The 40916-nt window shown below is 58.6% G+C and carries 38 protein-coding genes (1 of these 38 only partly in view); 26 read left to right on the top strand and 12 right to left on the bottom strand.

Annotation, left to right across the window (positions count from 1 at the left end; translation table 11 throughout):
• The first annotated feature begins 49 nt into the window (after positions 1-49).
• From SWE17_RS05615 to SWE17_RS05555, 13 genes are all read left to right on the top strand, one after another.
• A complete protein-coding gene (locus tag SWE17_RS05615) occupies positions 50-838 on the top strand; it encodes a cell division protein FtsQ/DivIB (RefSeq protein ID WP_322992122.1) in 789 nt (262 codons plus the stop codon).
• 38 nt (positions 839-876) lie between these two features.
• Positions 877-2106: a cell division protein FtsA gene (ftsA, locus tag SWE17_RS05610; protein ID WP_322992121.1), complete on the top strand. Its 1230-nt coding sequence runs from the start codon at positions 877-879 to the stop codon at positions 2104-2106.
• A gap of 138 nt (positions 2107-2244) precedes the next feature.
• On the top strand, positions 2245-3459 hold the full coding sequence (gene ftsZ / locus SWE17_RS05605; RefSeq protein WP_322992120.1) for a cell division protein FtsZ: 1215 nt from the start codon (positions 2245-2247) through the stop codon (positions 3457-3459).
• A 294-nt stretch (positions 3460-3753) separates the two neighbouring features.
• The gene (lpxC, locus tag SWE17_RS05600; RefSeq protein WP_322992119.1) at positions 3754-4677 is read left to right on the top strand and encodes a UDP-3-O-acyl-N-acetylglucosamine deacetylase; all 924 of its coding nucleotides are present in this window, start codon (positions 3754-3756) and stop codon (positions 4675-4677) included.
• Complete coding sequence (locus tag SWE17_RS05595) at positions 4677-5273, top strand: YqiA/YcfP family alpha/beta fold hydrolase (protein ID WP_322992118.1); 597 nt, start codon at positions 4677-4679, stop codon at positions 5271-5273. Before lpxC ends, SWE17_RS05595 begins: the two co-directional genes overlap by 1 nt.
• A 44-nt stretch (positions 5274-5317) precedes the next feature.
• On the top strand, positions 5318-7381 hold the full coding sequence (locus tag SWE17_RS05590; protein WP_322992117.1) for a ribonuclease catalytic domain-containing protein: 2064 nt from the start codon (positions 5318-5320) through the stop codon (positions 7379-7381).
• On the top strand, positions 7353-8294 hold the full coding sequence (locus SWE17_RS05585; protein WP_322992116.1) for a TonB family protein: 942 nt from the start codon (positions 7353-7355) through the stop codon (positions 8292-8294). The genes SWE17_RS05590 and SWE17_RS05585 overlap by 29 nt, the downstream gene beginning before the upstream one ends.
• A 40-nt stretch (positions 8295-8334) precedes the next feature.
• Positions 8335-9069, top strand: a complete 735-nt coding sequence (mtgA, locus tag SWE17_RS05580) for a monofunctional biosynthetic peptidoglycan transglycosylase (protein WP_322992115.1) — start codon at positions 8335-8337, stop codon at positions 9067-9069.
• Positions 9066-9647 (top strand): crossover junction endodeoxyribonuclease RuvC, encoded by a 582-nt coding sequence (gene ruvC, locus SWE17_RS05575; protein ID WP_322992114.1) that lies wholly within the window; start codon positions 9066-9068, stop codon positions 9645-9647. Before mtgA ends, ruvC begins: the two co-directional genes overlap by 4 nt.
• 49 nt (positions 9648-9696) lie before the next feature.
• Entirely contained in the window at positions 9697-10851 is a 1155-nt protein-coding gene (gene rodA / locus SWE17_RS05570; RefSeq protein WP_322992113.1) for a rod shape-determining protein RodA, read from the top strand.
• Positions 10848-11759 carry an NAD(P)-dependent oxidoreductase gene (locus SWE17_RS05565; RefSeq protein WP_322992112.1) on the top strand — a complete coding sequence of 304 codons (912 nt, stop codon included), beginning with the start codon at positions 10848-10850 and terminating at the stop codon, positions 11757-11759. The genes rodA and SWE17_RS05565 overlap by 4 nt, the downstream gene beginning before the upstream one ends.
• Before the next feature lie 69 nt (positions 11760-11828).
• Positions 11829-13289: a metalloprotease TldD gene (tldD, locus tag SWE17_RS05560; protein WP_322992111.1), complete on the top strand. Its 1461-nt coding sequence runs from the start codon at positions 11829-11831 to the stop codon at positions 13287-13289.
• A gap of 240 nt (positions 13290-13529) precedes the next feature.
• Positions 13530-14651 carry a 3-deoxy-7-phosphoheptulonate synthase gene (locus SWE17_RS05555; RefSeq protein ID WP_322992110.1) on the top strand — a complete coding sequence of 374 codons (1122 nt, stop codon included), beginning with the start codon at positions 13530-13532 and terminating at the stop codon, positions 14649-14651.
• A gap of 129 nt (positions 14652-14780) precedes the next feature.
• Here the strand turns inward: SWE17_RS05555 and mpl are convergent, their stop codons facing one another.
• Complete coding sequence (gene mpl / locus SWE17_RS05550; RefSeq protein ID WP_322992109.1) at positions 14781-16151, bottom strand: UDP-N-acetylmuramate:L-alanyl-gamma-D-glutamyl-meso-diaminopimelate ligase; 1371 nt, start codon at positions 16149-16151, stop codon at positions 14781-14783.
• An 82-nt stretch (positions 16152-16233) separates the two neighbouring features.
• Between mpl and SWE17_RS05545 the strand changes: the two genes are divergently transcribed.
• From SWE17_RS05545 to SWE17_RS05520, 6 genes are all read left to right on the top strand, one after another.
• Positions 16234-16818, top strand: a complete 585-nt coding sequence (locus SWE17_RS05545; protein WP_322992108.1) for a hypothetical protein — start codon at positions 16234-16236, stop codon at positions 16816-16818.
• Entirely contained in the window at positions 16815-17375 is a 561-nt protein-coding gene (locus SWE17_RS05540) for a TlpA disulfide reductase family protein (protein ID WP_322992107.1), read from the top strand. The genes SWE17_RS05545 and SWE17_RS05540 overlap by 4 nt, the downstream gene beginning before the upstream one ends.
• A gap of 171 nt (positions 17376-17546) precedes the next feature.
• Positions 17547-17999, top strand: a complete 453-nt coding sequence (accB, locus tag SWE17_RS05535; protein WP_322992106.1) for an acetyl-CoA carboxylase biotin carboxyl carrier protein — start codon at positions 17547-17549, stop codon at positions 17997-17999.
• A gap of 15 nt (positions 18000-18014) precedes the next feature.
• Positions 18015-19364 (top strand): acetyl-CoA carboxylase biotin carboxylase subunit, encoded by a 1350-nt coding sequence (accC, locus tag SWE17_RS05530; protein ID WP_100118591.1) that lies wholly within the window; start codon positions 18015-18017, stop codon positions 19362-19364.
• A 6-nt stretch (positions 19365-19370) separates the two neighbouring features.
• Positions 19371-20276, top strand: coding sequence for a 50S ribosomal protein L11 methyltransferase (prmA, locus tag SWE17_RS05525; protein ID WP_322992105.1), 906 nt, complete (start codon positions 19371-19373; stop codon positions 20274-20276).
• Positions 20277-20311: 35 nt separating this feature from the next.
• On the top strand, positions 20312-21172 hold the full coding sequence (locus SWE17_RS05520; RefSeq protein ID WP_322992104.1) for a zinc-ribbon and DUF3426 domain-containing protein: 861 nt from the start codon (positions 20312-20314) through the stop codon (positions 21170-21172).
• A gap of 106 nt (positions 21173-21278) precedes the next feature.
• Here the strand turns inward: SWE17_RS05520 and SWE17_RS05515 are convergent, their stop codons facing one another.
• The 6 genes from SWE17_RS05515 to SWE17_RS05490 all read right to left on the bottom strand — a co-directional run bounded on the left by SWE17_RS05515 (position 21279) and on the right by SWE17_RS05490 (position 28196).
• A complete protein-coding gene (locus tag SWE17_RS05515) occupies positions 21279-21776 on the bottom strand; it encodes a histone H1-like repetitive region-containing protein (protein WP_322992132.1) in 498 nt (165 codons plus the stop codon).
• A gap of 192 nt (positions 21777-21968) precedes the next feature.
• Positions 21969-23051 carry a ribonucleotide-diphosphate reductase subunit beta gene (locus SWE17_RS05510; RefSeq protein ID WP_416234974.1) on the bottom strand — a complete coding sequence of 361 codons (1083 nt, stop codon included), beginning with the start codon at positions 23049-23051 and terminating at the stop codon, positions 21969-21971.
• A gap of 186 nt (positions 23052-23237) precedes the next feature.
• Complete coding sequence (locus tag SWE17_RS05505; RefSeq protein WP_322992102.1) at positions 23238-26147, bottom strand: ribonucleoside-diphosphate reductase subunit alpha; 2910 nt, start codon at positions 26145-26147, stop codon at positions 23238-23240.
• Between the two features lie 414 nt (positions 26148-26561).
• Positions 26562-27143 carry a 1,6-anhydro-N-acetylmuramyl-L-alanine amidase AmpD gene (gene ampD / locus SWE17_RS05500; RefSeq protein WP_322992101.1) on the bottom strand — a complete coding sequence of 194 codons (582 nt, stop codon included), beginning with the start codon at positions 27141-27143 and terminating at the stop codon, positions 26562-26564.
• Between the two features lie 16 nt (positions 27144-27159).
• Positions 27160-27396, bottom strand: coding sequence for a PP0621 family protein (locus SWE17_RS05495; protein ID WP_322992100.1), 237 nt, complete (start codon positions 27394-27396; stop codon positions 27160-27162).
• The gene (locus SWE17_RS05490; protein ID WP_322992099.1) at positions 27393-28196 is read right to left on the bottom strand and encodes a cytochrome C assembly family protein; all 804 of its coding nucleotides are present in this window, start codon (positions 28194-28196) and stop codon (positions 27393-27395) included. Before SWE17_RS05490 ends, SWE17_RS05495 begins: the two co-directional genes overlap by 4 nt.
• A gap of 77 nt (positions 28197-28273) precedes the next feature.
• Between SWE17_RS05490 and ffh the strand changes: the two genes are divergently transcribed.
• Positions 28274-29659, top strand: coding sequence for a signal recognition particle protein (ffh, locus tag SWE17_RS05485; protein WP_322992098.1), 1386 nt, complete (start codon positions 28274-28276; stop codon positions 29657-29659).
• Here the strand turns inward: ffh and SWE17_RS05480 are convergent.
• Genes SWE17_RS05480 through SWE17_RS05470 form a run of 3 tightly spaced genes read right to left on the bottom strand, consistent with a single transcriptional unit; the run spans position 29656 to position 32896 of the window.
• Positions 29656-29985: a 2Fe-2S iron-sulfur cluster-binding protein gene (locus SWE17_RS05480; protein ID WP_322992097.1), complete on the bottom strand. Its 330-nt coding sequence runs from the start codon at positions 29983-29985 to the stop codon at positions 29656-29658. The genes ffh and SWE17_RS05480 overlap by 4 nt on opposite strands.
• Positions 29986-30026: 41 nt before the next feature.
• A complete protein-coding gene (locus SWE17_RS05475; RefSeq protein WP_322992096.1) occupies positions 30027-31508 on the bottom strand; it encodes a glutamine synthetase family protein in 1482 nt (493 codons plus the stop codon).
• Positions 31505-32896, bottom strand: a complete 1392-nt coding sequence (locus SWE17_RS05470; RefSeq protein WP_322992095.1) for an aromatic ring-hydroxylating dioxygenase subunit alpha — start codon at positions 32894-32896, stop codon at positions 31505-31507. Before SWE17_RS05470 ends, SWE17_RS05475 begins: the two co-directional genes overlap by 4 nt.
• Before the next feature lie 186 nt (positions 32897-33082).
• Between SWE17_RS05470 and SWE17_RS05465 the strand changes: the two genes are divergently transcribed.
• On the top strand, positions 33083-33478 hold the full coding sequence (locus SWE17_RS05465) for a gamma-glutamylcyclotransferase family protein (RefSeq protein ID WP_322992094.1): 396 nt from the start codon (positions 33083-33085) through the stop codon (positions 33476-33478).
• Positions 33479-33571: 93 nt separating this feature from the next.
• On the opposite strand, the gene miaB is transcribed toward SWE17_RS05465, so the two are convergent.
• Together miaB and SWE17_RS05455 are read right to left on the bottom strand one after the other, a co-directional pair.
• Positions 33572-34909 (bottom strand): tRNA (N6-isopentenyl adenosine(37)-C2)-methylthiotransferase MiaB, encoded by a 1338-nt coding sequence (gene miaB / locus SWE17_RS05460; protein ID WP_322992093.1) that lies wholly within the window; start codon positions 34907-34909, stop codon positions 33572-33574.
• Between the two features lie 177 nt (positions 34910-35086).
• On the bottom strand, positions 35087-35671 hold the full coding sequence (locus tag SWE17_RS05455) for a DUF2889 domain-containing protein (protein WP_322992092.1): 585 nt from the start codon (positions 35669-35671) through the stop codon (positions 35087-35089).
• 60 nt (positions 35672-35731) lie between these two features.
• Between SWE17_RS05455 and SWE17_RS05450 the strand changes: the two genes are divergently transcribed.
• From SWE17_RS05450 to SWE17_RS05430, 5 genes are all read left to right on the top strand, one after another.
• On the top strand, positions 35732-37303 hold the full coding sequence (locus SWE17_RS05450; protein ID WP_416234973.1) for an acyl-CoA synthetase: 1572 nt from the start codon (positions 35732-35734) through the stop codon (positions 37301-37303).
• Between the two features lie 169 nt (positions 37304-37472).
• Entirely contained in the window at positions 37473-38276 is an 804-nt protein-coding gene (locus SWE17_RS05445; protein ID WP_322992091.1) for a GntR family transcriptional regulator, read from the top strand.
• A 20-nt stretch (positions 38277-38296) separates the two neighbouring features.
• Entirely contained in the window at positions 38297-39499 is a 1203-nt protein-coding gene (locus SWE17_RS05440; RefSeq protein ID WP_322992090.1) for an ABC transporter substrate-binding protein, read from the top strand.
• 23 nt (positions 39500-39522) lie between these two features.
• Complete coding sequence (locus SWE17_RS05435) at positions 39523-40395, top strand: branched-chain amino acid ABC transporter permease (protein WP_053170744.1); 873 nt, start codon at positions 39523-39525, stop codon at positions 40393-40395.
• A protein-coding gene (locus SWE17_RS05430; RefSeq protein ID WP_322992089.1) for a branched-chain amino acid ABC transporter permease crosses the window boundary here: on the top strand, positions 40392-40916 show its 5' portion. The gene runs 453 nt beyond the window's last position; only the first 525 of its 978 coding nucleotides appear in the window; it begins with the start codon at positions 40392-40394; the stop codon falls past the right edge of the window. The genes SWE17_RS05435 and SWE17_RS05430 overlap by 4 nt, the downstream gene beginning before the upstream one ends.

Raw genomic sequence — 40916 nt, 5'->3', positions numbered from 1 at the left:
GTTTGGAGCATGCCATCTTGGAGCATGCAGATGTCCAGAAAGGTGGCGCATGAAAAAGCCCATCGTTTTGCCCATGGATGTGCGCCTCATGCAATGGACAGCCACGGTCATGATGGTTGTTGCGCTGCTGATGTGCTTGGCCAGTGCCATCAGTTGGATATTGCGCCATCCTGTTTTCTCGATTCAAAGCATTACCGTGAACGGCAATGTGACACACAGCAACCCTGTGACCTTGCGTGCCAACGTCATGCCCCAACTCACAGGCAATTTCTTCACTTTGAACTTGTTGCAAGCTCGTCAGGCGTTCGAGCAAATTCCTTGGATTCGCTCTGCGCTGGTGAGGCGCGAGTTTCCCAACCGTTTGTCTGTGACTTTGGATGAGTTCCAACCCGTGGCGCAATGGGGTGGTGAGGGTGATGGCAAATTTGTGAGTGTCGAGGGCGCCATTTTTGAAGTCAATGCCGATGAGGTCGACAGCGAAACGCTGCCCATCTTCAAAGGCCCAGAAGCACAAGCCCAAACGGTGCTCGAGATGTACAAGTTTCTCAAGCCGCGCATGGACAAGATGGACATGAGCTTGAACAAGCTAGAGCTGAGTCAGCGCGGCAGTTGGTCTGCTCAGTTGGAGTCGGGGGCCACTTTGGAGTTGGGCCATGGCACCCAGCAAGAAATTGGCGACCGGCTTCAATTGTTTTTCAAAACATTGACGCAAATAACGTCTCGCTATGGCCGAACCGCAAGCTCTTTGTTGTCGGCAGATTTGAGGTATGAGAACGGTTATGCACTGAGGTTGCGGGGTGTGACAACTTTGGCGGTAGATGGGTTGAAGAAACCTTAATTGGCAGATTGAAGATTTAGATCAGAACGGTTGAACATATGGCAAAAGAGTACAAAGATTTGGTAGTCGGTCTGGACATTGGAACTTCCAAGGTCATGGTCGTCGTGGCCGAGGTCATGCCAGGTGGCGAGTTGAAGTTGGCTGGCATGGGTGTGGCGCCTGGCAACGGTTTGAAGCGTGGCGTGGTGGTCAACATTGACGCCACGGTGCAAAGCATTCAACAGGCCCTGAAAGAAGCCGAGTTGATGGCCGACTGCAAGATCACGCGCGTCAATGTGGGCATCACAGGCAGCCACATTCGCGGTATCAACTCGAGTGGCATGGTGGCCATCAAGGACAAAGAAGTCACGCAAGCCGATGTGGCCCGCGTGATGGAAACTGCTCGCGCGATCAACATCTCGACCGACCAGCGCTTGTTGCTGGTGGCGCCTCAAGAGTTTGTGATCGACGGCCAGGAAGTGAAAGAGCCGATTGGCATGAGCGGTATGCGCTTGGAAGCCAAGGTGCACATCGTGACCGGCGCCCAGAGCGCCGCAGAAAACATCATCAAGTGCGTGCGCCGTTGCGGCTTGGAGGTCGATCAATTGCTGCTCAACCCCCAGTCATCGAGCTTGGCGGTTTTGTCGGAAGACGAGCGCGAATTGGGCGTGGTGTGTGTGGACATCGGCGCAGGCACGACCGACGTGGCCATTTTTGCCAACGGATCGATTCGCCACACCGCCGTCATCCCGATCGCGGGTGACCTGATCACCAGCGACATCGCCATGGCATTGCGCACCCCCACCAAGGATGCCGAAGACATCAAGGTTGAAAGCGGTTATGCCAAGCAGCTGCTGGCCGATCCTGATGCGCAGGTCGAAGTGCCTGGTTTGGGCGACCGTGGCCCACGCATGCTCAGCCGCCAAGCTTTGGCAGGGGTGATCGAGCCGCGCATCGAAGAGATCTTCTCTCTGGTGCACCAGGTTATCCGTGAATCGGGCTACGAAGAAGTGCTGTCGTCCGGCATTGTGCTTACCGGCGGCAGTGCCGTGATGCCAGGCATGGTCGAGTTGGGCGAAGACATCTTCCTCAAGCCTGTTCGTCGTGGCTTGCCCAAATATTCGGGTGGTTTGGCCGACATGGTCAGCCAACCCCGCGCAGCCACTGTGATGGGCCTTTTGGAAGAGGCCCGCATGGCCCGTCTGCGGGGATACAAAGTCACTCAAAAGAAAAGTTCGGTGAACAACGCTTTTGGACGCTTCAAAGACTTCATCGTGGGGAACTTCTGATGAATTGGCAGAAAAGATATTTGGCCAGGGGCAGTCCACCGACATCACGACCGTGTCGATGTTGACACCCCATCTCCCCAAAAAAATGAATTTAGATAAAAAACCTCGGCAACTGCAAACAAATTAAGGAGTAGCACCATGACCATCGAAATGATCCAGACAGAAGAATTCAACCAAGGCACGCAGATCAAAGTGATCGGCGTTGGCGGCGGCGGCGGCAACGCTGTGGAGCACATGATTGAGCGCCAAGTTCAGGGCGTTGAATTCGTGTGCGCCAACACCGACGCGCAGGCATTGGCCCGCAGTGCGGCACACCGTTTCATCCAACTGGGCCAGACCGGTCTGGGCGCTGGCAGCAAGCCAGAAAAAGGCCGTGAAGCCGCCGAAAGCGCGGAAGCCGACATCCGCGCCGCCATCGAAGGCGCGCACATGTTGTTTATCACCGCTGGCATGGGTGGTGGCACGGGTACAGGTGCTGCCCCTGTGATCGCCCGCATCGCCAAAGAGATGGGCATCCTGACCGTGGGTGTGGTCACCAAGCCGTTCGAATTCGAAGGCGGTCGCCGCATGTCCAATGCCGATATTGGCATGCAGGAACTTGAAGCCAATGTGGATTCGCTGATCGTGGTGTTGAACGAAAAACTGCTGGAATTGCCCGGTGGCGAAGACATGACGCAAGACGAGGCCTTTGCCCACGCCAATGACGTGCTGAAGAACGCCGTGGGTGGCATTGCCGAGATCATCAATGTGCCCGGCCATGTGAACGTCGACTTTGAAGACGTGCGCACCGTGATGGGTGAGCCCGGCAAAGCCATGATGGGCACCGCCGCTGCCAGCGGCCCCGACCGCGCCCGCATCGCAGCCGAGCAAGCTGTAGCTTGCCCGCTGCTTGAAGGTGTAGACTTGTCGGGCGCCAAGGGCGTGTTGGTCTTGATCAGCGCCGCCAAGGGCTCGCTCAAGCTGTCCGAGTCAAAGCAGGCGATGAACACCATCCGTGCTTACGCTTCGGAAAATGCCCACGTGATTTACGGCACTGCTTATGACGAAAGCCTGGGCGACGAGATCCGCGTGACCGTGGTGGCCACAGGCTTGTCCAAAGCCGGTGCACGTCGCACAGCCCCTCCGCTGCAGGTGCTGCGTACCGGTACTGACAACGTGCCTTTCACCATGGGTGGTCAAGACGCGGTCGCTGCTGCCGGCAATGCTACCGCACCGATGAACAACAGTGGCCTGAATGTGCCCGCTTACTGGCGCAGCAACCGCACCCATGCGGCTGCGCGCGTAGATGGTATGGCCAATGCGGGCATGGACGACATCGAGATCCCTGCATTCTTGCGCAAGCAAGCGGACTGATCTGCAGCGCTGAGTTTCGTTTCTGGTGCTTTGGGGCCAGACAGGTGGATGCCTGTCTGGCCCCTTTTTGCATGTTCGTTCAGCTCGATCGCTTTGTGTTTTAAGAGGGTCACTCGGTTTTTGCCGTCCCGATGTTTTGCCCGGGGCCGTCGGGCTCGTCGTCGCTTCGCGCCTCAATATCGCCCGCCAGCCCCGAGCAAACCACCGGGACTGTGTAACCTCAGTGGCATGCCTTAGGGTTTGATGTCTAGTCCTTGCCAGCACCTTACTTTGCTCGACAACTAAAATACACGCATGCTCGCACAACGCACCCTCAAAACCTTGACCAAAGCCGTCGGCGTGGGTTTGCACAGCGGTCAGCGCGTCGAGCTGACCCTGCGCCCCGCAGCGCCGGATACCGGCATTGTGTTTCGCCGGATCGACCTGGCCGAGCCGGTGGACATTCCGGTCAACGCCGAGGCGGTGACCGACACCCGTTTGGCGTCCACTATCTCGGCGGGCCAAGCCAAAGTGCTGACGGTCGAGCACCTGATGTCGGCTTGTGCGGGTTTGGGGATTGATAACTTGTACGTGGACATCACGGCCGAAGAGGTGCCCATCCTGGATGGTTCAGCCTCTTCTTTTGTGTTTTTGCTGCAAAGCGCGGGCGTGGTGGAGCAGTCTGTGTCCAAGCGTTTTGTGCGCGTGCTCAAACCTGTTGAGGTGTCGGAAGGTGAGGGCGAAAACATCAAATGGGCACGATTGACGCCCTACCATGGCTACAAGTTGAGCTTTGAAATTGATTTTCGGCACCCCGCCGTGGACTCGACCGGTCAACAGGTGGTGTTTGACATGTCAGATGGGGTGTATGCCCGCGACATTGCCCGTGCTCGCACCTTTGGCTTTACCAAAGACGTGGAGATGCTCCGCGCCAATGGCTTGGCTTTGGGGGGGGGCTTGGACAACGCCATCGTGATGGACGATTACAAAGTGTTGAATGCCGATGGCCTTCGTTATGACGACGAGTTCGTCAAACACAAAATTCTTGACGCCATGGGCGATTTGTACATTTTGGGCAAACCGCTGTTGGCCGCGTACAGCGCGTTCCGCTCGGGCCATGCCATGAACAACCGCTTGCTGCGCGAGTTGTTGTCTCAGCCCGACGCTTACGAGGTTGTGACTTTTGAGAACAAGGCCCAAGCGCCACGGGGTTTTGCCGCCCTGCAGCCCGCTTGGTGATGCTGCGCACCACGCATCTTTTGTATTTGCACGGGTTCCGGTCTTCGCCGAACTCGGTCAAGGCCAAAAAAATGGCGGACATCGTTCAGCGCCAGCATCCGGGGGTGACTTGGTGGTGCCCTCAGCTGCCTGCATCCCCTCGAGAAGCCATGACTTTGTTGCAAGACGGTGCTGCCAATTGGCCTTTGGATCGCACCGCCGTCGTGGGTTCTTCCTTGGGTGGCTTTTATGCCTCTTGGCTGGCGCGGCAATGGAATTGCCCCGCCGTGCTGCTGAACCCAGCGGTGCATCCAGCACGTGATTTAGCGCGTTACATTGGCGAGCACCCTGTATGGTATGACTCATCTCAGCGTATTTTCTTTGAGCCGTCTTATGTGCAGGAATTGAGCCGCTTGGAGGCTCAGATGCAAGACGTTCCGATGTCAGAGCCCCGCACTCTTGCTGTCATCGCCCAAGGGGATGAGGTGCTGGATTGGCGAGAAATGTTGGCCCGCCATGAAGACGGTCAAGTTCGCTTGATCGAGGGCAGCGACCACGCTCTGAGTGATTTTGACCTGTACCTGCCCGAAATCTTGGAATTTCTTCACCTGGCCTGATGGCGGGAGCCATTCACGGCGGTGGCACGTGGGAAAATCACGCCATGTACGCATTATTTGAAGAAGCCGGTAAGTTCATGGCCGGTCGCATCTTGTCCGAAGCTGAGGCCTCCGCACAGGTTGAGCTCGATTCGGGCAAACGGGTCAAAGTCAAAGCTGCAGCCCAGTTGCTTAAATTTGACAAGCCCACCCCAGCCGCTTTGATGGCCGAGGCCACAGCGCTGAGCCAAAGCATCGAGTTGGAGCTGGCCTACGAATTTGCACCCGAGGAAGAGTTTGGGTTCGCCGATTTGGCGCAAGACTATTTCAACTCGGCCAGTACGGTGCAGCAAGTGGCTGCATTGCTGCGTCTGCATGAAGCCCCACATTACTTCCGTCGCGCTGGTAAAGGGCGTTTTCGCAAAGCACCGGCCGAGATCGTGCAACAGGCTTTGCTGGCAATTGAAAAGAAGAAGCAAGTCCAAGCCCAAATCGAGGCTTGGTCGGCAGAACTTGTGGCGGGCACTTGCCCTGTTCCGATTCGCGAGCAGCTGTACAAAATCCTGTTTCGGCCTGACAAAAACACTCCCGAGTACAAGGCTGTGGTCGAGGCCAGCAAGGCCAGCCAAAGAGCGCCTTTGAACTTGCTGCAAAACGCCGGGGCCATCGCATCGGCCTGGGATTTCCATTGGCAGCGTTTCTTGTTCGACCTGTTCCCCAAAGGCACGGGCTTTCCGGTTTTGCAGGCGCCACCCATCGTGGACGATTTGCCTCTGGCGCCGGTACAAGCCTTCTCGATTGACGACTCGCACACCACCGAAATCGACGACGCGTTGTCACTGCAAGGTCTGGGCAGTGGAACGGTCACTGTGGGCATCCACATCGCCGCACCGGGCCTGGCTTTGACGCCAGGCAGCGCCATCGACCAACTGGGCCGCGCACGTTTGTCCACCGTGTACATGCCCGGCTACAAAATCACCATGCTGCCCGACAGCGTGGTTCAGGCCTATACCTTGATGGAGGGGCGAGACTGCCCGGCGGTGTCGCTGTATGTGTCTTTCAACGAAGACACGCTCGAGGTGCAAAGCGCTGTGACCCGTTTGGAGCGGGTGCCGATTTTGGTCAACCTGCGCCATGACCAACTGGACGAACGCATCACCCGCGAATGGCTGGAAGGCGAAGACCAAAGCGACCACGCCGATGTACCCGTGAGCCGAGCCACATTGGGTTTTTTCTGGCGCCTGGCACAAACCCTCAAGGCCCGCCGCGAAGTGGTGCGGGGCAAACCCGAAAACTTCAATCGCCCGGACTACAGCTTCAAGCTAGAACGTGAAAGCAACGAAGCCCCTCCGACGGGCGAGGAGACGGTGGTCATTGGTACCCGCAAGCGCGGTGCGCCACTCGATTTGATGGTGGCCGAGGCCATGATTTTGGCCAACAGCACATGGGGCCAGTGGATGGCCCAACTGGGCGTGCCTGGCATTTACCGCAGCCAAGCCAGCATGGCCCCCGGTGTGAAGGTGCGCATGGGCACCAAGGCGCTGCCGCACGCCGGCATTGGGGTGCCCAGCTATGCCTGGAGCACCTCGCCCTTGCGCCGTTACACCGACTTGGTCAACCAGTGGCAAATCATCGCCTGCGCCAAACATGGCGCAACAGCGGCATTGGCTGCACCTTTCAAGCCCAAAGATGCGGAGCTGTTCTCCATCATCAGCGGTTTTGATGCTGCTTACAGCGCCTACAACAGCGTGCAGTCGAGCATGGAGCGCTACTGGACGCTGCGTCATGTTCAACAGCAACACATCGAAGAACTGGAAGCGAGTTTGGTCAAGGAGGTGGGCGGCGGCAGTTGGTTGGTGCGCGCCGACACCTTGCCACTGATGTTCAGTGTGATGGGTGCAAATGGCCTGATGCGCGGTGCGCGTGTGCGTGTCAAGCTTGGCGAGGTGGACCTGATGGCACTCGATGTGCACGGGACCGTGACCGCGCACTTGGACGCCCCCACCGATGCCGATGCTGTGGGCGCCGATGCCGAAACCGAAGAGGCCGATGAGGACGAGGCCATGGCCGCAGGGCCGCTCACCATTGCGGTCGATCTGAGTGACAGCACGCAAAGCGATGGGTCTTGAGGGTGCTCAGCCTGCTTGGCCACGCCCAAGCGCTTGGCTGAACCAGGTGTTGCATCGCCACACCTTGGTGTGGGCATTGGGCTTTTCGCTGCTGGTGCATGCGGCCTTGTTGGCTTGGCGCTTCGCCGATCCCGAGAGTTTTCAGCGCGTCTTTGAGGACACAGCCTTAGAGGTCGTTCTCGTCAATGCCCGCAGTGATGCACCCCCAGATCGGGCGCAGGCCATCGCCCAAGTCCATTTGGCAGGCGGGGGCGCCATTTCGAGCCATCAACGTGCCAGCTCCCCTTTGCCGCCGTCTGCGGTTCAGGAGTCGGGTGCGGATATTGGGGCCATGCAGCGCCAAATCGAGGCACTCAAGCTGCAGCAAATGCGTTTGCTCACGCAACTCAAGCAAGAGTTGTCGGCCCTGACGACCGACCCGTCTGGCGAGACCGCCGATGCACCCGAGCGCCAGGCTCGTCAAGAACGGCAACAGCAGTTGACCCGCCAGTTGGCCGAAATTGAACCCAAGCTTCAGAAAAACCAAGCGGGCCCACGCAATAGGTTCATTGGGCCTGCCACGCGGGAAGCGGTGTACGCGCTTTATTACGACAAGCTGCGGCGCACCATTGAAACCCGTGGCACGCTCAATTTCCCTCAAGTGGGTGGGCGAAAGCTTTATGGACAGTTGACCATGGTGATCACGGTGGATGCGGGAGGGCGCCTGGTTCAGACCGAAGTGGCCAAACCCTCGGGCTTGCCTTTGTTGGACCAACGGGCTGTGGCGATTGTGCGCAGTGCTGCACCTTTTGATGGGTTCAGCGCTAACATGCGGCGTCAGGCCGACCAAATTGTGGTGGTCACCCGTTTTCAGTTTTCCAATGAGGGAACGCTGGACATGCGCATGTTGACCCCAGGTGCGCTGCAGCCCTGATGGTGGGGTGACCCTTGAAACTCAGAGACATAGGAATTTGATGCGTGCTTTCGGACGTTGGTGTGCACTGGTCTTGTTGGCAGGGCTGGGTTTGCAGCTTTTCTTTGCCTTGCGCATCGCCAGCATGGCCGTTTGGACGCCGCAATCCACCAGTTTTGAGCGCTCGCAGATGTGGCAAATTGTGTCCCGACAAGGCCAGTTGCCTTGGCGTCAAGAATGGGTCGATCTGTCCAGCATTTCGCCCAAATTGCAACGGGCAGTGATCGCTTCAGAGGACGGCTTGTTTGCGCAGCACGGCGGCGTGTGGTGGGAGTCTTTGGAAAAAGCCTGGGAGAAAAACGCCAAAGCCAAAGCTTTGGCCGAGCAGAGTGCCCAGCGCCGACCGGATGGCAAAACACCGCCTGTGAAAATCGTGGGCGGCTCCACCATCACCCAACAGTTGGCCAAAAACCTGTTTTTGTCGGGCGAACGCACTTTGCTGCGCAAGGGCCAAGAAATGCTGATGACTTTGGCATTGGAGGCTTTCCTGTCCAAGCGCCGCATTCTGGAGATCTACCTCAACAGTGTCGAATGGGGTGAGGGCGTTTTTGGGGCCGAGGCTGCTGCGCAGCACTATTTCAGGAAAACGGCCGCCCGCTTGAACGACTGGGAAGCGGCGCGCTTGGCGGTCATGTTGCCGCGTCCCCGGTATTTTGAGCAGAAGGCCCAATCGGCTTATTTGGCCAGCCAAGCCGAAAAGATCGTGGCTCGCATGGGCGATGTGGTGTTGCCATGAGTTCATTGACCACGGCCACGCCCCAAACCGTCCGCATCCTGGGCATTGATCCAGGTTTGCAGACCACGGGCTTTGGTGTGCTGGACATGACCGGCTCGCGCCTGCAATACGTGGCCAGCGGCGTGATCGAGACCACTCGGGGCGATATGGGCAATTTGCCTGCCCGTTTGAAAGTCATTTACGACGGGGTGCGTGAGATCCATGCCCGCTATCAACCCGATGTTGCCTCGGTCGAGATCGTTTTTGTCAACGTCAACCCGCAAGCGACCTTGCTGCTGGGTCAGGCGAGGGGCTGTTGTGTCACGGCTTTGGTGTCATGCGACTTGCCGGTCGCCGAATACACCGCTTTGCAAATGAAGCAGTCGGTCACAGGGCACGGTCGGGCCGCCAAGTCGCAAGTTCAAGAAATGGTCAAACGCTTGCTGCAACTGCCGGTGGTGCCCCGTCAAGATGCTGCCGATGCGCTGGGCATGGCCATCACCCATGCGCATGCCAGCCCGTCTATGAACAAACTGGCCGCACAAGGTGTTCTTAACCGCAAAACGCATGGCATGTTCCGCAGTGGCCGCAGTCACTGAGGCATGGCCAAGGCGATAGGCTTGGCCGCGCCCTGAGATAATCTCAGCCATGGGTCCTGTCATTCAAACACCAACGCTCTTGCATCGCATGCGGCATCTGCTCAAGGGCTTCGATGGCCCTTTGGCGTTCGCTGTGTTCATGCTCGCCTGCGCGGGTTTATTGATCATGTTTTCTTCCGGCTACGACCACGGCACCCGTTTTGTGGACCATGGGCGAAACATGCTCTTGGCAGGGTTCATCATGTTTGTGGTGGCCCAGTTACCGCCGCAAAAACTCATGGCTTGGGCGGTGCCGGTTTACACGGTGGGGGTCATTTTGTTGGTGGCGGTGGCGATTTTCGGCATCACCAAAAAAGGGGCCAAACGCTGGATCAACCTGGGCGTGGTGATCCAGCCCAGTGAAATTTTGAAAATTGCATTGCCTCTGATGTTGGCGGCTTGGTTTCAAAAGCGCGAAGGCCAGTTGCGCCCCTTTGACTTTGCCGTGGCTTTGCTGATTTTGGGTATCCCGGTGGGTTTGATCATGAAGCAACCCGATTTGGGCACCTCCTTGTTGGTGTTGGCAGCAGGGTTGGCCGTGATTTTCTTTGCCGGACTGAAGTGGCGTTGGATCTTGCCGCCCATTGGTTTGGGCTTGGTGGGCATGGTGGTGCTGGTCGTCATGGAGCCCACCTTGTGTCAGCCAGACGTGGATTGGCGTGTGCTCCACGAATACCAGCGACAACGGGTCTGTACCTTGCTTGACCCGGCACGTGACCCTTTGGGCAAGGGCTTTCACATCATTCAGGGCATGATCGCCATCGGCTCCGGCGGTTTTTGGGGCAAGGGCTTCATGCAAGGCACCCAGACCCACCTTGAATTCATTCCCGAACGGACCACCGACTTCATTTTTGCCGCCTATGGCGAGGAGTTTGGTTTTGTGGGGGGCTTGTTCCTGATTTTTTGGTTCTTTTTTCTGGTTTATCGGGCGCTGGTCATCGCCGCAGAGGCGCCCACCCTGTTCAGCCGTCTGTTGGCGGGCAGCATGGCCATGATTTTCTTCACCTACGCCTTTGTGAACATGGGCATGGTCAGTGGCATTTTGCCGGTGGTGGGGGTGCCTTTGCCTTTCGTGAGCTATGGCGGTACCGCCATGGTGACCTTAGGCTTGGCCTTGGGGATATTGATGTCGATCGCTCGCTCCAAACAATGGGTGCAAACATGAGTGGAGGGTTGCCTGTGGTGGTGGTCGGTGCAGGCAATATGGGCGGCGGTATGCTGGCCCGTTTGTGCGCACTGGGGTGGTCAGTCGGAGTGCACGATAGTGACCCGCAAGCCCAAGCACAGGCGGTTGCCGCAGGCGCTGTCCCTTTTGAATCTCCAATGCAGGCAGCACAGTCTTTGGCGCCCCATGGCTTGCTTTTGGTGGCCGTGGTCGATGCCGCGCAAACCGAAGCGGTGCTGTGGGGACGCGGCGATCAGGGCCTTGGGCACGGTGCGGGTCCCCACTTGCAGCCGGGCCAAACGGTGATGCTGTGCCCCACTTTGGGGCCCGAGACTGTGGTCTCGCAAGCGGAGCGCCTGGCGCTTGGCGGCGTGGACTGCATCGATGCCCCCATGTCGGGTGGCCCCGCGAGGGCCCGGGACGGCAGCATGAGCTTGATGGTGGCCTGTTCTGAAACCGCTTGGCAGCGGCACCAGCTTGTGCTGAAAGCCTTGAGCCAACAAGTGTTTCGTGTGGGCACGAGAGTGGGCGATGGTGCCCGCACCAAGTTGGTCAACAATTTGTTGGCGGCGGTGAATTTGGCTGGGGCTGCTGAGGCCATGGCCTTGGCCGAGCGCTTGGGGCTGGATCCGGCGGCGACTTTGTCGGTGATCGAGGCTTCCAGCGGGCAAAGCTGGATCGGTTCAGACCGGATGCGCCGGGCCTTGGCTGGGGACTTTGAGCCTCGTGCCCATGTCAGTTTGTTGGCCAAAGACACGGGTTTGGCCATGCAGGCGGCCGAAGATGTGGCATTTGAGCCCGGTTTGGGCCGTTTGGCCAAGAATCTTTTTGCACAGGCCATGGCGCAGGGCTTGCAGGGCCATGACGATGCGGCCCTGCTCAAAATAATGCGTCAGGGCTGCGGCTGATTCGGGCGGAGACTTTTTGGCGCTGTCCGCTGCGGGCAAGGGTCTTGAAGCCTGCCTACAATGTCCCCCATGATTTCACGCGAACCCACCATTGAACGCCTGGCCACAGCCCGGTCCCTCTTGCTTGAGCCGTTTGGCTTGGACGAAACCCACCTGAGTCGGGCGCTGGCCGCCATTCAGGCACACCAAGTCGACGATGCTGATCTGTATTTCCAATACACCCGCTCTGAGGGCTGGAGCTTGGAAGAAGGCATTGTCAAAACCGGCAGCTTCAGCATTGACCAAGGGGTCGGCGTGCGGGCCGTGTCGGGCGAAAAAACCGCCTTTGCCTATTCAGATGACATCTCTGAAGCTTCCTTGATGGATGCGGCCATGACGGTGCGCACCATCGCGCAAGCCACTCAAAACAAGCGCATCAAGGTGCCTACGCGCAAGGTGTCGGCCAGTCGTTCGCTCTACCCATCGCTCGACCCGATGTCTACTTTGGACAGCACGGCCAAAGTCAACCTGCTTGGCCGAGTTGAAAAGATCGCCCGTGCCAAAGATCCGCGTGTGGTGCAGGTCATGGCCGGCTTGGCCACCGAGTACGACGTGGTCATGGTCGCGCGTGCCGACGGCACCTTAGCGGCCGATGTGCGCCCCTTGATTCGTTTGTCTGTCACTGTGATCGCTGAGCAAAATGGCCGACGCGAAGTGGGCAGTGCAGGCGGCGGTGGCCGCTTTGGTTTGGCTTACTTTGACGATGGCATGGTCGAGAGCTATGTGCAAGAAGCCGTCTCGGCGGCGCTCATCAATCTGGACGCCCGACCTGCACCTGCAGGCGAGATGACGGTGGTCTTGGGCAATGGCTGGCCCGGCGTGTTGTTGCACGAGGCCGTGGGCCACGGGCTGGAGGGCGACTTCAACCGCAAGGGCTCGAGCGCTTTCAGTGGCCGCATTGGCCAGCGCGTGGCGGCCAAAGGCGTCACCGTGCTCGACGACGGGACGATTGCCGACCGTCGCGGCTCGCTGAACGTGGACGACGAAGGCCATGCCAGCCAAAAGAACGTGCTGATCGAAGACGGCATCTTGCGCGGCTACATCCAGGATGCGATGAACGCTCGCCTGATGGGCGTCAAGCCCACGGGCAACGGCCGCCGCGAAAGCTACGCCCATGTGCCCATGCCGCGCATGACCAACACCTACATGTTGGGTGGCGACAAGAGTCCTGAAGAAATCGTGGCCAGCATCAAAAAAGGCCTGTACGCCACCAACTTTGCAGGCGGCCAGGTGGACATCACCAGCGGCAAGTTCGTGTTTTCGGCCAGCCAGGCCTACTGGGTGGAAAACGGCAAGATCCAATACCCCGTCAAGGGCGCCACCCTGATCGGCAGCGGCCCCGAGTCGCTCAAGAAGATCAGCATGATCGGCAACGACATGAAGCTGGACTCGGGCGTGGGCACCTGCGGCAAGGAAGGCCAGAGCGTGCCGGTGGGCGTGGGTCAGCCAACCTTGCGCATCGATGGCCTGACCGTTGGGGGAACGGCCTGATGCCTCAAAAGCTCATCCGGGTTTGTCCCCGGATCAGCTTGTCAGGAACTGTCATTCAGCTGTGATACATTGAACCCATGTCTTTGCGCACCGCGTTTTACTTTTTTTATTTTTGGTTCTCAGTCCCCGGCGGACGAGAGGCGAGCGCATAAGCACCCGAACATCTCGATACACACCGCCGGAGCCCCAAAGCCCGGCGGTTTTTTTTCACCTGTTTTTATTCAATCTGAGGAGTCCACGATGAACGCCAATACCACAGCCCCTGAGAGCTGGTACCCGAATGCTGCCGACCGCACCGGTCAGACCGACGACGAACGCATCAAGGACATCACCGTGCTCCCGCCTCCAGAACATTTGATTCGGTTCTTCCCGATCGCCGGTACAGCGACGGAAACCTTGATCACCAAAACCCGCAAAGCCATTCAGAAGATCGTGCACGGTCAAGACGACCGTCTGCTGGTCATCATTGGTCCTTGCTCGATCCACGACCCAGCCGCCGCCTTGGACTACGCCCGTCGCCTCAAGCCCCTGCGCGACAAGTACGCCGACACCCTAGAGATCGTGATGCGGGTGTACTTCGAAAAGCCGCGCACCACCGTGGGCTGGAAGGGCCTGATCAACGACCCCTACCTCGATGAAAGCTACCGCATTGACGAAGGTCTGCGCATTGCCCGCCAGTTGCTGATTGAGATCAATCGCCAAGGGTTGCCTGCAGGCAGCGAGTTCCTCGACGTGATCTCGCCCCAGTACATCGGCGACCTGATCAGCTGGGGTGCCATAGGTGCGCGCACCACCGAAAGCCAGGTACACCGTGAGTTGGCTTCGGGCTTGTCGGCGCCCATCGGCTTCAAGAACGGTACGGATGGCAACATCAAGATCGCCACCGACGCGATCCAGGCCGCTGCCCGTGGTCACCATTTTTTGTCAGTGCACAAAAACGGCCAAGTCGCCATCGTGCAGACCCAGGGCAACAAGGACTGCCATGTGATCTTGCGCGGCGGCAAAGCGCCCAATTACGACGCCGAAAGCGTGGCCGCAGCCTGCAAAGAGTTGGAGGCCGCCAAGTTGCCTGCCACTTTGATGGTGGACTGCAGCCACGCCAACAGCAGCAAAAAGCACGAGCGCCAGATCGACGTGGCCAAAGACATTGCAACGCAAATCAGCGGCGGCTCACGCCAGGTTTTCGGCGTCATGGTCGAAAGCCACATCGTGGACGGTGCCCAGAAGTTCACGCCCGGCAAGGACGATGTGACGAAACTGGCCTACGGTCAGAGCATCACCGACGCCTGCATCGGCTGGGACGACAGCGTGGGCGTGTTGCAGGTGTTGTCCGATGCGGTGAAGGCGCGCCGCGCCCGCTGATTCGTCGTTTTTTGCCGGGGTAAGTCTTTGTGGAAGGCTGCCCCTGCGGCCGAATGGAGCCACTTCCTGAGAGCATAGGGTCGCGAGCAGGAGCTTGCTCCCACAAATTACGATGCCAGTGCTGAAGCCTCAGACGGTTTGCAAGGCTTCCAGCAGCTTGGCGTGAATCCCGCCAAAGCCACCATTGCTCATGCACAGCAGGTGGTCGCCGGGTTGCACTTGGGCCAATACTTGCGCAATCACCTCGTCAATGTTGGCGCCCACTTGCGCCCGTGAGCCCATGGGCTCGAGCGCGGACGCGGCGTCCCAGCCTAATCCGCCCGAGTGGCAAAACGCGAGATCGGTTTCTTCTAGGCTCCAGGGCAGCTGGGCCTTCATGGTGCCCAGCTTCATGGTGTTGCTGCGCGGCTCAAAGATCGCGAGGATGCGCGCATCACCCACCTGGCGGCGCAGGCCGTTGACGGTGGTGCGAATCGCGGTGGGGTGGTGGGCAAAGTCGTCGTAGACGGTGATGCCATTGACCGTACCGCGCACTTCCATACGTCTTTTGACGTTTTCAAAGCTGGCCAGGGCTTGCGCCGCCACAGCCGGACTCACACCGACATGTTCGGCGGCGGCGATGGTGGCCAGCGCGTTGAGTTGGTTGTGCACGCCGCCAATGGACCACTGCACCTCGGCGACCGGTTGACCCGCTTGCAGCACTTTGAAATGCGAGGGCTCACCCTCCGCCACGAAGTCGCTGACGGCGCTGCCAAAGCTGCGCACTTCGCTCCAGCAGCCTTGTCCCAACACGCGTGTCAGACTTTCTTCCAGGCCGTTGACGACCACACGGCCCGTGCCGGCCACAGTGCGCACCAGGTGGTGGAATTGCCGTTCGATGGCGGCCAAGTCGTCAAAAATATCGGCGTGGTCGAATTCGAGGTTGTTCAGGATGGCGGTGCGCGGCCGATAGTGCACAAACTTGCTGCGCTTGTCGAAGAAAGCGGTGTCGTATTCGTCGGCTTCGATCACGAAATACTGTCCGCTACCCAAGCGGGCTGAAATGCCGAAGTTCAGCGGCACACCACCGACCAGAAACCCCGGCTGCAAACCAGCCTGCTCCAGCACCCAAGTGAGCATCGAGGTGGTGGTGGTTTTGCCGTGCGTGCCAGCGACGGCGAGCACATGTTTGCCCTGCAACACATGCTCAGACAGCCATTGCGGGCCGCTGGTATAGGGCGCACCGGATTCCAATATCGCTTCCATCAGCGGGAATTTGGGGCTGCCGTCGGCCAGTCGTGCTCGGCTGACCACGTTGCCGATTACGTACATGTCGGGCTTCAGGGCCATCTGCCCTGCATTAAAACCTTCGATCAGGTCGATGCCCAAGGCGCGGAGTTGATCACTCATGGGCGGGTAAACGCCCGCGTCACAACCTGTCACCCGATGCCCTGCCTCGCGGGCCAGCGCGGCCAGGCCCCCCATGAAGGTGCCACAAATGCCCAAAATATGTATATGCATGCTCGGATTTTAGGGGGCCATGGACAGCAAGCTTCAACAAGCAGGGTCGTGATCCCTTAAGGGTCAGTCACAATGGGTGCCCATGAACGACCTTGCCCTTGAAATTGCCGCATCAGCTGCCCGTTTGGTGGTTGAAGAAGGTTTGGCTTTTGGCCCGGCCAAACACCGCGCCCTCAAAGAGCTGGGCTTGCCCGCGCGAACGGCTTTGCCGACCAATGACGTGGTGGAAGCCGAAGTACGTGACTACATTGCCTTGTTTTGCGCCGATACGCAGCCTGCTGAATTACAGGCTTTGCGCGAATTGGCGTTGGTCTGGATGCAGCGCTTGTCCGAATTTCGCCCGCACCTGGGTGGAGCGGTCTGGCAAGGCTGGGCCACGCGCCTGTGCGATGTGGATTTGGCCTTGTTTTGTGATGACCCCAAATCGGCCGAAATCGCCCTGATCAACCAAAATCTGCGTTACGAGGTCCAAACTGTGCGCGGTCTGCATGGAGACGATGTGGATGTTCTGAGTTTGCACAGTTTTTGCGAGCCATTGAAAGAAGATGTGGGGGTGCACCTGCGGATTTACGATTTGGACGATTTGCGCGGTGCACTTTTGCCAGATGCCCAAGGCCGATCCCCGCGAGGTGATTTGACGGCACTTCAGCGCCTTCTGGCGGCATGAAAGACAATTCCACCATGATCAATCCAGGCGCAAGCGCTTCTCGGCGCAATTTGGTTTTAGGGGCGGGTGCAGCAGCAGCCGTGGCTGGTGTGGGCGTGGCCTTGTGGCGTTTTGAGCCCCAGGCCGTGGCCCCAGCTGACAACCACCCGCTTTGGAGCCAGCAATTTGAGACCCCTGCAGGCGAAGGTCTGTCGATGGTCAATTTCAAAGGCAAACCGCTGTTGCTCAATTTTTGGGCGACTTGGTGTCCGCCCTGTATCGAAGAATTGCCCATGATCCAAGCCTTCTGGCGAGCAAATGCACCCCAGGGTCACCAAGTGGTCGCCTTGGCCATTGATCAACCCAGCGCCGTTCGCCGGTTTTTGGAGCGACAGCCTTTGGGCTTTGCCGTCGGGTTGGCGGGTCTGGAGGGAACGAATTTGGCCAAATCGCTGGGTAATGCCGCAGGAGGCTTGCCCTTCACGGTGTTTTTCAAGGGAGATGGCAGCATTTGGCGACAAAAGATGGGTCAGCTCACACCAGATGATTTGAGCCAATGGCGAGCCGCCACCACCTAAAGCGACTGATCCCCTTGTCTGTCTGTGTCATCGTCATTGGGGCGCTGCTTTTGTTCTGAATGGCTGAGCATTTGGGCGTCATTTATGATGCGTAAAGTCAATTTCGAGGGGTTTTACCGAAATTTGGTGTAAATTCGATCCATTGCATGTGCTCAAAGCATCGGAGGATTTATGGATTTGCGCAAACTCAAAACACTGATTGACTTGGTGTCTGATTCCAACGTTTCGGAGTTGGAAATTACCGAGGCTGAAGGCAAAGTACGCATTGTCAAAAGCATGGGCGCGGCTGCGCCCGTGGTGATGCAGCAAGCGGCTCCTGTGGCGATGGTGGCTGCACCCGCCGCAGCCCCTGTGGTGGCCGATGTCCCAGCGGCATCTGCTGCGCCTGTCGGTCATGCCGTCAAATCCCCCATGGTGGGCACTTTTTACCGTTCTTCCAGCCCAGGCGCTGCGCCTTTCATTCAAATTGGCTCGGTGGTCAAAGAGGGCGACACCTTGTGCATCATCGAGGCGATGAAAATCCTCAACGAGATCGAGTCCGATAAGGCGGGTACCGTCACGCAGATTCTGTGTGAAAACGGTCAAGCCGTGGAATACGGTCAGCCATTGTTCATCGTCGAATAAGTCAACGGGGATTTCATGTTCAAGAAAATCCTGGTGGCCAACCGCGGTGAGATCGCTTTGCGGATCCAGCGTGCGTGCCGAGAGTTGGGAATCAAGGCGGTCATGGTTTACTCCGAGGCCGATAAAGAAGCCAAATACGTGAAATTGGCCGAAGAAGCCGTGTGTATTGGCCCTGCGGCATCGTCGCTCAGCTATCTCAATATGCCGGCCATCATTTCGGCAGCCGAGGTGACCGATGCCGAAGCCATTCACCCTGGTTATGGTTTTTTGAGTGAAAACGCAGACTTCGCCGAGCGCGTCGAGAAAAGCGGTTTCCAGTTCATTGGCCCGACCCCTGAATCGATCCGCATCATGGGTGACAAGGTCTCCGCTAAACAAGCCATGATTCGTGCGGGTGTGCCGTGCGTGCCTGGCTCTGAGGGTGAGTTGCCCGACGATCCGGTTCAGATTCGCCGCATTGCCAAGTCGGTGGGTTATCCCGTCATCATCAAGGCAGCGGGTGGTGGTGGCGGTCGAGGCATGCGTGTGGTGCACACCGAGGCGGCTTTGGTCAATGCCGTGCAAATGACCAAGGCCGAAGCCGGAGCAGCGTTTGGCAATCCTGCGGTTTACATGGAGAAATTCCTGCAAAACCCGCGGCACATTGAGATCCAGATTCTGGCCGACAAGTTCAAAAACGCCGTTTACTTGGGCGAGCGCGACTGCTCGATGCAACGTCGTCACCAAAAAGTGATTGAGGAAGCGCCGGCTCCAGGTATCCCTCGCAAGCTGATCGAAAAGATTGGCGAGCGCTGCGTGGCCGCTTGCAAAAAAATCGGCTATCGCGGAGCGGGCACCTTCGAGTTTTTGTTTGAAAACGGCGAGTTTTATTTCATCGAAATGAACACCCGCGTGCAGGTGGAGCATCCTGTGACCGAATGGATCACGGGTGTGGACATCGTCAAGACACAGATCATGGTGGCTGCAGGCGAAAAATTGCCCTTCACGCAAAGGCAAATTCAAATCCGGGGCCATGCCATTGAGTGCCGTATCAATGCCGAGGACCCTTTCAAGTTCACGCCTTCGCCTGGTCGTGTCACGTCGTGGCACATGCCCGGTGGTCCCGGCGTGCGCGTGGATTCGCATGTGTACAACAACTATTTTGTCCCGCCCAATTACGATTCGATGATCGGAAAGCTGATCGTGCATGGCGATACACGCGAGCAGGCGCTGGCCCGCATGCAGACCGCCTTGAACGAGACCGTGATCGAAGGCATTAACACCAACGTGCCATTGCACCGCGAACTGATGGTGGATGCCAAGTTCATGCAAGGCGGCACCAATATCCACTATCTGGAGCACTGGCTGAGCCAGCACAAGCGCTGAACCTTTATGTTTGAACTGAGCTTGTTGTGCCCCGAAGACCGGGTTGATCTCCTGAGCGATGCGCTCGATGCCTTGGATGCCTTGAGTGTGTCGGTCGAAGATGCCGATGCCCAAACCCCTGCCGAGCAAGCCTTGTTTGGTGAGCCCGGCATGCCGCCCCCCAAAGACGGTTGGCAACGTTCTCGCATGGTGGCGCTGTTTGCGCAAGAGGCTCAAGCCCAGGAAGCGGTGGCCTTGCTGAAGGCGCAAGACTTCTTTGACGGTTGCCGCATGTTGGGCGTTGTGGCTGTCGCTGACCAAGATTGGGTGCGTTTGACCCAGTCTCAGTTCGCGCCTGTTGAAATCACTTCTGATTTTTGGATTGTGCCCACTTGGCATGAGCCGCCTGCGCAGGCCCGGCAAATCATTCGTTTGGATCCGGGTTTGGCCTTTGGTACGGGCACCCACCCCACCACGCGCATGTGTCTGCGCTGGATTGCGCAGCATGGCGTCCAAGACCAACGTGTGCTGGACTACGGCTGTGGTTCGGGTATTTTGGCCATCGGAGCGGCCAAGTACGGTGCCACGCAAATCGATGCGGTGGACATTGACGATGCGGCCGTGACATCCACTGAGCTGAACGCGCAGGCCAACAACGTGCACTTGCAAGCTGGGTTGCCCGACAAGGCGCAAGGCCTTTACCAAACGGTTTTGGCCAATATTTTGGCTACGCCCCTCAAGGTTTTAGCGCCATTACTTTGTGCCCATGTCGCACCCCAAGGGTCTTTGGTGTTGGCCGGCATTTTGGAGCGGCAAGCTGACGAGCTCAAAGCGGCCTACGCACCTTGGATTTCCCTTGAAGTGGCCGACAGCGAAGATGGCTGGATTTTGATGACGGCCACTTCGCCTGCCTCAGCCCCAGTGTCGTCCTGATCATTGGCAAGTCCTGTCATGTGGTTCACAGTGCCATGAGTTGGATCACCCGCTGCCCCGCTTGCGGTTTGACCTACAAGGTGGTCCCTGACCAGCTTAAAGTAGCCCAAGGCTGGTTGCGTTGTGGACATTGCCAGCAAGCCTTTGACAGCACGGGCATGGTCTTGTCCTGGCCCGGTGGAGACGATGGCGCAAAGCCCTCTGTGCTGACTGAAGGTTCAGCGGAGCGCGTGGACCTGGACGATTTTCTCAAACACGAAGACAAGCCAGCCTTACAGACACCCGTGGCTGCTTTTGAAGAAGCCTTGGCTACCTTCAAACCCCAGCCTCTGCCGACAACCGCGACTGCGCCATCGCCCGAAGTTTTTGGCGTACCTTTGGGCGACTTGTTGTCACCGAACTCAGCGCCTGAGGATCAACCTGTCGCTCAGACCCCTAAAAAATCGTCTTGGTGGCCAAGGCTTGTGGCTTGGGGGCTGTTGCTGGCACTGCTGCTTCAATGGATTATCGCCGGACGTGACCAGTTGGTGGCAGCAGAGCCCTCTTTCGCCCAACCTTTGCAAGCGGCCTGTCGCTTGCTGGGCTGCGAGATGTTGCCGCCAGCGGTGCGCGATGGCATTGTGATTGAGAACTCCAGCATGGCACCTCGCGATGGGGGCTTGGCATTGATTTGGTCTGTACGCAACGTGACCACACAGACGTTGGAAATGCCTGCATTGGAGCTGACTTGGCTGGATGCACAGGACAAGGTCTTGCTTCGCAGGGTTCTGCGGCCGACAGAGCAAAATGCACCCGTTGCCTTGAAGGCTGGGCAAATCTGGAATGGCCAGCTTCAGCTGCTGCCGGCAGAAGGCTTGCAACCCATGGGTTACCGCTTGGTCAATTTTTACCCCTGATCCCTCGGATTCACCCACCATTCGCGTAGCTGAAGAGCGGCCATAAAAAAGCCCAACACTGTTGCCAGTGTTGGGCTTTGCGCTACGTGCGTCGAACGATGTTGACTCAGGGCTTGGCGGCCGATGGAAACGGCCACGCAGCTTGAGGATTCAGCGTTGTTTGTGCAGCGGGGGCAGCGGGTGCTTTGGATGCCTTCTTTGCAGCAGGCTTTTTAGCGGCCTTTTTCACAGCAGGCTTTTTGGCTGCTGGTTTTTTGGCTGCTGTTTTCTTGGCGGCCGCTTTTTTAGCTGCTGGCTTTTTGGCTGCTGCGGCTTTAGGAGCTGCTTTTTTAGCTGGAGCGGCTTTTTTGGCTGCTGGCTTTTTGGCGGCTACGGCTTTAGGAGCTGCTTTTTTAGCTGGAGCGGCTTTTTTGGCTGCTGGCTTTTTAGCGGCTACTTTTTTAGCTGCTGGCTTTTTGGCAGCAACAGCTTTTTTGGCTGGAGCGGCTTTTTTAGCAGCAGGCTTCTTGGCTGCGGCTACTTTTTTAGCAGCAGGTTTCTTGGCCGCGACGGCCTTCTTTGCGGGAGCAGCTTTTTTTGCCGCTACTTTTTTTGCAGTTGCCATGATTTTCTCCTTGATCAAGTTGAGAACTCAACGGAAAGGGAACGCTTGGTGCTTGTTGGATTGCACAAAGCGATCCATGGTGCTGAGGAATCCCTCAACACCATGAACGCAGAAAAGCCATACCCTCCATGGCCCGGAGGCAATGGCAAGTATGGCTTGAAGTGGGGGGGCATTTGAGGGGTGTTCAGAAGATCAGTCCCAGGACAAGGCCCCGCCGGTTTGATACTCGATGACCCGGGTTTCAAAGAAGTTGCGTTCTTTCTTCAGGTCGATCATTTCGCTCATCCAGGGGAATGGGTTCTCTTCATTCGGGAAGAGGGCTTCCAAACCAATCTGGGTGGCACGGCGATTGGCGATGTAACGCAAATAGCCTTTGAACATGGATGCATTCATGCCCAGCACACCACGTGGCATGGTGTCTTCGGCATAGCGGTATTCCAACTCCACCGCGTGGAGGAAGAGCTCTTTGATTTCTGCTTTGAATTCAGCTGTCCACAACTGAGGGTTCTCATGCTTGATGGTGTTGATCATGTCAATACCGAAGTTGCAGTGCATGGATTCGTCGCGCAGGATGTACTGGTACTGCTCAGCAGCGCCCGTCATTTTGTTTTGGCGGCCGAGAGCCAAAATTTGTGTGAACCCCACGTAGAAGAACAGGCCTTCCATCAGGCAGGCAAACACGATCAAAGACTTGAGCAGCGTTTGATCGGCTTCGAGCGTGCCAGTCTTGAAGTTGGGCTCCATGATCACGTTGATGAACGGGATCAGGAACTCGTCCTTGTCGCGGATGGATTTGACTTCGTTGTAGGCGTTGAAAATTTCACTTTCGTCCAAACCCAACGATTCAGTGATGTACTGGTAAGCGTGGGTGTGGATGGCCTCTTCAAAGGCTTGGCGCAACAAAAACTGACGGCACTCAGGCGCTGTGATGTGGCGGTAAGTGCCCAGAGTGATGTTGTTGGCTGCCAAAGAGTCAGCCGTGACAAAGAAACCGAGGTTGCGCTTGACCATGCGGCGCTCGTCTTCGGTCAGACCGTTCGGGTCCTTCCACAAGGCGATGTCGCGGTTCATGTTCACTTCTTGCGGCATCCAATGGTTGGCGCAAGTGGCGAGGTATTTTTCCCAAGCCCATTTGTATTTGAACGGCACCAATTGGTTGACATCGGTCTGGCCGTTGATGATGCGTTTGTCGGCGGCATTCATGCGGCGGGGAGCCGCTGCAGGAGATGCGGCGGCAGACGCTGCGGATGCATCAGCGCCAGTGAAAGAAGGCATCACAGATGGTGATGCAGGTTTGACTTGATCGTCCCAGGACAACATAAAAAATTCCAGTTCTCAAATTATGAAAGCAAGCGTGAGAAATTCAAAGAAACGATTCACTATTTCGATGCGAACACACGAGAAGTGTTGTGCGATTGCATCGCACTTAGCTTGTCACAGCAAAGTGCAATGCTTTTCAAATCACTGGCAAGCTTCGCAGCCGGCATCGTCAATGGCCACAAACTTGACGTCGGTGGCAGGTGACGTGTTCATTTGCGCTTGTGCAGCGGCAGCCGCAGTCTCTGCTGGATTCATGCCCGAGGACGACACAGCATTGTGTGAGCCTGCATTTACCGTGGATTTTTCCACTTGTGTAGCGCTGGATGTGCGCAGGTAGTAAGTGGTTTTAAGGCCACGCAACCAAGCGAGCTTGTAGGTGTCATCGAGCTTTTTGCCCGATGCGCCAGCCATGTAAATGTTGAGCGACTGCGCTTGGTCAATCCATTTCTGGCGACGCGCTGCAGCCTCGACCAACCAAGTGGTTTCAACTTCAAACGCAGTGGCGTACAAGGCCTTGATTTCTTGCGGTACGCGATCGATAGGGCGCAAAGAACCGTCGAAGTGCTTCAGGTCCATGACCATCACGTCATCCCACAGGCCGAGGCGCTTGAGGTCACGTACCAAGTAGCCATTGATCACGGTGAACTCGCCCGACAAGTTGGACTTGACCGACAGGTTGCCAAAGCATGGCTCGATCGAGGCGTCCACGCCAATGATGTTGGAAATCGTGGCTGTCGGCGCAATGGCCACGCAGTTGGAGTTGCGCATGCCGTCCTTGGCAATTTTCTGGCGCAGCGAGTCCCAATCCAAGGTGGACGAGCGGTCCACTTCCACATAACCACCGCGCTCTCGTTCTAGCAATTTGAGCGTGTCCAGAGGCAAGATGCCTTGGTCCCACAAAGAACCCTTGTAGGTGGCGTACTGACCGCGCTCTTTGGCCAATTCGGTGGAGGCCCAGTAAGCGTAGTAGCAAATCGCTTCCATGGACTGGTCGGCGAATTCAACGGCTGCCTGAGAGGCATACGGTGTGCGCATCTCGTACAACGAGTCTTGGAAGCCCATCAAGCCCAAGCCCACAGGACGGTGACGCATGTTGGAGTCACGGGCCTTCTTGACGGCGTAGTAATTGATGTCGATCACGTTGTCCAGCATGCGCATGGCGATCGTGATGGTTCTTTTCAGTTTGTCGTGGTCCAGCACTTTGCCATTGGCACTGTCTTTCAAGTGGCGCGACAAGTTGACGGAGCCCAGGTTGCAAACCGCAGTTTCGGTGTCGCTGGTGTTGAGTGTGATCTCGGTGCACAGGTTGGAGGAGTGCACCACGCCCACGTGTTGCTGAGGCGAGCGCACGTTGCAAGGGTCTTTGAAAGTGATCCAAGGGTGGCCGGTTTCAAACAGCATCGACAGCATCTTGCGCCACAGGTCGGTCGCAGGCACGGTTTTGCTCGGTTTGATCTCGCCGCGCTCGGCTTTTTGTTCGTAGGCCACATAGGCCTTTTCAAAAGCCAGACCGAACAGGTCGTGCAAATCAGGCACGTCGGAAGGCGAGAACAGGGTCCAGTTGCCTTTTTCCATCACACGGCGCATGAACAAGTCTGGAATCCAGTTGGCCGTGTTCATGTCGTGGGTGCGGCGGCGGTCGTCGCCTGTGTTTTTGCGCAGCTCCAAAAATTCTTCGATGTCCAGGTGCCAGGTTTCCAGGTAGGCGCAAACCGCGCCCTTGCGCTTGCCGCCTTGGTTGACCGCCACGGCGGTGTCATTGACCACTTTCAGAAATGGCACCACACCTTGCGATTCGCCGTTGGTGCCTTTGATGTGGGCACCCAAGGCGCGCACGGGTGTCCAGTCGTTGCCCAAACCACCTGCAAATTTAGACAGCAAGGCGTTTTCCTTGATGGCGTCGTAGATGCCGCCCAGATCGTCGGGCACGGTGGTCAGGTAGCAGCTCGACAGCTGCGAGCGCAAGGTGCCGCTGTTGAACAGGGTCGGCGTGGAGGACATGAAGTCGAACGACGACAGGATTTCGTAGAACTCAATGGCGCGTGCTTCCCGGTTGATTTCGTTGAGTGACAGGCCCATGGCAACGCGCATGAAAAAGGCCTGGGGCATTTCGATTCGGGTTTTACGGACGTGCAGGAAGTAGCGGTCATAGAGGGTTTGCAGGCCCAAGTAGTCGAACTGCAGATCACGTTCTGGCTTGAGGGCTTCGGCCAATTGCTTCAGGTCGAACTGAAGGAGTTTTTCGTCCAGCAGGTCGTTGTCCACGCCCTTTTTGATGAATTGTGGGAAGTAATTGACGTACGCCTCTGCCATTTGGCTCTGAGGAACTTCTTTGCCCAGGATTTCCTTGGCGATGGTGTGCATCAGCAAACGCGCGGTCACATAGGTGTAATCCGGGTCTTTTTCAATCAAGGTGCGTGACGCCAAGATGGACGCTTTGTACACCTCTTCCATCGGTACGCCATCGTACAGATTGCGCATGGTTTCGGCCACGATGGGTTCGGGGTTGACGTCTTTGCCCAAGCCGGCACAGGCATTCACCATGAGAGATTTGAGGTAATCGACGTCCAAGGCGACACGTTGGCCACCATCGATCACATGCAAACTGGGAACGCTGGGCTGTGGCGCTGCTTCTTGTTGGTGTTGGGCGCGCTCTTGCGTGCGGCGCTCACGGTAAAGCACATAAGCCCGAGCGACTTCGTGGTTGCTGCTGCGCATCAGGCCCAGTTCAACCTGGTCTTGCACGTCTTCAATGTGGAACGTGCCGCCACCAGGACGTGAACGCACCAAAGCGCGGACCACGTTTTGGGTCAATTCTTCGACCACTTCACGCACACTGGCAGAGGCGGCACCTTGTGTGCCATGAACCGCCAAAAAAGCTTTCATCAGGGCCACGGCGATTTTGTTCGGCTCAAACGGCACAACGCCGCCATTGCGGCGAATGATCTGGTAATGGGCCAGCGCTTGCAGGCTGGGCGTGCCGTGGGCAGCTGCTTCTGGCTGGCGCATCAATGCGGGAGAGGACGTGGCGATGTTCAGGTCTGTTTGCATGGTCGTTTATGTGATTTTTTTCGGTTCTTAAGGCCTGGGCGAAGCGCGCAAATCAGCGCTTTGTGCAGTTGTGAAAATTTGTAAGAGACACTATATCTGGTGTCTGACATCTGCACAAGCCACTACAGGTAGTGTACTGGCCAGTTTTGTCAGTTTCTTGCGACGTCCACAAATTATTCTTGGCGCCGTCGTTGTGACACTCTTTTTCACTTGCTGAAAAAATGGCTGGGAACGCTTGATTTGATGGGATTTGAATTTGTTGTTTCAAGCCAGTACAGGCCTGCCAACTACTTTGTTGCAGCGCGCCTTGATGGCAAGCGAAAGTCTGGATTGGGGTATTTGAGGATTTCCCGCCCAAGGCGGATCAAAACAGCGGGCGTGGTCAGTCCAAATTTTTTTGACAGACGGTCAAACTCAGTGATCAGGGAAGGCCTGAGCTGGAAAGTTCAGTAGTTTCTGAAGGTGTGACCAATCAAAGCCGGGACCGGGGTCCAGTTTGCGGCCCGGTGCAATGTGTTCATGCCCTGCTACATGCGCGATGGGGTAGTGGTGCTTCAAGTCTCGGCACAACTGGGCCAATGACTGGTATTGAGCATCCTCGAAGGTTTCGCCCTCCAAGCCCTCGAGTTCGATGCCCACAGAATTGTCGTTGCAATTGCTTTGGCCTCTGTACTGAGAGGCACCCGCATGCCAAGCCCGGTCATCACAGCTGACAAATTGCCAAAACGAACCGTCGCGCCTGATGAAGAAGTGAGATGACACTTCCAGGCCACGAATGCTTTGAAAGTAAGGGTGGGCATCCCAGTCGAGCCGGTTGGTGAAAAGGCGCTGTACTGCATCACCGCCATATTGTCCTGGGGGTAAGCTGATCGAATGGACCACGATCAAATCAATGCCAACTCCGTCAGGACGTGGCCCAAAATTAGGAGACCTCAAGTGCTGAGCTTGTGTGTGCCAGCCTTGGTGCCAAAGTGCAAGATTGGGCTCGGAAGGCATGTGCCGTGCGCTTGACTCAGACCGGGTTGCGGTCTTGTGCCGCAGACCGATGGTCGGTGCTGCAATAAAGCCCTTTTTGACCCGATACGGCTTCTTCTTGAGGCAAGTGGAGGCCGCAATGGGCGCAAGAGACCATTTCGGACGGCGCAGAGTCCTCTGGTTTTGCAGGCGTTTGAGGTGGCTTAGGGGCTCGACCGCGCTTGACGGCCCAAATGACGACCAACACCAGCAACAAAATCAGCAAGTATTTCATCCCATGCGCCCCAGCATAACTTCCATGACAAATCGGGAGCCTGCATAAGACAGCAGCAACAAACTCGCGCCGATGTAAAGCACCCGGACGGCCCGACGACCTCGCCAGCCCCACTGGCTGCGGCCCCATAACAAAACGGCAAAGGTCAGCCAGGACAGCAACGCAAAAATGGTTTTGTGATCCCAGCGCCAGTGGCCTTGCCCTTGGCCATACAACGCATCGCCAAACAAGACGCCAGCGACCAAGGTGGCGGTCAACAAAACAAAACCGGCCAGCACAAAACGGAAGGTGAGGCGTTCGAGTGTCAAAAGTGGCACCCCACTGCTGGCATCGTGGGCTTGCCGAATGTCCCGTTCAGCGCGGGTCATCATCCATGCGTGAACCACGGCTGCACCAAACATGCCATAAGCAGACAAACCCAAAGCCCAATGCAAAGGCAGCCAAGCCGAGGCTTGTGCTGACAGGGGGCTGCCGGGGAAAAACCAGGCCAGCACAACGGCGATGGCCCCCAGGCTGCCCATGGCCCAACGGGCTTTGAATTTGGGAAAAAACTGGCTCTCTAATATATAAGCGCTCACCACCAGCCAAGCGGTCACCGAAATCGCTGGCGCAAATCCAAAGTGCACAGGGCCAACCAACAAACTCAACAATGCCACGGCATGGGCGGCCCAAGCTATCCCAAGCAGGCGACGTGCCTGCGTGTGGGACAGACGTTCACCCGCCAAGGCTGGCAGGCCATAGGCCAAAGCCGCCAGCACGGTGGCGGGCAGCATCCAAAATGGGGGACTCGCTAAAATCATGACACCGAGTTTAGCCTTTCAGGCGCCGCCACTGGGGCGGTGCCAACTTGCTGGACCTGAAATTTCTGGATTCCCCCATGGCCTCCGCCCTGACCGACAAACTTTCACGCCTCGTCAAGACCCTCAGCGGGCAGGCCCGCATCACCGAATCGAACGTGGCCGACATGCTGCGCGAGGTGCGCATGGCCTTGCTCGAAGCCGATGTGGCTTTGCCGGTGGTTCGCGACTTCATTGCCCGCGTGAAAGACAAAGCCTTGGGCCAAGAGGTCATGGGCTCGCTCAAGCCCGGCCAGGCCTTGGTGGGCGTGGTCAACTGCGAATTGGCCGCCACCATGGGCGAGGGTGTGTCGGACATCAATTTGGCGGCACAACCCCCTGCGGTGATCCTGATGGCGGGCCTGCAAGGCGCTGGTAAAACCACCACCACGGCCAAGCTGGCCAAGCACCTGATCGAAAAGCGCAAAAAGAAAGTGCTCACGGTCTCGGGCGACGTGTACCGCCCCGCCGCCATCGAACAGCTCAAGACGGTGACCGCTCAGGCCGGGGCTGAGTGGTTCCCCAGCTCACCCGACCAAAAGCCGATCGATATCGCGCGCGCCGCCATCGATTACGCCCGCAAGCACTTTTTTGATGTGCTGCTGGTGGATACCGCTGGCCGCCTAGCAATTGACGAAGCCCTGATGGCCGAGATCAAGGCGCTGCACGCCGAATTGAAGCCGGTTGAAACCCTGTTTGTGGTCGACGCCATGCAGGGTCAAGACGCGGCCAACACCGCCAAAGCGTTCAGCGACGCTTTGCCGCTCACGGGCATTGTGCTCACCAAGCTCGATGGCGACTCACGCGGTGGTGCCGCACTGTCGGTGCGCCAGATCACCGGCGTGCCCATCAAGTTTGCGGGTACCAGCGAGAAGATCGACGGACTGGAAGTGTTCGACGCCGAACGTCACGCTGGCCGTGTCCTGGGCATGGGCGATATTGTGGCCTTGGTCGAGCAGGTCACGGCGGGTGTGGACATGGAGGCCGCACAAAAGCTGGCGTCCAAGGTCAAGAGCGGTGGCAACTTTGATCTGAACGACTTTTTGGCGCAGATCCAGCAGATGAAACAAATGGGTGGTTTGTCCAGTTTGATGGACAAATTGCCATCGCAGTTGTCGGCCAAAGCAGGAGCGATGGACATGGACAAGGTCGAAAAAGACATCGGTCGCAAGCAAGGCATTATCCACAGCATGACCCCCAAAGAGCGCAGCAAACCCGAGTTGATCAAGGCCACACGCAAGCGCCGCATTGCTGCGGGTGCGGGTGTTCAGGTGCAGGACGTGAACCGCATGCTCAAGGAGTTTGAGCAAATGCAGGACATGATGAAAAAAATGTCCGGCGGCGGCATGATGAAGATGATGAAACGCATGGGCGCCATGAAAGGCATGATGGGCGGCGGCGGAGGCTTCCCCGGCATGCCGCGCTAGTACTGGCTTGCGGGCAGCGTGACCTGCAGGCCGTCCAATTCGGGCGAGAGTTCAATCTGACACGACAAGCGGCTGCCCACCTCGCGTGTTTGGGCGGTGAAGGCCAGCATGCCATCTTCGTCGCTGCCCATGGGCGGCAACTTGCCCTGCCAGTCGCTGTGCACCACCACATGGCAGGTGGCGCAGGTCAGCAGCCCACCACAATCGGCTTGAATGCCGGGCAAATTCGCATCGACCGCCGCCTGCATCAGGCTCTGGCCAGGCTGGGCTTTCAGGGTGTGCACGTCTTGAGTGGGGTCGTGGGGCTGCAGGTGGATCGTGATCATGTTCAGTGCATCGCTGTCTGGTGCGTTGATTCAAAAGTGGGTCAAATGCGCCCGAAGTATTCGCGGCGATGGAATTCCTGCACATCCTCGGCCTGCGCCATGCGCTGGTGCTCGGCTTGTTTGATGGTGCGGTAGTAGTCCACAAAGGGCTGGCCCAGCGCTTGGCACATTGCGGCATCACTTTGCAGGGCCTGCACCGCATCGGCCAAGCTGGTTGGAATGGTGGCCGCACCCGCTGAGTAGGGCGTTTCGGTGGCGGGCGGCGCTTGCAGCTGGGCGTCCACGCCATCGAGTCCCGCATGGATTTGTGAGGCCATGTACAGGTAAGGGTTGGCCGCTGGTTCGCCCAAGCGGTTTTCAATGTGGGTGGCGCTGTCGCCGGGTGCGCCAATGACACGCAGCATGGCGCCCCGGTTGTCACGGCCCCACAAAATCGACTGCGGCGCCATGGCGTTGGGCCTGAAACGCCCGTAGCCATTGCTGGTGCTGGTGCACAGCGCCGTGAGCGCAGGCGCGTGGGCCAGCAGACCGGCCAGCCAGCTTGCGCCCGCATTGCTTAGCACCTGCCGCGCATCCAGCGAACCAACACCTGGTGCGGCGGCATCGCGCATGAACACATTGCGGCCAGTGGTCAACTCACAAACTGACTGGTGCAAGTGCCAGCCGCTCGACATGATGTGGTCAAACGGCGGGCGGCACATGAAGGTGGCGTGGTAACCGGCGCGGCGCAGGGCCTGGCGTGTGGCATTGCGAAACAGCACCATGTGGTCGGCGGCCGTCAGCACATCGCTCACGTCAAACACCGCCTCGACTTGGCTGGGACCCAGTTCAATTTCAAGCGAGATCAGCGGCAGGCCCAGCGCTTGGGCGGTGCGCTGCACGATGCGCAGCGGTTCTTCGGCCCGGTCAAACCAGCCTTCAGTCAGCAGGTTGTAGCCCGGGTGGATCAGGCTGACTTCGGGCGCTGGGCCGGGCCATGCGGCGCGGTCTGGATCCAGGTCTGCGTCGTGCAGCGGGTCTTTGAGGCGGTAGATGTGGAACTCCACTTCCAGCCCGCAGCGCATCTGCCAGCCGCGCTCGGCCAAGCGCTTCACGGCCTGCTGCAGCACATGGCGAGAATCCAGCGGCACGATGCGCCCATCCGCGAAATAGGGCTGGCACCGCAGCCAGCCGGTTTTTTCGGTCCAGGGCAGAACATGCCAGCTGGCCGGGTCGGGCATGAGCGTGAAATTGCTGGCCCCGGCAAAGCCGGGCAGGGTCTCTTCGATGCCCGGCTCAAACACTTTGAAGGCGGTGCGGTCTGAGCTGTCTTTGAGCAGCAAGGTGCTGACCATGCCGATGCCATTGGCCAGCGCACTGCGCAGTTGCGAGGCCACGATGGTCTTACCGCGCACCACGCCGTGCAGGTCGCACCAGCCCAGTCGGACCAGCTCGATGCCCGAGGCTTCCACTTGCCGTAACAACTGTTCGCAAGCGGTTTCACGTTCACTGCTGTGCAAGCCGCAGCGTTCAGCAAAGCTCATGCCGCGCTCGTGTCGGCTGGCGTCGCCACATGCGCAGGCAGGGCTGCGTCCCACGGTGCCCCGCGGCGTTTGGCATCGCAGGCCTCGCGCCACCACTGCGGCCACTGACCACTGGGGGCGATGCCGTCCACCGTGTCGGGGCCGATGCGCTGGCTGGCCACTGTGTCTTGTGCAAAGCCGGGCGGCAGGCCACCGGCTTGCACCGTCTCGATGGCTTTGAGCAAGATCCGCCGGTTCGCCATGATCACCTTGTCGCTGGTGCCTAAGTGTTCGCGGGTGCGGTCTTGGATGGCGCCCATGCTCTCGCAGGCCCATTGGTCGTGCACATTGATGTCGTCCTCGCCCATGCCAAGGTAAGTGCGCGCCACTTGCTCTTCGGGGTTGAAGCCCCAATGGTTGTGCTTGCCCGCTTTGGGGATGTAGTCGGGCAGCGTGACCGAGGGCAGCCTTTGATTGCGCATGGCTTCTTTGTCCACCGGGCCGTCAAAGCTGGTGAACACCGAATACCAATAAGTGTGTGTGTCGTCGACCGGCACATGCATTTGAGTGATGGTCATGCTCTCGGACAGCGGAATCACAAAGGTGTGCGGGAACAGCGCATTCGTCACCCGCACATGCGTCAGCGCCTCGTTGATCGGGCGCAGGGCCGTCAGCCGCATGCCCGCGTCGGTGGGTTCAAACGAAATCTCGGGCTGGTCCAGCTCGCGCATCACCCGCGTCATGGGCCAGCGCTCGCCTTGCACATCGCCCGCGCTCGCGCCGCGGAACTGGCGGCCGTAGCTGCCTTCCAGCGATTCGTCATTGAAAAAGCGGTGCAGGTACGAAGCATGCGCAGGGTCAATGCCCACCTCAAAGGCTTGCAGCCAGTTGCAGTGCCACAGGCCCTTGAAGGCAAAGGTGTGGGTGGTCGGGGCGCTGAAAGCGTCGATGCCTGGCAGCGGCGGCGGGGTCTGGCCTTCGGGGCCGAACCATCCAAACAGAATGCCGCTGCGCTCGGTGATCGGGTAGCTGCGCTGGCGCACCCGCTTGCACAGCGTGCTGCCCGTGGGCTCGGCCGGGGTTTCGATGCACTGGCCTGTCACGTCGAACTTCCAGCCATGAAAAGGGCAGCGCAGGCCATCGCCTTCGTTGCGGCCATAGGCCAGGTCCGCGCCCCGGTGCGGGCAGTCGCGGTCGAGCAAGCCGTAGTCGCTCAGCGCGTTGCGAAACAGCACCAAGTCTTGCCCCAAGATGCGCACCGCCTTCACAGGGCGAATCGCCATGCGCGGGTCGAGAGCGGGGTTGAACTCGTCCACCAAGGCGACGGGCTGCCAATAGTGGCGCATGACCGCGCCGCAGGGCGTGCCTGGCCCGATGCGGGTGATGAGTTCGTTTTGTTCTGCTTTCATTTGCGTCTCTGGCTGGGTCTTGGCGTGTGGGGCGTGCACATTTTGTCGGGGCACGCGTATCTCTTGGCAATCAGTTTAAACCGCAGTGTCGGGGGCTCCCGCCAACAGGTGACAGGCGCAGCGCTGCTTGATGCCTGTCAAATGGGTGGCTGTCAAACACATCCACCTTGTCGCAGAATCCCAGGCATGACACATGCACTTTTCATCTACGGCACCCTGATGCCCGGTTTACGCCTCGAGGCCGAAATGCACGGCGCCCGATTTATTGGTGCGGCCAAAGTGCCTGGCCGCTTGGTCGACGTGGGCCGTTACCCCGGTTTTCTTCCGGGCGATGGCCTCGTCACGGGCGAAGTTTATGAAGTCGACGATGCGCACCTGGCTCGGCTGGACGAGGTCGAAGCCATGGTGCCCGGCGACCGCGCTGCATCCCAATACTGGCGAGAGTTGGTCACGGTGGTCGACGGCCCGCTGAAAGGCCAGCAGTTGCAGACCTATGTTTACAACCGCCCGGTTGAGGGCTGCACGCCCATCCCGCACGGAGATTACCGCAGATACATCCGCGAAGTCGGGCGCGAATCCTGATCCTCGGGCTTTTTTGTAGGAGCGAGCCCCCGCTCGCGAATGTTTGTAAAGGCTCAGTACACATTCGGCCGCAGGGGCAGCCTCCCACACCTCTCAATTCTTGATCACCAACTCGCCGCGCAGCGAGTGGGACAGGCCTTGGGTGATGCGCACATCGGCCATCTGACCGATCAGGCGTTCCATGTTGGGGCCACCGGGGAAGTTGACCACCCGGTTGCACTCGGTGCGGCCCGCCAGCTCGGTCGCGTCTTTGCGTGAAGGACGCTCCACCAGAATGCGCTGCACAGTGCCCACGCGGCTGTCGCCAATGCGCTGCACGTTCTCTTCGATGGTCGCTTGCAAGTGGTGCAGGCGGCGCAATTTTTCGGCGTGAGGCGTGTCGTCGTGCAGGTTGGCCGCAGGCGTGCCTGGGCGGGGGCTGAAGATGAAACTGAAGCTGGTGTCAAAACCCACGTCGGTGATCAGCTTCATCATCTTGTTGAAGTCGTCCTCGGTCTCGCCGGGGAAGCCCACGATGAAATCGCTGCTGAGCGACATGTCGGGGCGGATCGCCCGCAGCTTGCGGATCGTGCTCTTGTATTCCATGGCGGTGTAACCGCGCTTCATGGCCATCAAGATGCGGTCCGAACCGTGCTGCACCGGCAAGTGCAAATGGCTCACCAGTTTGGGAATCTTTTCGTACGCGTCGATCAAGCGCTGGGTGAATTCGTTGGGGTGGCTGGTCACGTAGCGGATGCGCTCGATGCCCGGCATGTCGGCCACGTATTCCAGCAGCAGCGCAAAGTCGGCAATGTCTGCGGTGCCGCCCATCTTGCCCCGGTAAGCGTTCACGTTCTGGCCCAGCAGCGTGATCTCTTTCACGCCCTGCGCGGCCAGCCCGGCCACTTCGACCAGCACATCGTCAAACGGGCGAGAGACTTCTTCGCCCCGGGTGTAAGGCACCACGCAGTAGCTGCAATATTTGCTGCAACCTTCCATGATCGAGACAAAGGCGGTCGCGCCTTCCACCTTGGCGGGCGGCAGGTGGTCAAACTTTTCAATCTCGGGGAAGCTGATGTCGACTTGCGGGCGCTGCTTGCGCTCGCGCTCGTTCAGCAATTCGGGCAGGCGGTGCAGGGTCTGCGGGCCAAACACCACGTCCACATAAGGTGCACGCTTGATGATCTCGGCGCCTTCTTGGCTGGCCACGCAGCCGCCCACGCCAATCAGCACGCCCTTGGCTTTCAGGTGCTGCACCCGACCCAGATCGCTGAACACTTTTTCTTGTGCCTTCTCGCGCACCGAGCAGGTGTTGAACAAGATCAAATCGGCCTCGTCCACGTCCTGTGTGGGCTCATAGCCCTGGGCCGCGCCCAGCACATCGGCCATCTTGTCCGAGTCGTACTCGTTCATCTGGCAGCCAAATGTTTTGATGAAGACCTTCTTGCTCATGCGGCCTCCACGGCGTTCACGGAGGTGATGAAGTCAAGGCAAAGCAAAGCACGCCAAAGTAAAGCACGCCCTGAAAGGGCCAAAGTGCAGCGGTTCATGGTGTAGATCCAGAGGCTGTGAAAAAGAAAAGCGCAGATGCGCTTTGGAAGTGGCAGATTATCGCAGGCGAGAAACTGCTCAGTTCCCCGGTGTCTCTGTCGCTTTTGGCTTGAAAAACATCGGATAGGCCCTTTGTACCGTCGGGCTGTCGTAGGCCCAGCTGTGGCATTGGCCCAAGAAATAAGGCGCTTGGGTCATTTCGGGGTGAGGTTGGCCCGCCAGTTCGCGGCGCTGCCATTGACCTGAAGGCAGGGTCTGGTAAGCGGCCGTGGCCATGTTGAACAGCATTTCGCGCAGGTGGGTGCAGCCCTCGGTGCCGCCTACATGTTGGTTGATGGTCTTGCGCCAGCCCGGGCCCATGGTGCAGCCGATGAGCTTGTGCATGTTGTGTGGTGCCCCAGTGCATTCGGCGTGCGGGATGTCGTCCATCGACGTGGCGATGTCCTGGATCACCATTTGGTTGTTGAGTGTGACGCGGATTATCAGGTTGTGGATCGGCTCATCGCCGGGGAAAAGACGTTCGTTGGGGACCTGGAAGCCGAAAGTCTTGACGTCGGTCAGTTGGGCTTCGATGTCCCACAGGCCGTCTTCGCGGTCAAAGCCTTGGTACACCACGGTTCGCGTATGTGACAGTTTTCGGGGGGAGGGTGGTGGAAGTGCCAATGGAATTCTCGCGGGGCTGGTGTTCAATGTTCCGATCATATCGATGCAGGAGCCCTCACAATGACCGCCACCATGTCCCCCGCCATCCACCCCGCCGTTCGCCGCCAGACCATTGCCGATGCCCTGCGCCGCACGGCGATCCGCTTGCCCGCCAAAACCGGCATCGTGTGTGGCGCTACCACCTGGACCTATGCCGAGTTCGATGCACTGGTGACGCGTTTGGCCGCTGGCCTGGCCAGCATCGGCGTGGCCGAGGGCGACAAGGTAGCGGTGTTGGCGCGCAACTCGCACGGCTTTGCGGCCCTGCGCTTCGCGTTGGCCCGCCGCGGCGCGGTCATGGTACCGATCAACTTCATGCTCAAGGCCGAAGAGGTGGCCTACATTTTGCGCCACGCGGGTGCCCAAACCCTGGCCACCGACAGTGGCCTGGCCGAGCTGGCGCAGGCTGCGAGCAAACTTGACACACAAGTGCAGCAATTCATCTGGCTGCCCTCCGAAGAACCGAGCCAGCCCGTGGCGGGCATGCACAACTTTGATGTGCTGGCGGCTTGCACCGATCCATTGCCCGATTTGCGCCTAGGCAGTTACGACGTGGCGCAGATCGTCTACACCAGCGGCACCGAGTCGTCTCCCAAAGGTGCTCAGCTCACACACGACGCGGTGATGTGGCAATACGTCAGTTGTGTGATCGACGCCGAAATTGCCGAGGCCGATGTGGCCTTGCACGCGCTGCCGCTGTACCACTGCGCCCAGCTCGATGTGTTCTTTGGCCCGGCCATTTACATGGGCAGCACCAACGTCATCACCTCCAAGCCCACGCCCGACAACCTGTTGCCCATGCTCGAAAAGTTCGGCATCACCAGCTTCTTTGCTCCGCCCACGGTGTGGATTGCGCTGCTGCGCTCGCCGCTGCTCGATGCCGACAAGCTCGCCCAACTGGCCAAGGGCTACTACGGCGCGTCCATCATGCCGGTGGAGGTGCTCAAGGAGCTGGCGTCGCGCCTGCCCCAAGTGCGCTTGTGGAATTTGTATGGCCAGACCGAAATCGCACCGTTGGCCACCATGCTCGGCCCAGACGACCAGCTGCGCAAGCCGGGTTCGTGCGGCAAAGCCGTGCGCAACGTCGAAACGCGCGTGGTCAACGACAACATGCAGGACGTGGCCGTGGGCGAGGTGGGCGAGATCGTGCACCGCTCGCCGCATTTGATGCTGGGCTACTTTCATGACGACGAGCGCACCAAGGCCTCGTTTGAGGGCGACTGGTTCCACAGCGGGGACTTGGGGATCATCGACGACGAGGGTTACATCACCGTGGTGGACCGCAAGAAGGACATGATCAAGAGCGGCGGCGAAAACGTCGCCAGCCGCGAGGTGGAAGAAATGATTTATCGCCTGCCGCAAGTCAGCGAAGTGGCGGTGATCGGTCTGCCTGATCCCAAGTGGGTGGAGGCGGTGACAGCGGTGATCGTGGTCAAGGCCGGTCAGGCGCTCGATGAAGCCGCCGTGATCGCGCATTGCGCCCAGCACATGGCCGGTTTCAAGTGCCCCAAACGTGTTGTCTTCACCGACAGCCTGCCCAAAAACCCCAGCGGCAAGCTGCTCAAGCGCGATTTGCGGGTGCGCTACGCCTGACACAGACTGCCACGTCGCTGCGCTCCTCGCAGTGACGGGAAGCATCTGCGATCGCGCGATTCCCAGCACGCATGGCCCACAACCAAGGGAAATCCCTGATGAAATGTTCTATGTATAAGACCTGAATGTCCTATTGACAGGACAATGGGACTGTTCCACGATCGCAGTCATGGATACCCATTTGCCTTTGCCCAAGTACCACCAGATTTATCTGGTGCTGCGCGAGCAATTGCGTGAAGGTCGGTTTGACGAAGGCTTGCCAGGTGAGCTGGCTTTGATGGGGCAGTTTGGTGTGGCGCGTGTCACCGTGCGCCGTGCCTTGTCGCAATTGGCCGAAGAGGGCCTGATTCAGCGCGAGCCAGGGCGCGGCACACGGCCCATTGCGGCGCGTGCGCAAGAGGTGCAGATGCAGGCCTCGACCATGGCCACAGGCCAGCAGGCACGTCTGACGGGTTTGCTGGAGAACCTGGTCACCATGGGCATGCGCACCAAGGTCAAGGTGCTCAGCGTGGAGCGCCTGAGGGCTCCGGTGGATGTGGCCGCCGCACTCAAGCTGCACAGCGCCGAACTGGTGCAAAAAGCCGAGCGCGTGCGCAGCACGCCCGAAGGGCCCTTGTCGCATATCACCACTTGGGTGCCCGATTCCATTTCGGCGGGCTTTGGCAAGCGCGAGCTGGCGCAAAAACCCATTTTGGTGCTGCTCGAAGAATCGGGCGTCAAAGTGGGCCGGGCCGAGCAAACCATTTCGGCCCGTCTGGCCGATGTGGGCATGGCCCAGCATTTGGATGTTTCTGTCGGATCGGCCTTGCTGGCGGTGCGGCGTTTGATTTATGACGAGGACGACCGTCCCGTCCAATGGCTGCATGGCTTGTACCGACCGGACCGGTACGAATACCAGATGCAGTTATCCCGCGTTGGCAGCATTGACGCCAAGGTGTGGGTAAGCCAAGAGCTGTCCGCCAACTTTCATTGACCTACTTAAAGGATGTTCTCATGACCTCACGTCGCACTTTCATGGGCCAGTCCGCTGCTGCGGCCTCGGCGCTCGCGTTTCCACTGGTGGGCGGGGCACAGCCCAAGCCCATCAAAGTCGGTGTTTTGCACCCTGTCACCGGTGCCTTGGCTTATTCGGGCCAGCAGTGCCGCATGGGTGCCTTGATGGCGATTGAAGACATCAACAAGGCCGGTGGCATCAAATCGCTCGGCGGCGCCAAGATCGAAGCCATGCTCGGCGATGCGCAGTCAAGCCCCCAAGCAGGCACGGCCGAAATCGAGAAGATGAACGAAGCCGGCGTGAGCGCTGTGGTCGGTGCCTTCGCCTCGGCCATTTGCCTGGCCACGACACAAGCGGCGGCCAAGTACAACCTGCCCCATGTGGTCGACGTCGGTGTGGCTGACCAGATTGTGGAGCGCGGCCTGAAAAACACCTTCCGGTTTGGACCCGGATACAGAAAATGCGCCGAAGTCGCCGTGTCCAGCCTCCACGTTTTGAACACCGCCGCAGGCAAGCCTGCCCGCACCGTGATGATCGTGCACGAAGAGTCGCTGTTCGGTACAGGCACCGCCAACTTGCTGGCCAAAGAGCTGCCTGGTTACGGCTATGAAGTGAAAGAAATCATCAAGCACGCCAACCCCACGCGTGACTTCAACAACATCGCGCTGCGTATCAAGCAGGTCAACCCCGACATCCTGATCCCGGCCAACTACTACAACGAATACGCCTTGTTGGTGCGCACCTTGCAGCAGCAAAAAATCACGCCCAAGGCCATTTACTCGGTGCTGGGTGGTGCGGCGTCAAGCTACAAGTTCGTCAAGGAGTTTCCAGAAGCGGCCAACGGCATCATCGACTGCAACCACTGGTTCAACCCCAAGGACAAGCGCTCGGCCGAGTTGCGCAAGCGTGTGGAAGCACAGGGCCAATTCTTCAGCTACGAAGTGTTCATGACCTACACCGCCATGATGCTGCTGGCCGATGCCATTGAACGCGCCAAGTCGCCCGACCGCGCCGCCATCATCGACGCGCTGGCGTCCAGCAAGTTCGCCAATCACATCATGCCCTACGGCGCGACCAATTTTGTCAATGGTCAGAACATGGGCGCACAGCCTTTGATGACCCAGGTCCACAAGGGCGACATCAAGGTGATCGTGCCGCGTGACTACCGCGAGATTGAGCCGATTTTCCCGCTCAAGGGCTGAATGCGCTGACCTGAAAGACCCCGATGCTGGACTTCAACATCCTGTTTCCTTCTGTGCTCAACGGCATCACCACCGGTGCCGTGTACGCGCTGATCGCACTGGGCCTCACGCTCATTTATGGCGTGCTGCACATCATCAATTTCGCGCACGGCGCGTCATTGATGGTGGCGCTGTATGGCGTGTACATGCTGAAGCAACACTTCGGGGTCGATCCCTACATGGCCCTGCCCATCATGGTGCCCGCCATGTTTGTGCTGGGCTATGCACTGCAGCGCGGGGTCATCAACCGCGCCAGCCACGGCAAGGATGAAAACATCCTGCTCGTCACGCTGGGTATTTCCATCGTGCTCGAGAACCTGGCGCTCTTGTTCTTCAAGTCCGACACCCGCACCATCGAGACCGCCTACACCTTGACCACCGTCGAGATCGGTCCCGCCTTCATTGCGCTGCCCAAGCTGGTGTCTTTTGCTGGGGCCTTGGTGGTGTCGGCTGTTTTGTTGCTCATCGTGCAAAAAACCGATTTGGGTCGCGCCATCCGCGCTGTCTCCAAAGAAAAGCAAGGCGCACGTTTGATGGGCATCGATGTGGACCATGTGTACGCCATGTGTTTTGGTTTGGGCTTGGCCAGTCTGGGCGCTGCGGCCTGCTTTTTGATGCCGGCCTATTACGTCAACCCGCAAGTGGGCAACGGTTTTGTGCTGGTGGCCTTCACCATCGTGGTGCTGGGCGGCATGGGCAGTTTTGCCGGGGCTTTGCTGGGCGGCTTGCTGATTGGTGTGGTGGAGTCGCTGGGCGGTTTGCTGCTGGGTGAGTCGCTGGGCCAGGTGGGTATTTTTGTGATTTTCATTGCGGTGCTGTTGCTGCGGCCGCAAGGCTTTTTTGGAGCGAAGGCATGAAAGACTTTCGCAACATCGCACTGTTTGTGCTGCTGGTGGGGGCGGTGCCCTTGTTCACCGATTCGGGCGTGATGCTCAATTTTGTGATGACGTCTTTGTACGCCTGCCTGCTCTCGCAGGCGTGGAACGTGCTGGGCGGTTTTGGCGGTCAGTTTTCCTTTGGCCATGCGCTGTTTTTTGGCACGGGCGCTTACGTGCAGGCCATCGCGCAAATGCAGTGGGGTCTGAGCCCTTGGGTGGCGCTGCCTTTGGCCATGGCTTTTGCGGCGGGTGTGGGCGCTTTTGTGGGCGCGGCTTCGTTCCGTTACGGGCTCAAGGGCTCTTATTTCGCGCTGGTCACGCTGGCTTTTGCCGAGGTGTTCCGCATTTTGGCCACCTCGGTGCCTTTCACCGGTGCCGGTGTGGGCCTGATGCTGCCACTCAAAGAGTCGACCGCCAACATGCAGTTTGGCAGCCGCGCCGGTTTCATTTGGCTCATGCTGGGTCTGGTCACGCTGGCGCTGTGCATCACCGCTTGGCTG

The organism is Limnohabitans sp. (assembly GCF_034680285.1).
Taxonomy (GTDB): Bacteria; Pseudomonadota; Gammaproteobacteria; order Burkholderiales; family Burkholderiaceae_C; genus Limnohabitans_A.
Note: the sequence above shows the minus strand (reverse complement) of the source record. Positions and strands in the feature narration are given on the sequence as shown.

Excerpts from the sequence above, each read along its gene's own strand:
- SWE17_RS05615 (WP_322992122.1), top strand. The coding sequence starts at position 50 with ATGAAAAAGCCCATCGTTTTGCCCATGGATGTGCGCCTCATGCAATGG.
- ftsA (WP_322992121.1), top strand. The coding sequence starts at position 877 with ATGGCAAAAGAGTACAAAGATTTGGTAGTCGGTCTGGACATTGGAACT.
- ftsZ (WP_322992120.1), top strand. The coding sequence starts at position 2,245 with ATGACCATCGAAATGATCCAGACAGAAGAATTCAACCAAGGCACGCAG.
- lpxC (WP_322992119.1), top strand. The coding sequence starts at position 3,754 with ATGCTCGCACAACGCACCCTCAAAACCTTGACCAAAGCCGTCGGCGTG.
- SWE17_RS05595 (WP_322992118.1), top strand. The coding sequence starts at position 4,677 with ATGCTGCGCACCACGCATCTTTTGTATTTGCACGGGTTCCGGTCTTCG.
- SWE17_RS05590 (WP_322992117.1), top strand. The coding sequence starts at position 5,318 with ATGTACGCATTATTTGAAGAAGCCGGTAAGTTCATGGCCGGTCGCATC.
- mtgA (WP_322992115.1), top strand. The coding sequence starts at position 8,335 with ATGCGTGCTTTCGGACGTTGGTGTGCACTGGTCTTGTTGGCAGGGCTG.
- ruvC (WP_322992114.1), top strand. The coding sequence starts at position 9,066 with ATGAGTTCATTGACCACGGCCACGCCCCAAACCGTCCGCATCCTGGGC.
- rodA (WP_322992113.1), top strand. The coding sequence starts at position 9,697 with ATGGGTCCTGTCATTCAAACACCAACGCTCTTGCATCGCATGCGGCAT.
- SWE17_RS05565 (WP_322992112.1), top strand. The coding sequence starts at position 10,848 with ATGAGTGGAGGGTTGCCTGTGGTGGTGGTCGGTGCAGGCAATATGGGC.
- tldD (WP_322992111.1), top strand. The coding sequence starts at position 11,829 with ATGATTTCACGCGAACCCACCATTGAACGCCTGGCCACAGCCCGGTCC.
- SWE17_RS05555 (WP_322992110.1), top strand. The coding sequence starts at position 13,530 with ATGAACGCCAATACCACAGCCCCTGAGAGCTGGTACCCGAATGCTGCC.
- mpl (WP_322992109.1), bottom strand. The coding sequence starts at position 16,151 with ATGCATATACATATTTTGGGCATTTGTGGCACCTTCATGGGGGGCCTG.
- SWE17_RS05545 (WP_322992108.1), top strand. The coding sequence starts at position 16,234 with ATGAACGACCTTGCCCTTGAAATTGCCGCATCAGCTGCCCGTTTGGTG.
- SWE17_RS05540 (WP_322992107.1), top strand. The coding sequence starts at position 16,815 with ATGAAAGACAATTCCACCATGATCAATCCAGGCGCAAGCGCTTCTCGG.
- accB (WP_322992106.1), top strand. The coding sequence starts at position 17,547 with ATGGATTTGCGCAAACTCAAAACACTGATTGACTTGGTGTCTGATTCC.
- accC (WP_100118591.1), top strand. The coding sequence starts at position 18,015 with ATGTTCAAGAAAATCCTGGTGGCCAACCGCGGTGAGATCGCTTTGCGG.
- prmA (WP_322992105.1), top strand. The coding sequence starts at position 19,371 with ATGTTTGAACTGAGCTTGTTGTGCCCCGAAGACCGGGTTGATCTCCTG.
- SWE17_RS05520 (WP_322992104.1), top strand. The coding sequence starts at position 20,312 with ATGAGTTGGATCACCCGCTGCCCCGCTTGCGGTTTGACCTACAAGGTG.
- SWE17_RS05515 (WP_322992132.1), bottom strand. The coding sequence starts at position 21,776 with ATGGCAACTGCAAAAAAAGTAGCGGCAAAAAAAGCTGCTCCCGCAAAG.
- SWE17_RS05510 (WP_416234974.1), bottom strand. The coding sequence starts at position 23,051 with ATGCCTTCTTTCACTGGCGCTGATGCATCCGCAGCGTCTGCCGCCGCA.
- SWE17_RS05505 (WP_322992102.1), bottom strand. The coding sequence starts at position 26,147 with ATGCAAACAGACCTGAACATCGCCACGTCCTCTCCCGCATTGATGCGC.
- ampD (WP_322992101.1), bottom strand. The coding sequence starts at position 27,143 with ATGCCTTCCGAGCCCAATCTTGCACTTTGGCACCAAGGCTGGCACACA.
- SWE17_RS05495 (WP_322992100.1), bottom strand. The coding sequence starts at position 27,396 with ATGAAATACTTGCTGATTTTGTTGCTGGTGTTGGTCGTCATTTGGGCC.
- SWE17_RS05490 (WP_322992099.1), bottom strand. The coding sequence starts at position 28,196 with ATGATTTTAGCGAGTCCCCCATTTTGGATGCTGCCCGCCACCGTGCTG.
- ffh (WP_322992098.1), top strand. The coding sequence starts at position 28,274 with ATGGCCTCCGCCCTGACCGACAAACTTTCACGCCTCGTCAAGACCCTC.
- SWE17_RS05480 (WP_322992097.1), bottom strand. The coding sequence starts at position 29,985 with ATGATCACGATCCACCTGCAGCCCCACGACCCCACTCAAGACGTGCAC.
- SWE17_RS05475 (WP_322992096.1), bottom strand. The coding sequence starts at position 31,508 with ATGAGCTTTGCTGAACGCTGCGGCTTGCACAGCAGTGAACGTGAAACC.
- SWE17_RS05470 (WP_322992095.1), bottom strand. The coding sequence starts at position 32,896 with ATGAAAGCAGAACAAAACGAACTCATCACCCGCATCGGGCCAGGCACG.
- SWE17_RS05465 (WP_322992094.1), top strand. The coding sequence starts at position 33,083 with ATGACACATGCACTTTTCATCTACGGCACCCTGATGCCCGGTTTACGC.
- miaB (WP_322992093.1), bottom strand. The coding sequence starts at position 34,909 with ATGAGCAAGAAGGTCTTCATCAAAACATTTGGCTGCCAGATGAACGAG.
- SWE17_RS05450 (WP_416234973.1), top strand. The coding sequence starts at position 35,732 with ATGACCGCCACCATGTCCCCCGCCATCCACCCCGCCGTTCGCCGCCAG.
- SWE17_RS05445 (WP_322992091.1), top strand. The coding sequence starts at position 37,473 with ATGGATACCCATTTGCCTTTGCCCAAGTACCACCAGATTTATCTGGTG.
- SWE17_RS05440 (WP_322992090.1), top strand. The coding sequence starts at position 38,297 with ATGACCTCACGTCGCACTTTCATGGGCCAGTCCGCTGCTGCGGCCTCG.
- SWE17_RS05435 (WP_053170744.1), top strand. The coding sequence starts at position 39,523 with ATGCTGGACTTCAACATCCTGTTTCCTTCTGTGCTCAACGGCATCACC.